This window comes from Stenotrophomonas sp. YJH_SMC_43 (assembly GCF_059372535.1).
On record NZ_JCAFVQ010000004.1, the window covers coordinates 111,592 to 168,578 of the forward strand.

The 56,987-nt window shown below is 67.5% G+C and carries 47 protein-coding genes and 1 riboswitch; of the genes, 22 read left to right on the top strand and 25 right to left on the bottom strand.

Annotated features, from left to right (window positions below):
- The first annotated feature begins 116 nt into the window (after window positions 1-116).
- From AC5QAH_RS17545 to AC5QAH_RS17555, 3 genes are read left to right on the top strand one after another with little or no spacing between them, the layout of a single operon-like run.
- The gene (locus AC5QAH_RS17545; RefSeq protein WP_019337659.1) at window positions 117-1,280 is read left to right on the top strand and encodes an isovaleryl-CoA dehydrogenase; all 1,164 of its coding nucleotides are present in this window, start codon (window positions 117-119) and stop codon (window positions 1,278-1,280) included.
- Window positions 1,281-1,290: 10 nt separating this feature from the next.
- Entirely contained in the window at window positions 1,291-2,901 is a 1,611-nt protein-coding gene (locus AC5QAH_RS17550; RefSeq protein ID WP_010487057.1) for a carboxyl transferase domain-containing protein, read from the top strand.
- Between the two features lie 8 nt (window positions 2,902-2,909).
- Entirely contained in the window at window positions 2,910-4,925 is a 2,016-nt protein-coding gene (locus AC5QAH_RS17555; RefSeq protein WP_495232471.1) for an acetyl/propionyl/methylcrotonyl-CoA carboxylase subunit alpha, read from the top strand.
- A 19-nt stretch (window positions 4,926-4,944) separates the two neighbouring features.
- On the opposite strand, the gene AC5QAH_RS17560 is transcribed toward AC5QAH_RS17555, so the two are convergent.
- Entirely contained in the window at window positions 4,945-6,111 is a 1,167-nt protein-coding gene (locus AC5QAH_RS17560; RefSeq protein ID WP_019337658.1) for a putative peptide maturation dehydrogenase, read from the bottom strand.
- 138 nt (window positions 6,112-6,249) lie between these two features.
- Here AC5QAH_RS17560 and AC5QAH_RS17565 point away from each other — a divergent pair, with 138 nt between their 5' ends.
- Window positions 6,250-6,546 (top strand): NHLP-related RiPP peptide, encoded by a 297-nt coding sequence (locus AC5QAH_RS17565; protein WP_019337657.1) that lies wholly within the window; start codon window positions 6,250-6,252, stop codon window positions 6,544-6,546.
- Window positions 6,547-6,553: 7 nt separating this feature from the next.
- Here AC5QAH_RS17565 and AC5QAH_RS17570 read toward each other — a convergent pair whose 3' ends face one another.
- The 4 genes from AC5QAH_RS17570 to aceB form a co-directional block, all read right to left on the bottom strand.
- Complete coding sequence (locus AC5QAH_RS17570) at window positions 6,554-9,052, bottom strand: putative peptide modification system cyclase (protein WP_049454309.1); 2,499 nt, start codon at window positions 9,050-9,052, stop codon at window positions 6,554-6,556.
- A gap of 4 nt (window positions 9,053-9,056) precedes the next feature.
- Window positions 9,057-10,097, bottom strand: coding sequence for a GGDEF domain-containing protein (locus AC5QAH_RS17575; RefSeq protein ID WP_049410007.1), 1,041 nt, complete (start codon window positions 10,095-10,097; stop codon window positions 9,057-9,059).
- Window positions 10,098-10,514: 417 nt separating this feature from the next.
- Complete coding sequence (gene aceA / locus AC5QAH_RS17580; RefSeq protein ID WP_010487068.1) at window positions 10,515-11,816, bottom strand: isocitrate lyase; 1,302 nt, start codon at window positions 11,814-11,816, stop codon at window positions 10,515-10,517.
- A 65-nt stretch (window positions 11,817-11,881) separates the two neighbouring features.
- Entirely contained in the window at window positions 11,882-13,504 is a 1,623-nt protein-coding gene (gene aceB / locus AC5QAH_RS17585) for a malate synthase A (protein WP_049454306.1), read from the bottom strand.
- A 109-nt stretch (window positions 13,505-13,613) separates the two neighbouring features.
- Between aceB and AC5QAH_RS17590 the strand changes: the two genes are divergently transcribed.
- Together AC5QAH_RS17590 and AC5QAH_RS17595 are read left to right on the top strand one after the other, a co-directional pair.
- Window positions 13,614-14,582, top strand: a complete 969-nt coding sequence (locus tag AC5QAH_RS17590; RefSeq protein ID WP_049454304.1) for a LysR substrate-binding domain-containing protein — start codon at window positions 13,614-13,616, stop codon at window positions 14,580-14,582.
- Between the two features lie 312 nt (window positions 14,583-14,894).
- Window positions 14,895-15,803 carry a LysR family transcriptional regulator gene (locus tag AC5QAH_RS17595; RefSeq protein WP_043400644.1) on the top strand — a complete coding sequence of 303 codons (909 nt, stop codon included), beginning with the start codon at window positions 14,895-14,897 and terminating at the stop codon, window positions 15,801-15,803.
- 82 nt (window positions 15,804-15,885) lie between these two features.
- Here AC5QAH_RS17595 and AC5QAH_RS17600 read toward each other — a convergent pair whose 3' ends face one another.
- Entirely contained in the window at window positions 15,886-17,142 is a 1,257-nt protein-coding gene (locus tag AC5QAH_RS17600) for an MFS transporter (RefSeq protein ID WP_019337439.1), read from the bottom strand.
- Window positions 17,143-17,266: 124 nt separating this feature from the next.
- Window positions 17,267-17,893, bottom strand: a complete 627-nt coding sequence (gene lepB / locus AC5QAH_RS17605; protein ID WP_010487079.1) for a signal peptidase I — start codon at window positions 17,891-17,893, stop codon at window positions 17,267-17,269.
- 257 nt (window positions 17,894-18,150) lie between these two features.
- Here lepB and AC5QAH_RS17610 point away from each other — a divergent pair, with 257 nt between their 5' ends.
- Together AC5QAH_RS17610 and AC5QAH_RS17615 are read left to right on the top strand one after the other, a co-directional pair.
- Window positions 18,151-18,552: a hypothetical protein gene (locus tag AC5QAH_RS17610; RefSeq protein WP_313311461.1), complete on the top strand. Its 402-nt coding sequence runs from the start codon at window positions 18,151-18,153 to the stop codon at window positions 18,550-18,552.
- 3 nt (window positions 18,553-18,555) lie between these two features.
- Window positions 18,556-19,002 (top strand): 3-dehydroquinate dehydratase, encoded by a 447-nt coding sequence (locus AC5QAH_RS17615; RefSeq protein ID WP_004153636.1) that lies wholly within the window; start codon window positions 18,556-18,558, stop codon window positions 19,000-19,002.
- Between the two features lie 135 nt (window positions 19,003-19,137).
- On the opposite strand, the gene dcp is transcribed toward AC5QAH_RS17615, so the two are convergent.
- From dcp to arfB, 3 genes are all read right to left on the bottom strand, one after another.
- Window positions 19,138-21,294, bottom strand: coding sequence for a peptidyl-dipeptidase Dcp (gene dcp / locus AC5QAH_RS17620; protein ID WP_019337438.1), 2,157 nt, complete (start codon window positions 21,292-21,294; stop codon window positions 19,138-19,140).
- A gap of 111 nt (window positions 21,295-21,405) precedes the next feature.
- Window positions 21,406-21,966, bottom strand: coding sequence for a lysophospholipid acyltransferase family protein (locus tag AC5QAH_RS17625; protein WP_224329368.1), 561 nt, complete (start codon window positions 21,964-21,966; stop codon window positions 21,406-21,408).
- Window positions 21,967-22,012: 46 nt separating this feature from the next.
- Complete coding sequence (gene arfB / locus AC5QAH_RS17630; RefSeq protein ID WP_005420755.1) at window positions 22,013-22,444, bottom strand: alternative ribosome rescue aminoacyl-tRNA hydrolase ArfB; 432 nt, start codon at window positions 22,442-22,444, stop codon at window positions 22,013-22,015.
- A 133-nt stretch (window positions 22,445-22,577) separates the two neighbouring features.
- Between arfB and AC5QAH_RS17635 the strand changes: the two genes are divergently transcribed.
- Window positions 22,578-23,105: a DUF2059 domain-containing protein gene (locus AC5QAH_RS17635; RefSeq protein ID WP_010487093.1), complete on the top strand. Its 528-nt coding sequence runs from the start codon at window positions 22,578-22,580 to the stop codon at window positions 23,103-23,105.
- Between the two features lie 70 nt (window positions 23,106-23,175).
- Here the strand turns inward: AC5QAH_RS17635 and AC5QAH_RS17640 are convergent, their stop codons facing one another.
- Genes AC5QAH_RS17640 through AC5QAH_RS17655 form a run of 4 tightly spaced genes read right to left on the bottom strand, consistent with a single transcriptional unit; the run spans window position 23,176 to window position 26,898 of the window.
- Window positions 23,176-24,030, bottom strand: coding sequence for a pseudouridine synthase (locus tag AC5QAH_RS17640; protein WP_425517686.1), 855 nt, complete (start codon window positions 24,028-24,030; stop codon window positions 23,176-23,178).
- A complete protein-coding gene (locus tag AC5QAH_RS17645) occupies window positions 24,027-24,605 on the bottom strand; it encodes an O-methyltransferase (RefSeq protein WP_495232472.1) in 579 nt (192 codons plus the stop codon). The genes AC5QAH_RS17640 and AC5QAH_RS17645 overlap by 4 nt, the downstream gene beginning before the upstream one ends.
- A gap of 5 nt (window positions 24,606-24,610) precedes the next feature.
- Window positions 24,611-26,266, bottom strand: coding sequence for a ubiquinone biosynthesis regulatory protein kinase UbiB (gene ubiB / locus AC5QAH_RS17650; RefSeq protein ID WP_126560772.1), 1,656 nt, complete (start codon window positions 26,264-26,266; stop codon window positions 24,611-24,613).
- On the bottom strand, window positions 26,263-26,898 hold the full coding sequence (locus AC5QAH_RS17655; RefSeq protein WP_019337432.1) for a ubiquinone biosynthesis accessory factor UbiJ: 636 nt from the start codon (window positions 26,896-26,898) through the stop codon (window positions 26,263-26,265). Before AC5QAH_RS17655 ends, ubiB begins: the two co-directional genes overlap by 4 nt.
- A gap of 407 nt (window positions 26,899-27,305) precedes the next feature.
- Here AC5QAH_RS17655 and ddlA point away from each other — a divergent pair, with 407 nt between their 5' ends.
- Window positions 27,306-28,400: a D-alanine--D-alanine ligase gene (gene ddlA / locus AC5QAH_RS17660; RefSeq protein WP_049410088.1), complete on the top strand. Its 1,095-nt coding sequence runs from the start codon at window positions 27,306-27,308 to the stop codon at window positions 28,398-28,400.
- Between the two features lie 82 nt (window positions 28,401-28,482).
- Here the strand turns inward: ddlA and AC5QAH_RS17665 are convergent, their stop codons facing one another.
- From AC5QAH_RS17665 to oleC, 3 genes are all read right to left on the bottom strand, one after another.
- Entirely contained in the window at window positions 28,483-28,638 is a 156-nt protein-coding gene (locus AC5QAH_RS17665; RefSeq protein ID WP_004153593.1) for a DUF1328 domain-containing protein, read from the bottom strand.
- 82 nt (window positions 28,639-28,720) lie between these two features.
- On the bottom strand, window positions 28,721-29,713 hold the full coding sequence (gene oleD, locus AC5QAH_RS17670; RefSeq protein WP_126560692.1) for a 2-alkyl-3-oxoalkanoate reductase: 993 nt from the start codon (window positions 29,711-29,713) through the stop codon (window positions 28,721-28,723).
- Window positions 29,710-31,368 carry an olefin beta-lactone synthetase gene (oleC, locus tag AC5QAH_RS17675; protein WP_054170707.1) on the bottom strand — a complete coding sequence of 553 codons (1,659 nt, stop codon included), beginning with the start codon at window positions 31,366-31,368 and terminating at the stop codon, window positions 29,710-29,712. Before oleC ends, oleD begins: the two co-directional genes overlap by 4 nt.
- A gap of 104 nt (window positions 31,369-31,472) precedes the next feature.
- Here oleC and AC5QAH_RS17680 point away from each other — a divergent pair, with 104 nt between their 5' ends.
- On the top strand, window positions 31,473-31,904 hold the full coding sequence (locus AC5QAH_RS17680) for a YkgJ family cysteine cluster protein (RefSeq protein ID WP_029380125.1): 432 nt from the start codon (window positions 31,473-31,475) through the stop codon (window positions 31,902-31,904).
- Between the two features lie 76 nt (window positions 31,905-31,980).
- Here AC5QAH_RS17680 and AC5QAH_RS17685 read toward each other — a convergent pair whose 3' ends face one another.
- From AC5QAH_RS17685 to AC5QAH_RS17700, 4 genes are all read right to left on the bottom strand, one after another.
- Window positions 31,981-32,871, bottom strand: a complete 891-nt coding sequence (locus AC5QAH_RS17685; RefSeq protein ID WP_126560691.1) for an alpha/beta fold hydrolase — start codon at window positions 32,869-32,871, stop codon at window positions 31,981-31,983.
- A gap of 140 nt (window positions 32,872-33,011) precedes the next feature.
- Window positions 33,012-34,028, bottom strand: a complete 1,017-nt coding sequence (locus AC5QAH_RS17690; protein WP_010487115.1) for a 3-oxoacyl-ACP synthase III — start codon at window positions 34,026-34,028, stop codon at window positions 33,012-33,014.
- 102 nt (window positions 34,029-34,130) lie between these two features.
- A complete protein-coding gene (locus tag AC5QAH_RS17695) occupies window positions 34,131-34,448 on the bottom strand; it encodes a DUF4156 domain-containing protein (RefSeq protein WP_005407628.1) in 318 nt (105 codons plus the stop codon).
- 202 nt (window positions 34,449-34,650) lie between these two features.
- Window positions 34,651-37,500, bottom strand: coding sequence for a M16 family metallopeptidase (locus AC5QAH_RS17700; protein ID WP_495232473.1), 2,850 nt, complete (start codon window positions 37,498-37,500; stop codon window positions 34,651-34,653).
- Between the two features lie 414 nt (window positions 37,501-37,914).
- Here AC5QAH_RS17700 and AC5QAH_RS17705 point away from each other — a divergent pair, with 414 nt between their 5' ends.
- Window positions 37,915-38,391 (top strand): XAC0231 family protein, encoded by a 477-nt coding sequence (locus tag AC5QAH_RS17705; protein ID WP_126560689.1) that lies wholly within the window; start codon window positions 37,915-37,917, stop codon window positions 38,389-38,391.
- Between the two features lie 69 nt (window positions 38,392-38,460).
- The gene (locus AC5QAH_RS17710) at window positions 38,461-38,940 is read left to right on the top strand and encodes a tRNA (cytidine(34)-2'-O)-methyltransferase (protein WP_005407625.1); all 480 of its coding nucleotides are present in this window, start codon (window positions 38,461-38,463) and stop codon (window positions 38,938-38,940) included.
- Window positions 38,941-39,325: 385 nt separating this feature from the next.
- Here AC5QAH_RS17710 and AC5QAH_RS17715 read toward each other — a convergent pair whose 3' ends face one another.
- Window positions 39,326-40,489 carry an acyl-CoA dehydrogenase family protein gene (locus AC5QAH_RS17715; RefSeq protein WP_313311453.1) on the bottom strand — a complete coding sequence of 388 codons (1,164 nt, stop codon included), beginning with the start codon at window positions 40,487-40,489 and terminating at the stop codon, window positions 39,326-39,328.
- Window positions 40,490-40,746: 257 nt separating this feature from the next.
- On the opposite strand from AC5QAH_RS17715, the gene AC5QAH_RS17720 reads away from it, so the two are divergent.
- Both AC5QAH_RS17720 and AC5QAH_RS17725 read left to right on the top strand, forming a co-directional pair.
- Window positions 40,747-42,423, top strand: a complete 1,677-nt coding sequence (locus tag AC5QAH_RS17720) for an electron transfer flavoprotein-ubiquinone oxidoreductase (protein WP_019338386.1) — start codon at window positions 40,747-40,749, stop codon at window positions 42,421-42,423.
- 65 nt (window positions 42,424-42,488) lie between these two features.
- Window positions 42,489-42,890, top strand: coding sequence for a c-type cytochrome (locus tag AC5QAH_RS17725; RefSeq protein WP_019338385.1), 402 nt, complete (start codon window positions 42,489-42,491; stop codon window positions 42,888-42,890).
- Here AC5QAH_RS17725 and AC5QAH_RS17730 read toward each other — a convergent pair.
- Entirely contained in the window at window positions 42,884-46,480 is a 3,597-nt protein-coding gene (locus AC5QAH_RS17730; protein ID WP_010487128.1) for an ATP-binding protein, read from the bottom strand. The genes AC5QAH_RS17725 and AC5QAH_RS17730 overlap by 7 nt on opposite strands.
- Window positions 46,481-46,554: 74 nt before the next feature.
- Between AC5QAH_RS17730 and AC5QAH_RS17735 the strand changes: the two genes are divergently transcribed.
- The 7 genes from AC5QAH_RS17735 to pnuC all read left to right on the top strand — a co-directional run bounded on the left by AC5QAH_RS17735 (window position 46,555) and on the right by pnuC (window position 55,328).
- The gene (locus AC5QAH_RS17735; protein WP_010487129.1) at window positions 46,555-47,193 is read left to right on the top strand and encodes a response regulator; all 639 of its coding nucleotides are present in this window, start codon (window positions 46,555-46,557) and stop codon (window positions 47,191-47,193) included.
- 377 nt (window positions 47,194-47,570) lie between these two features.
- Entirely contained in the window at window positions 47,571-48,341 is a 771-nt protein-coding gene (locus tag AC5QAH_RS17740; RefSeq protein ID WP_191863341.1) for a hypothetical protein, read from the top strand.
- Window positions 48,342-48,452: 111 nt separating this feature from the next.
- Window positions 48,453-50,444, top strand: coding sequence for a peptidoglycan-binding protein (locus AC5QAH_RS17745; protein ID WP_191850435.1), 1,992 nt, complete (start codon window positions 48,453-48,455; stop codon window positions 50,442-50,444).
- 246 nt (window positions 50,445-50,690) lie between these two features.
- Window positions 50,691-51,098 (top strand): glycine zipper 2TM domain-containing protein, encoded by a 408-nt coding sequence (locus AC5QAH_RS17750; protein WP_005411889.1) that lies wholly within the window; start codon window positions 50,691-50,693, stop codon window positions 51,096-51,098.
- A 128-nt stretch (window positions 51,099-51,226) separates the two neighbouring features.
- On the top strand, window positions 51,227-52,351 hold the full coding sequence (locus AC5QAH_RS17755) for a phosphotransferase enzyme family protein (protein ID WP_049480479.1): 1,125 nt from the start codon (window positions 51,227-51,229) through the stop codon (window positions 52,349-52,351).
- A 43-nt stretch (window positions 52,352-52,394) separates the two neighbouring features.
- A riboswitch (TPP riboswitch) is annotated at window positions 52,395-52,490 on the top strand.
- A 70-nt stretch (window positions 52,491-52,560) separates the two neighbouring features.
- Window positions 52,561-54,750 (top strand): TonB-dependent receptor, encoded by a 2,190-nt coding sequence (locus tag AC5QAH_RS17760; RefSeq protein WP_495232474.1) that lies wholly within the window; start codon window positions 52,561-52,563, stop codon window positions 54,748-54,750.
- An 8-nt stretch (window positions 54,751-54,758) separates the two neighbouring features.
- Window positions 54,759-55,328: a nicotinamide riboside transporter PnuC gene (gene pnuC, locus AC5QAH_RS17765; RefSeq protein WP_019338380.1), complete on the top strand. Its 570-nt coding sequence runs from the start codon at window positions 54,759-54,761 to the stop codon at window positions 55,326-55,328.
- A gap of 106 nt (window positions 55,329-55,434) precedes the next feature.
- On the opposite strand, the gene AC5QAH_RS17770 is transcribed toward pnuC, so the two are convergent.
- Both AC5QAH_RS17770 and AC5QAH_RS17775 read right to left on the bottom strand, forming a co-directional pair.
- Window positions 55,435-55,851: a hypothetical protein gene (locus tag AC5QAH_RS17770; protein ID WP_197597486.1), complete on the bottom strand. Its 417-nt coding sequence runs from the start codon at window positions 55,849-55,851 to the stop codon at window positions 55,435-55,437.
- Window positions 55,852-55,935: 84 nt separating this feature from the next.
- Complete coding sequence (locus AC5QAH_RS17775) at window positions 55,936-56,910, bottom strand: Dyp-type peroxidase (RefSeq protein ID WP_241874485.1); 975 nt, start codon at window positions 56,908-56,910, stop codon at window positions 55,936-55,938.
- Window positions 56,911-56,987: the final 77 nt, after the last annotated feature.

Sequence of the window (56,987 nt, forward strand, 5' to 3'; positions counted from 1 at the left end):
CCGAACCCCGCTACGCTGGGGTCCAATCGCCCGTGCGGGCAGCGGTCCTGCAGACCGCCGCCCGCTCCCCCGCCGGGTGCGTCCATTTCCTGCCATCCCGCCGTGGAGCCACCACAATGCACGTGCCATCCCTGAACTTCGACCTTGGCGAAGACATCGACCTGCTGCGCCAGAGCGTGGCCCATTTTGCCGCCGCCGAGGTCGCACCGCTGGCCGCCGAGGCCGATGCCACCAATCAGTTCCCGCTGGCCCTGTGGCCGAAGCTGGGCGAACAGGGCCTGCTCGGCCTCACCGTGGAAGAAGAATACGGCGGCACCGGCATGGGCTACCTGGCCCACGTGGTGGCGATGGAAGAGATCTCGCGTGCTTCCGGCGGCATCGGCCTGTCCTACGGCGCGCACTCCAACCTGTGCGTGAACCAGCTGCGCAAGAATGGCAACGAAGAACAGAAACAGCGCTTCCTGCCGGGCCTGTGCAACGGCAGCCTGGTCGGCGCGCTGGCGATGAGCGAGCCGGGTGCCGGTTCGGACGTGGTGTCGATGAAACTGCGCGCCGACAAGCGTGGTGACCGCTACGTGCTCAACGGCAACAAGATGTGGATCACCAACGGCCCGGATGCCGACGTGCTGGTGGTCTATGCCAAGACCGACATGGACGCCGGCGCCAAGGGCATCACCGCGTTCCTGGTCGAGAAGGGCATGAAGGGCTTCTCCACCGCGCAGAAGCTGGACAAGCTGGGCATGCGTTCCTCGCCCACCTGCGAGCTGGTGTTCCAGGACTGCGAAGTACCGGAAGAAAACGTGCTGGGCCAGATCGGTGGCGGCGTGCGCGTGCTGATGTCCGGCCTGGACTACGAGCGCGTGGTGCTGTCCGGCGGCCCGCTGGGCCTGATGGCCGCAGCGATGGACGTGGTGATGCCCTACGTGCACGAGCGCCACCAGTTCGGTGAGGCGATCGGCAGCTTCCAGCTGATCCAGGGCAAGATTGCCGACATGTACGTGGGCCTGGGCGCCTGCCGTGCTTATGTCTATGCCGTGGCACGCGCCTGCGACCAGGGCCGCACCACCCGCCAGGACGCCGCCGGTGCCATCCTGTACGCCGCCGAGAAGGCGACCTGGCTGACCGGCCAGGCGATCCAGATCCTGGGCGGCAACGGCTACATCAACGAATACCCGACCGGCCGTTTGTGGCGCGACGCCAAGCTGTATGAAATCGGCGCCGGCACGTCGGAGATCCGCCGCATGCTGATCGGCCGCGAACTGTTCCAGCGCACCCTGTAAGGCCACCGCGATGACCGTCCTGAACAGCCAGCTGCAACCGGGCAGCGAAACCTTTGAAAGCAACCGCGCGGCCATGCAGGCCGTGGTTGACGACCTGCACGCCACGCTTGCCCGCACTGCACTGGGCGGAAGCGAGGCGGCACGCGCCAAGCACACCGCGCGCGGCAAGCTGCTGGTGCGCGACCGCATCGACGCCCTGCTCGACCCCGGCAGCGCCTTCCTGGAAATCGCGCCGCTGGCCGCGCACGGCATGTATGACGATGCCGTGCCCGCTGCGGGCGTGGTGGCCGGCATCGGCCGCGTGAGCGGCGTGGAATGCGTGATCGTGGCCAACGATGCCACGGTCAAGGGCGGCACCTACTACCCGATGACGGTGAAGAAGCACCTGCGCGCGCAGGAGATCGCCGAGCAGAACCACCTGCCGTGCATCTACCTGGTCGATTCCGGCGGCGCCTTCCTGCCGCTGCAGGACGAGGTGTTCCCCGACCGCGATCATTTCGGCCGCATCTTCTACAACCAGGCCAACCTGTCGGCGCAGGGCATTCCGCAGATCGCCTGCGTGATGGGCAGCTGCACCGCCGGTGGCGCCTACGTGCCGGCGATGAGCGACGAGACGGTGATCGTGCGCGAGCAGGGCACGATCTTCCTCGGCGGCCCGCCGCTGGTGAAGGCCGCCACCGGTGAAGTGGTGACGGCCGAGGAACTGGGCGGTGCCGACGTACACACCCGCATCTCCGGCGTGGCCGACCACATGGCCGACAACGATCTGCAGGCGCTGGCACGGGTGCGCGCGATCATCGCACAGCTGAACTGGCGCAAGCCGGAGCCGGCGATGGCGGTGCAGGCGCCCGAGGAACCGCTGCTGCCGGCGCATGAACTGTATGGGGTGATTCCCGCCGATACGCGCAAGCCCTACGACGTGCGCGAAGTGATCGCACGCCTGGTCGATGGCTCGCGCTTTGACGAGTTCAAGCCGCGCTATGGCGCAACACTGGTTACCGGCTTCGCGCATCTGAACGGCTACCCGATCGGCATCATCGCCAACAACGGCATCCTGTTCTCCGAGTCGGCACTGAAAGGCGCGCACTTCATCGAGCTGTGCACCCAGCGCAACATCCCGCTGGTGTTCCTGCAGAACATCACCGGCTTCATGGTCGGCCGCAAGTACGAACAGGGTGGCATCGCCAAGGACGGTGCCAAGCTGGTGATGGCGGTGGCCTGCGCCAAGGTGCCCAAGTTCACCGTGGTGATCGGTGGCTCGTTCGGGGCCGGCAACTACGGTATGTGCGGCCGCGCGTACTCGCCGAACTTCCTGTGGATGTGGCCCAACGCGCGCATCGGCGTGATGGGCGGCGAACAGGCCGCCAGCGTTCTGGCCACGGTCAAGCGCGATGGCATCGAAGCCAAGGGCGGCCAGTGGCCGGCAGCGGAGGAAGATGCGTTCAAGGCACCGATCCGCGAGCAGTTCGAGCAGCAGGGCCACCCGTACTACGCCAGCGCGCGCCTGTGGGACGACGGCGTGATCGATCCGGCCGACACCCGCCGGGTACTGGCCCTGGCGCTGTCGGCCAGCCTCAACGCCGCCCCGCAGCAGACGCGCTTCGGCGTGTTCCGCATGTAACCCGTGCCATGACCGAGCACGCTCCCATGAAGCCCGTTGCCATGTTCACCAAAGTCCTGATCGCCAATCGCGGCGAAATCGCCTGCCGCGTCATCGCCACCTGCCGCCGCCTCGGCATCGCCACCGTGGCGGTATATTCCGATGCCGACCGCAACGCGCGCCACGTGCGCCTGGCCGACGAAGCCATCCACATCGGTCCGGCCGCTGCACGTGAAAGTTACCTGCGCGGCGATGCCCTGCTCGACGCCGCACGCCTGACCGGCGCGCAGGCGATCCACCCCGGTTACGGCTTCCTGTCAGAGAATGCCGACTTCGCCGATGCCTGCGCCGCCGCCGGCATCACCTTCATCGGGCCGCCGGCCAGCGCCATCCGCGCGATGGGCGACAAGAGCGCGGCCAAGGCATTGATGGCGAAAGTCGGCGTGCCGCTGACTCCGGGCTACCACGGCGACCAGCAGGAACCGTCCTTCCTGCGCGAACAGGCCGACGCCATCGGTTACCCGGTGCTGATCAAGGCCAGCGCCGGTGGCGGTGGCAAGGGCATGCGCAAGGTCGAGCGCAGCGAGGACTTCGTCGATGCGCTGGCCAGCTGCCAGCGCGAGGCGGCCTCGGCGTTCAGCAATGACCACGTGCTGGTCGAGAAGTATGTCGAGCGCCCGCGCCATATCGAGATCCAGGTGTTCGGCGACAGCCACGGTGATGCGGTCTACCTGTTCGAGCGCGACTGCTCGGTGCAGCGCCGCCACCAGAAGGTGCTGGAAGAAGCCCCGGCGCCAGGCATGAGTGCAGAACGTCGCGCGGCGATGGGCAAGGCGGCGGTCGATGCCGCGCGCGCGGTGGGCTACGTCGGTGCCGGCACGGTGGAGTTCATCGCCGGCCCGGACGGCGATTTCTACTTCATGGAAATGAACACCCGCCTTCAGGTCGAGCACCCGGTGACCGAGTACATCACCGGCACCGACCTGGTGGAATGGCAGCTGCGCGTGGCCTCGGGCTTGCCGCTGCCGCTGCGCCAGGAGCAGCTGGCGATCCACGGCCATGCCATCGAAGCACGCCTGTACGCAGAAGATGCCGACCGCGGCTTCCTGCCCTCCACCGGTACCCTGCGCCGCCTGCGCCTGCCGGCTCCGTCTGCCCATGTGCGCGTGGATACCGGCGTGGAGGAAGGCGACAGCATCACCCCGTACTACGACCCGATGATCGCCAAGCTGATCGTCTGGGACGTGGACCGCGACGCCGCGCTGCGCCGCATGAGCCAGGCGCTGGCCGACTGCCAGGTGGTGGGCGTGACCACCAATGCCGGCTTCCTGCGCCGCCTGGTGAACACCGATTCGTTCGCGCACGCCAAGCTGGATACCGCGCTGATCGAACGCGAACAGGCGGCATTGAGTGCAGCGGGCGATACGGATGATGCCCTGTGGCAGCTGGCCGCCGTGGCCGCTGTTGCAAGCACTGCCGGTGCCGGCAGCGATGCGCGCGACCCGCATTCGCCGTGGCAGGCGCAGGACGGCTGGCGCCTTGGCGCGTCCGCCCCGCGCGTATTGCCGCTGCAGCAGGGAGAGCGCCGGCACACGCTGAAGGTGTGGGCGCAGGCCGATGGCTGGCGCGTGCAGTGCGACGATGCGGCGCCGGTGCAGGTGATCGGCACGGCCAATATGCAGGGCCTGACAGTGCAGCTGGGCGAGCGCCGCTGGTCGTTGCAGCTGCTGCGCGACGGTGACCAGCTGTACCTGTTCGGCGCCGACGGCCAGCACCGTTTCACCCTGCACGATCCGGTGGGTGAATCGGACCACGCCGTGGCCGACGCCGGCAGCCTGCTGGCGCCGATGCCGGGCAAGATCGTTGCGACGCTGGTCGCCGCCGGTACCGAGGTCAAGCGCGGCACGCCGCTGGTGGTGCTGGAAGCGATGAAGATGGAGCACACGCTGCAGGCACCGGCGGACGGCACGGTGAAGGGTTACCGCGCCAAGGCCGGCGACCAGGTGGGTGACGGTGCAGTACTGGTGGACTTCGAGGCGGCGTGAACGCCGCGGCGGCGACCGCTCAGCGGTCGTCGCCCACCACCACCCGGCCAGCAGGATCGAATTCGGCCGTGTCCAGCGTGGCACTGCGCCAGCCCAGGCCGCAGATGGCCATCGCGCTCTGCCCGATGCCGTCGAAACCGAAGGCACGATCGACATCGGCATCGTTGATGGCTGCGGTGACGAATGCCGCCAGGCCACGCTCGGTCGCGCACAGGTACAGCAGCTGCGAGATGTGGCCGACATCCAGCGTCACCGCACGATACGCCTTGGCGTGGTTGCGGTACTTCCAGAAGCAGCGGTCGTACCGCGGTGCCAGCACCAGCAGCGCCGGTGCATCGGCGAACCACTCCTGACCGGACAGCATCCGCCGTGCCAGCGCGGGCAATGCATCAGGCGGCGGCGAGGGCAGCGGCAGCACGGCGTGCTGCACCGGGTGGTAGTGGTACAGGCCCGGTGCCAGTCCTTCCACGTTCTGCACCAGCAGGAAACCTTCGGTGGGATGCAGGCCGCCACCGGAGGGCACGTTCTTCTTCAGGAACTCGGTATCACGCTCGACCTTCTGCACCGCATGGGCCATCAGCGTGCGCTGCAGCACCTGGGCCAGCAGCGGCAATGGCAGCGCGCGCTGCGGGTCGAAATTGCGGCAGGTCGTGCGCTGCGCCAGCAGCGCGTCGAACGCCGCCTCTTCGCTGCGCGGCAACGGCTGGTAGTCGCCCTGCAGGGCCTGCACCACCGGTGGTGGCGGCCCCAGCCGCTGGCGCAGGCCGGCAGCGGTATCCAGCCCCTGGCGACGCATGTCCTCCACGCTGTCCACCGCCTGCCAGCGCGCATGGCGATGGGCCAGTGCGGCCAACGGCCACCACTGGCTGCGTCGCAATGCCTCATCACGCATCTGGTGCCCGACCTCATCCGGCGGGTCGGTCAGCACCAGCCCCTGCTCGACCAGGCGCGCCAGCATCGCCGGAGAGATGCCGGCCGGCGGTTCGCTCCAGCGGTGCGCGCTGAGCTCGCCCAGCAGCTGGCGCTCTTCGGCGTCCACCGGCAGCGGCTGGTCCAGATGGGCGGCCAGGGCCACCCAGCTGATCTGGCTGTCCATCTCGGCCTGGCCGGCCAGCATCGCGCGCAGGTCCAGGGTGACCGACTCGCGGGGCTCGAACATCAGGCTGGCGCAGCGGCGCAGGCGCATGGGTTTCCTTCCTTCTGCCGCACAACCGGCATAGCAGCAACGACCGCGACGCGGCCAACTTTAGCGACATGCACGCCACCGCCCTCAATGGCAGGCTGTCGCGGCCGATACGAGAAACTCAACCTACGGACGATCCCCATGAGCACCCATCCCCGCCTTTCCGCCGAGGACGCCAGCACCCTGCTGGACCACCTCATCGGCAACGACGATTTCCGCAACCACTTCACCGCATCGCCGGGCAAGGCCCTGGCCTCGATCGGCCTGGACGGTGCCGTTGGCGAGAACGACTGCATGAAGGTCGGCACCCTGGCTTCGGTCGAGGAGCTGCGCCGCACCCGCGATTCGCTGCATGCATACCTGAGTGCCTCGACCGCCTCGATGACGGTGGTGTTCTGCTTCGAAGCCGACCGGATCGACGAGCGCGTCAACGCCTGAGTCCGCATCAGCGCGGTACCCGCACCGACGTCGCCTCCGTGGCGATGTCGTGCACATTCAGGGGCTGCCAGACCTGCATGGACGCCACCTCGGCAATGGCCTGACCGTGGTGCCGGGCCAGCCAGGCCTGCTCGCGGCGCACGCCGGCAGTGTCCTGCTCGGCACGCAATGCCTGCAGCAGCACAACATGGGCCTGCACCGGTTCGCTGCCATCAAAGGTGGGCTCGAGCAGATGGCGTGCCGCTTGCGGACGCTGTTGCGCCAGTTCGGCCATCGCCAGCACAACCCGGCGCCACTTGCCCACCACAGGGCTGCGCTGCCGCTCCAGCAGTTCGCCGTGGTCACGCAGCCACTCTGCGGCCAGCGCATGCTGGCCCTGGCGCTGGGCCAGATAGGTCAGGGCCAGCAACTGCAGACTGCGGCTACCCACGGCGGAGTCGTCGTTCTTCCGCAGCAGCGGTCGCAGCATGGCGGCGATGGATTCAAGCTCCTTCGCATCGCCGGCCGTGCACAACGTGGTGACGGTGGCGTGTTGCAGCCGTTGATGGATCTGGTAGTCGATCAGATCCGGTGCCGGGCCATCCGCAGCGATCGCGGCATGCAGGCTGCTGCAATCACGCTGCTCCGCAGCCACCAGCAGGTTTGCCCGCAGGCGCATGCGCTGTTGCAGGTCATCCCCCCGCGGCAACCGCATCAACAGCTGCTGTGCCTGTGCGTCCAGGCCCTGCGCAACCAGCACGTCCACATCCAGGTCGTCGGCCTCGTCATTGCCGCGCAGCATCTGTGCCTGGTGCAAGGTGCGCATTGCCTGCTGCGGCTGGCCGAGGCCCAACTGTGCCCGCGCCAGATGGATCATCGGATACAGCCGCAACGGGTCCTGAGGCACCGTCGCGGCGCGCGCATAGGGCGCGGCCTCGGCGAAGCGATTGTCCTGCAGCAGCCCCCAGGAGGTATTGGACAGCCCCGCAAACGAATCCGGATAGATCTTGGCCAGCGCACGCCACTGTTCCAGCGGCCAGCCACCGGGTTCCAGTTCGGCCTGCCAGCCCTTCAGGTACAGGCGCTCACGCGCGGGCAGGCGCTGCTGCTGGGCCAGCGCGTGCTCCAGCGCGTCACGCGCGTCCGCAACCTGCGCAGTGCGGGCCAGCAGCTTGGCCACGCCCATGTAGGCCAGGGCGAAACCGGGATCGATATCGATCGCCGCCTGGTAGAGGTTGCGTGCTTCTTCGAAGCGACGCTGGCCCAGTGCGCTTTCGGCCAGGGCAAACGCACGCAGTGCGCGCAGGTCCTGGGTCGATGCCCGCGGCAGCGGCAACGACTGTTCCAGGCTCGCCACCGATTCGCCCAGGCCACGTCGCAGGCGCCCGACCACGTCGTCCACCGCGAACACCATCTGATCGGATCGATCCGCGGTGGCGGTGAACGTCTGGATCACCTGACCGCTGCCCGGTGCTGCGACGTCGATGGCGAGCTCGTAGCCACCGATCTTCTGCCGCACCGTCGGCAGCAGCACGGCGCGCGCGCCTTCCCGCACCGCCACGTTGGCTGCGGTATCGCGGCTGAGCCGGGTATCGCCCGAGAGCCGCGCCATTTCCAGGCTCTCGCGGATCTTGCCCTCCGACAGCACGTTCACGTAACGCGATTGCTCCAGCGCAATCCGGATGGCGTGCCGCATCGAGTCGTCGAAGATCGGGTCGCCAGTGAGGTTGTCGACATCGCCGAGCACCACCCAGTCGCGCTCGGCGAACGCGATCGCCGGTTCCGGTCGCAGCAGCAGCCAGCCGCCCAGCACCACCACCGTCAGTACCAGACCTTCAGCGGCCAGCACCAGCGGCTGCCGCCACAGCGGCAGGTCACGGCGCGCCTTGGCATTGGCACGCGGCATGCGCAACGGCGCCGCACCGATCTCGCCCACTTCGATCACTTCCTGCACCACCGGCACGCCCTTGAAGCGCCAGCGCCCGTGCGACTTCCACAGCAGGCGCGCGCCGCGCTCGCCCAACGCATCGGTGGCGCGGCGCGTCAGTGATTCGGCCACGGCCGACAACAGGATCTGGCCAGGCCGTGCCAGCATCATCAGGCGCGCCGCCATCGGCTTGGCCAGCCCTTCCACTTCCATCGACTTGGCGCCGGCGCGCACCGCTTCGGGACTGTTGTCCCAGGTCAGTACGTCACCCACATGCAGGCCGGCACGCGCACGCAGTTCAATCGAACGCTGCTGGCCCAGCGTGTGCAGTTCGCACTGGTAGTCCAGCGCGAAACCGAGCGCATCGATGGCGCGCTCGAACAGCATGAACAGACCGTCGGAGCGATCGATCAGCTGGCCATTCCAGCGGTGCTGCAACACCAGCACCAGGCGGTCGTGTTCCTGGAACAGGCTCGCGGCCGCGACGTCGCCGATCCGCTCGACCAGCTGCAGCGAATCACACAGATCGGTGAACAGCAGGGCGCGTAGCTGGGGGCTATGCGGGGCTGACGTTCCGTTGTCGCCATTCATCGCCTGCATCTCCCTATGGGCCGTCCGGAGCATCCACCCAGCGCAGGCAGTTGCCGCCATCGCGCTTGGCCTGGTACAGCGCGCGGTCCGCACTGGCATACCACTCGCTCCAGCCGGCCTCCGGCGCCAGCAGGCTGGCACCGATGCTGACCAGGCTGACATGCGGCGTGCCATGACTGCGTTCGAGCAGGCCATGCACCGCGCTGAGGATGAACTCGGCCGCGTGCTGCACGATCTCGTGATTGCCACGGCGCAGGATCAGGCAGAACTCATCGCCGCCGAGGCGGCAGGCCAGGTCCTGCTCACCGGCCATCGAGCGCAGGATGTTGCCCATGCTCTGCAGCACACGGTCGCCGGCCTGGTGGCCGTGACGATCATTGATCTGCTTGAAGCGGTCGCAGTCGATCAGCAGCAGGGCCTGCGGCAACCCGCCACCGTCGGCGCGGCACTCCTGCAGGTACAGGGTCAGGCCACGGCGGTTGTGCAGCCCGGTCAGTTCATCGGTACGCACCAGCTCACGGGTGTGGGTCAGCTGATGGGTGGTGATGTACAGATTGTCCAGCGCGGTTTCCAGATCATGGTTGCGCCGGCGCAGCTGGCTGATCAGGGCCTGCTCGTTGGTCAGCACGCGCATGATCGTGCGGCGCAGGAAGTAGGCGACCAGGCCGGGATCGGATTCCACCAGGCGATGGAAATCGGCCGGGCCCAGCTCCAGTACTTCGCAGTCGGCCAGCGCGCGTGCACTGGCGCTGCGCAGGTGATCACCGACCAGCAGGCCAAGCTCACCGAAGAACTCATGCTGGCCGAGCGTCTTGATCACCAGGTCCTCGCCGAAGTCCAGTTCGATCTGGCCCTGGAGGATCACATACATCCGTTCGCCGCGATGGCCACGCTGGAACAACCACTGTCCGGCATGAAGCTTGCATGGACGGGCAAATCTGGCGAACAATGCCACCTCGGCAGCGGACAGCAGCGCGTGCACGATCTCGGCCATCGCCACCCGGGCGATACCTGACGTCACATCACTGTTCTCGGCCGCACCCCTGCCGGTCATTCCCTGCACCCGCCGCCAGCGTCCCCTGGTGAGCCGCGGAGCATAGCACCGCTTTAAAGTGTGCGCCCTATCTCATTTTGACCCTTCTGCCGATCTTGATTGATGTGAAGATCGATGGTGGCCCGTTCTGGTCACGGGTGTCCGGGCAAAACCCCTGCTGGATCAATCCGATGCCGGGTTTCACAGGGTTTCGGCCAAGTTGCCGGCACACGGGGTGCGCCTGATTGACGCTGCCTGCTGGCCGCGCCTTTGCATCGATACAACAACGCCGGCAGGTCCCCCGACCGGCCGGCGTTGTCTGGCCCTTCCCTGGCCACCCTGATCGCTCTGAGGCCCGGTAGTGCCGGCCGCTGGCCGGCAACCATCTGGACCTCGGGAACATCGACGGGTTGCCGGCCAGCGGCCGGCACTACCGCATCACGCAGCGCGTTCGCTGCGCCCGCCGTGGAACTGCTCTTCCTCGGTCGAGCCGGTCAGCGCGGTGGTCGACGACTGGCCCTGCTGGATCGCCTGGGTCACCGCGTCGAAGTAACCGGTACCGACCTCACGCTGGTGCTTTACCGCAGTGAAGCCACGCTCGGCCGCTTCGAACTCGGCTTCCTGCAGTTCCACGAACGCGCTCATCTGGCGGCGTGCATAGCCGTGGGCCAGGTTGAACATGCCGTAGTTCAGCGCATGGAAGCCGGCCAGGGTGATGAACTGGAACTTGTAGCCGTAGCTGCCCAGCTCGCGCTGGAACTTCGCGATGGTGGCGTCGTCCAGGTTCTTCTTCCAGTTGAAGCTGGGCGAGCAGTTGTAGGCCAGCAGCTTGCCCGGGAACTTCGCATGGATCGCCTCGGCGAACCTGCGTGCGAATTCCAGATCCGGCTTGCCGGTCTCGCACCACACCAGGTCGGCGTAGGGTGCATAGGCCAGGCCACGGCTGATCGCCTGGTCCAGGCCATTGCGGGTCTTGTAGAAGCCCTCGACGGTGCGCTCGCCGGTGGCGAACGGCTTGTCGTTGCCGTCGATGTCGCTGGTCAGCAGGTCGGCGGCTTCGGCATCGGTACGTGCCACCAGCAGGGTCGGCACGCCCAACACGTCGGCGGCCAGGCGCGCGGCGTTGAGCTTCTCGACCGCCTCACGGGTCGGCACCAGCACCTTGCCGCCCATGTGGCCGCACTTCTTCACCGAGGCCAGCTGATCCTCGAAGTGCACGCCGGCGGCACCGGCCTCGATCATCGCCTTCATCAGTTCGAAGGCGTTGAGCACGCCGCCGAAACCGGCTTCTGCATCGGCCACGATCGGCTGCAGGAAGTCGATGTCATCCTTGCCTTCGGCATGGTGCAGCTGGTCGGCGCGCAGCAGCGTGTTGTTGATGCGCTTGACCACCGCCGGCACCGAATCGGCCGGGTACAGCGACTGGTCCGGGTACATCTGGCCGGCCAGGTTGGCGTCGGCCGCCACCTGCCAACCGGACAGGTAGATGGCCTTCAGGCCAGCCTTGACCTGCTGCATGGCCTGGTTGCCGGTCAGCGCACCCAGCGCGTTGACGAACTCGCGCTCATGCAGCGACGCCCACAGCTTCTCCGCACCCAGGCGGGCCAGCGAGTGCTCGATGTGGACGGTGCCGCGCAGGCGCACCACGTCGGCGGCGCTGTAGTTGCGCTGGATGCCTTCCCAGCGCGGGTTGGTATCCCAGTCGTGCTGGATCTGTTCGGCAGTGGGCAGCTTGCTCATGTCTTTCTCCAGTTCGGTTCGTGCGTGCAGCGGGGAGGGAAACGGCGTGGAAACGCGGGCGGGAGTCAATCGATGCGCGCGTAGGCCGGCAGGGTCAGGAAATCGGTCAGTTCGTCGCTGCGGCTCAGTTCGCCGAGCAGGGTGATGGCTTCGCCGATGCGTGTACCACCAGGCAGCGCGGCGGTATCGCCCAGCCGTGCCGGCAGCTGCGAGAGAGTGGAATCCAGCAGCGCCAGATCGATCGCGGTGCCGTCGTCCAGTTGCTGGCCCGGCGTATGCAGCCACTGCCACAGCTGGCTGCGGCTGATCTCGGCGGTGGCCGCGTCCTCCATCAGGTGGTGGATCGGCACGCAACCGTTGCCATCCAGCCACGCCGCCAGGTAGCGCACGCAGACTTCCACGTTGCCTTCGAAGCCGGCACGGGTGATGGTGCCCGGCGGGCGCGCGATCAGTTCATCGCGGCCCACGCGCACATCCTGGCGCAGCACGCTGTGCTGGTTCGCACCGGGCATGTGTTCGTCGAAGATCGCCATCGCCACTGGAATCAGCGCCGGATGCGCAACCCAGGTGCCGTCATGGCCGGCGGTGACTTCGCGCAGCTTGTCGGCGCGCACCCGGGCCATCGCCTGTTCGTTGGCCGCGGCATCGTTGTTGATCGGGATCTGCGCGGCCATGCCGCCCATCGCATGCGCACCGCGGCGGTGGCAGGTCTGGATCAGCAGTTCCGAATACGCCTTCAGGAACGGCTGGGTCATGGTCACCTGGCCGCGTTCGGGCAGCACGCGGTCGGCGTGGCGGCGGAAGGTCTTCAGGTACGAGAAGATGTAATCCCAGCGCCCGCAGTTCAGGCCGACGATGCGATCACGCAGCGCGTGCAGGATCTCGTCCATCTCGAACACCGCCGGCAGCGTTTCGATCAGCACGGTCACCTTGATCTGGCCGTGCGGCAGGCCGAGCATGCCTTCGATGTGCGACAGCGCGGTCTCCCACAGCGCGGCCTCTTCCATGCTCTGCAGCTTGGGCAGGTAGAAGTACGGGCCGCGGTCCTTGGCCTGCAGGGTGCGGGCGTTGTGGAAGGCGAACACCGCCGCGTCGAACAGCCCGCCGGCGATGAACTGGCCGTCGATGCGCACGTGCTTCTCGTCCAGATGCCAGCCGCGCGGGCGCACGATCAGCACGGCCTGTTCGTCGTACGGGCGCAGCGTGTAGTGCTTGCCATTGGCGGCGGTGAATTCCAGATCACCACGCACCGCCGCCGCCAGCGACTGCTGCCCGGCCAGCAGATTGCGCCAGGTCGGCGAGGTCGAATCCTCGAAATCGGCCATGAACACCTTGGCGCCGGAGTTCAGTGCGTTGATGACCGTCTTTGGGTCTGTCGGGCCGGTGATCTCGACGCGGCGATCCTGCAGCGCGGCCGGCAGCGGCGCAACGCGCCAGTCGCCGCTACGGATCGCGGTGGTGTCTTCACGGAAGTCCGGCAGGCCGCCCTGGTCGAAGAACGCCTGGCGTTCACGGCGGGCCTGCAGCCGTGCCTGCCGGCCCGGTTCCACCGCACGGTGCAGCGACACCAGCAGGGCCAGCAGCGGCGCCGGCAGCACGGTGTCCTGACCGGCCACGCGGGTCGCCAGGGCGATGCCGGGGGTGGCCTTGCTGGCAGGGGTGGGAACAGCGGAAGCGACGGCGGACATGGGGCGACTCCAGCGGTGGGGAACGCCTCCACGGTGCCGCCCGGGCCGAGTATTTGGCAAAACAGTTTTTGCAATGCTCTACATAAGTTGTGCTAATACTTGTAACGCCATGACCACGCGCCCCTCGCCAAGTCCGCGTTTTTCCTACAAATCCGACCGGTTGAAGCCGTTGCGCGCGTTCTGCCAGACCGTGCGTCTGGGCTCTGTCTCACGGGCGGCTGAGGCATTGTTCGTCAGCCAGCCGGCCATCAGCCTGCAGTTGCAGGCCCTGGAACGGGAGCTGGGCGTGCCGTTGTTCGAGCGCAGCGGGCGTCGCCTGGTGCCCAGCCGCGAGGGCCAGCTGCTGTACGAAATGGCGCAGCCGCTGGTGGAGAACCTGGACGGGCTGGAGGCACGCTTCCGCGACAAGGTACGCGGCCTGGATGCGGGCGAGCTGAACATCGCCGCCAACAGCTCGACCATCCTGTACCTGCTGCCGAAGATCGTCGAACGCTTCCGCCTGCACTACCCGGACGTGCGCCTGACCCTGCACAACGCGATCAGCGCCGACGGCACCGACCTGCTGCGCGAGGATGCCGCCGACCTGGCGATCGGTTCGATGACCGATGTGCCGGCCGACCTCAGCTACGCCCCGGCCTACCGTTTCGAGCAGGTGCTGATCGCACCGCATGACCATCCGCTGGCCAAGGGCGGCGAGCTGGAGTTGGCCGATATTGCGCGCTATCCACTGGTGCTGCCACCGAAGCGGCAGATCACCTACCGGCTGGTCGACCAGGTGTTCCAGCGCCACCGCATCGCCTACACCGTGGCGCTGGAAGTGGGCGGCTGGGAGGTGATCAAGCAGTACGTGGCGATGGGCATGGGCATTTCCATCGTGCCGGCACTGTGCCTGAACGAGGCCGACCGCGAGCGGTTGGCGGCGAGGTCGATGAAGCGCTGGTTCCCGGAACGCAGTTACGGGGTGATCGTGCGGCGCGGCAAGGCGCTGTCGGCGCAGGCGCGGGCATTCATCGAGCTGATCCAGCCGGAGCTGTTCAGCCCGCGCGATTACGACCAGAGCGGGCATTCCGAGCGGTAAGGGTGTTCTGGTTTGCAGGGCTGCCGCCCTGCACCTGCAGAGGCCGAAGCAACGGCAACGTCAACGGCAACAGCGGGCATTCCGTGGGATGGCGGGGTGGGTCCGGTTGCGGGGGACGCCGTAAACCCGTCCATGGGGGCTTGGTCGCGGCATCCATGCCGCTCACACCCCCGCAACCGGACCCACCCCGCCTTCGACAGTTGGTCGCTGCTGTTGGTGCCAGCTGCTGTTGGTGGGTGCCGACCGTTGGTCGGCACGGGATCGGATCCCATCTCTGATTCATTTCCGGCTGACGATGAATAAACTGGCCCCATGTCCATCGAACTCCGCCACCTGCGCTACTTCCTCGCTGTCGCCGATACGCTGCACTTCGGCCAGGCGGCCGAGCGGCTGGGGATGTCGCAGCCGCCGCTCAGCCAGCAGATCCGCCAGCTGGAGGAACTGATCGGGGCGCGCCTGTTCGTGCGCAGCCACCGTCGTGTGCAGCTGACGCCTGCCGGTGAGCTGCTGCAGGAGCGTGCACGCGCCATCGTGCAGCAGGTGGAAACAGCGGTGGACGAGGTGCAGCGCGCGCAGCGCGGCGAGCAGGGCGAACTGCGTATCGGCCTGACCCGGGCCACGCCACTGTCACCGCAGATTCCGCGTTCGATCCTGCGCTACCGCCAGCAGTACCCGCAGGTACGGCTGCAGCTGAGCGAGATGAACACGCTGCAGCAGATCGATGCGCTGCTCGACGGCAGCCTGGACGTGGGCATCATCCGCAAGCGCGCGTTGCCGCCGGAACTGGTGGCGCACAGCCTGTTCGTCGATCCGCTGGCGTTGATCGTGCATGCCGGCCATCCTGCCCTGCACAGGCTTTCGAAGCAGGGCACGTTGTCGCTGCGCGACTTCGCGCAGGAGCCGTTCGTGGCATTTCGCCGCAGCGCCGGTGCGGGCATCCATGACCACATGATCGCGTTGTGCGCGGCCGCCGGGTTCACGCCGCGCATCGCGCAGGAGGCGGGCGAAGCCTCGACCCTGATCAGTCTTGCTGCTGCCGGCCTGGGTGCGGCGATCCTGCCGTCGTCCTGCGATCACATCCGGGTGGAGGGCGCGCGCTTCGTGGCGCTGGCCGATGCCGGTGCGCATTCGGAGGTGCAGCTGGCGTGGCACCGCGAGGGGGTGACGCCGCTGATCCGCAATTTCGCCGGGTTGTTGCGCGAGGCGTTCGTGGAGGGCTGAGCGTGCCCCCCCCCGGTAGTGGCCAACCTTGGTTGGCCCACGACCACAACGCCGACCAAGGTCGGCCTCTACCAGACCAGGATCACGCGGTCACCGGCTGCGGGGCGCGCTGCTGCAGCGCCCAGACAATGCCACCGCCGATCAGGGTCAGCACGGCGGCGAACAGGCACACACCCCGCCAGTCCCACGCCGCATAAGCCAGGCCGCCTAAACCACCGAGCACACTCGAACCCAGGTAATAGGCAAACAGGTACAGCGCCGAGGCTTCCGCGCGCATCGTGCCGGCACGGCTGCCAACCCAGCTGCTGGCTACCGAGTGACCGCCGAAGAAGCCGAACGTCACCAGCGCGATGCCGAGTGCCATTGTGCTCAGCCAAGGCAATGCCAGCAGCGCGATGCCGGCACCGATCAGCGCGAACGAGATCGACAGGATGCGGCCGCGTCCGTAACGCGTAGCCTGCTGGCCCATCCACGCCGAACTGAAAGTACCCACCAGGTAGACGCTGAAGATCAGGCCTACCACGGTCTGGCTGAGGTGGTACGGCGGCGCCAGCAGGTGGTAGCCCAGGTAGTTGTAGAGGGTGACGAACACGCCCATCAGCACGAACGAGGTAGCGAACAGCCACGGCAGGCCCGGGTCGGCGAACAGCATGCGCCAGCGTGACGGCAACTGACGCAGGCCATCCCGGCGGGGGTGGAAGTGACGCTGTGGCGGCAGCTGCAGCCACAGCAGCACGGTGCTGGCCACGGCGATGATCGAGACCACGCCGATGCCCCAGCGCCAGCCCCAGTGGTCGGCGATGATGCCTGCCAGCAGTCGCCCGCTCATGCCACCGATGGCGTTGCCGCCGATGTACAGGCCCATCGCCAGGCCCAGCGCGCGGCTGTCCATTTCCTCGACCAGGTAGGTCATCGCCACGGCCGGCACGCCGCTCAGCGCCAGGCCCAGCAGGGTGCGCAGCACCAGCAGCGTGGTCCAGTCGTCCACCAGCGCGGTGCTCAGCGACAGCATGGCCGAGGCCAGCAGCGCAGCAATCATCAACGGGCGGCGGCCGACCGCGTCGGACAGCAGGCCGGCCAGCAGCATGGCCACCGCCAGCGTGCCGGTGGTCAGCGACAGCGACATTGCGCTGCCGGCGGCGGACACGCCGAAGTGGCGGCTGAATTCGGGCAGCAGCGGCTGCACCGTGTACAGCAGCCCGAAGGTGGAGAAGCCGGCCAGGAACAGCGCCAGCGCGGTGCGGCGGAAAGCCGGCGTGCCCTGCTGGATGCGGGTGTCGGAAGCGGGGTCAACAGCGTGGGGGCGGCGTTCGACGGTCGCGGCGGTTTCGCCAGTCATGGGATCGGTGGGCCGGTGGGGACGGCCGGGTATGGGAGGGAACGGGCCTCAGACTAGGCCCGTCCATCCAGTCGATCCATAACCTGATAGGTCAGGATTGATACACAGAAAGTATCAATTCAGCTTACAGGCGCTGCCACTCAAAGCCGGCGCCCCGGCGGTAGTACACCGCCACCGCACGGCCGTAGACCTTGTCAGCGTCGACGAAGCCGAAGAAACGGCCATCGAAGCTGTTGCCGCGGTGGTCACCCAGCACCAGCACCTTACCGTCGGGCACCACCAGATCGGCGATGTCCGGGCCGCCGCCCATGTCCAGATCGAGGCGGGCACGGCGTTCACCGAAGGCTTCCACGTCCTGCAGGTCGGCGGTCTGCAGTGGCTGGCCGTTGATGCTCAGGTGCCCTTCGTGCAGCTGCACATGGTCACCGGCCACCGCGGCCACCCGCTTGATCAGGCGGGTACCGTCGGCCGGCGAATCGAACACCGCCACCTCGCCGCGCTGCGGGGTGCCGGTCGCCATCAGTTCCTTGCCGGTAAACGGCAGGCGCAGCCCATAGGCACGCATGTCCACCACCACCCGGTCGCCGGGCTGCAGGGTCGGCTGCATCGAGCCGCTGGGCACTACGTAGTGGTTGGCCAGGGTATCGCGGGCGGCGGCGAGCAGGCCGAGCATCACCAGCAACGGCAGCGCCTCTTTCTTCAGCCAGGCCAGCGCGCGTTCGGAAAAGGGAGGGCGGGCAACAGCGTCCATGGCAGGCTCCGGGTCAGTGGTAGCTGCATCAGACCACATCCGGGCCGAAGAGGTTCCCGCACCGGCTTGCTGTAGAGGCGAGCCCGCGCTCGGCTGCTCTTCAAGCGTCGGTGCACGCCAGCCGAGCGTAGGCTCGGCTCTACAGGATGGGTTACGCAGGTTTTACGCCGTGCCCCGGCCACGGGCATCGCACCTTTACGGCCAGCACGCGCATCGTGTCTCCACCGCGCCGCAGGGCGCATTCCGCAAGGTGTTGTATGACCCTCCTGGTGATCCGTCACGCGTCTCCGTCGACGCCGCGCCCGCAGTTGCCGGCGCAGCTGAGCGGCCATCGCGTGTTGTGCAGCGACTGCGCCAGCCTGTCCGAGGTACGCCAGTGCCTGTGCCAGCCGCAGGCGCGCTCGGCCGACTGGGTGCTGCTGGATGTCGGCGTGGCCGACGAGGCGCAATGGCAGGCCGAGGGTGGCGCACTGCAGGCGGCGCTGGAACGGCTGCCGGCGCAGTACATCGAGCTGCAGTCGCCCAGCGAGCCCGGCCTGGATGCGCGCCTGCGCCTGCAGCACGGCCCCGCCGCGGTGGTGGTCGACCAGCGCAGCCAGCAGGCCGGCTATCCGCTGTCACTGGCCATCGTCGGCCGTCGCCTGGCGCAGGAGGGCTGAGCCATGTCGATCTTCATCATCCGCGGCCCGGAGGCGGCCGGTGCGTTGATCCGCACGGCGATGCCACTGCCGGCGCCGGTACTGAAGTCGCTGGTGCATCGCGCGATCGATGCCGGCACCAGCGTGGCGATCCGTGCCTGCGGTTCGGAACAGGAACTGCTGGATGCGCTGCGCGTGGCTGATCACAGCCGTGGCGAGGTGACGCTGCTTGATCCGGGTGCGTGTGCCAACAGCCTGCGCCTGCAGCGCCTGCTGCCCTACCTGCACAACGCCTACGTGGAAGTGCATGACGACGGCGCAGTGGCCGAGCCGTGCCTGCCGGCCGGTGTCGGCCAGCGCCTGGGCATCGCCGCCGGGTATGGCGCGCAGAGCTATGTGCTGGCGCTGGACATCGCACTGGATCACCTGGGGCTGGCCGAGCAGGCCAACCGGGTGCATGTGGGGACGTAGCGCGCTTCCTTTCGTGGGAAACCAGCCGAGCATGGGCTCGGCTCTACAAGGGCGCGAAAGGCAGCCGAGCGTAGGCTCGGCTCTACAAGAAGAGCAAAGAAAAACGGCGGGGTTGCCCCCGCCGTTTTCGCTTTCTTATTTCAGCCCGCGGAACTTCAGCAGCGGTTCCACCGACGGGTCCTTGCCGCGGAAATCGCGGTACAGGGTCGACAGCTCCACACTGTTGCCGCGCGAGAGGATCTTGTCGCGGAATTCCTGGCCGTTGGCCGCGGTCAGGCCACCGTGTTCGGTGAACCACTGGTAGGCGTCATGGTCCAGCACTTCGGCCCAGAAGTAGGCGTAGTAGCCGGCCGAGTAACCACCGCCCCAGATGTGGTCGAAGTAGGTGGTACGGTAACGCGGCGGCACCTGCGGCAGGTCGACCTTGAACTTCTTCAGCGCGCTGGCTTCAAAGGCGCCGACATCCTGCAGCGGCGCGTCGGCCTTCTGCGTGTGCCAGGCCAGGTCCAGCAGCGCGGCCGACAGGTACTCGGTGGTCGCGTAGCCCTGGTTGAAGCTGCGCGCCTTGAGGATCTTGTCGACCAGTTCCTGCGGCATCGCCTCGCCGGTCTTGTAGTGCTTGGCGTAGTTGGCGAACACCTTCGGATCCAGCGCCCAGTGCTCGTTGAACTGCGACGGGAACTCGACGAAATCACGCGAGGTGGCGGTGCCGGCAATCGACGGGTACTTCACGTTCGAGAACATGCCGTGCAGCGCATGGCCGAACTCATGGAACATGGTGGTGACGTCGTCGAAGCTGATCAGCGCAGGCTGGCCGGCGGCCGGCTTGGTGAAGTTGCAGACGTTGTAGACCACCGGCTTGGCACCGGTCAGGCCGTCCTGCTCGACGAACACGTCCATCCAGGCGCCGCCGGACTTGCTGTCACGCTTGAAGTAGTCGGTGTAGAACAGCGCCAGCGAGGTGCCGTCCTTGTCGAACACTTCGTACACCTTCATGTCCGGGTTGTAGGTCGGAATGTCGGTACGCGGCTTGAAGGTGATGCCGTACAGCTGGGTGGCGGCGTAGAAGACGCCGTTCTGCAGCACGTTGTCCAGTTCGAAGTACGGCTTGATCTGCGATTCGTCCAGATCGTACTTGGCCTTGCGCACCTGCTCGGCGTAGAAGTCCCAGTCCGAAGCGGCGACCTGGAAACCACCCTTCTGCGCGTCGATCACCTTCTGGATCTCGCCGGCTTCGGCGCGTGCCTTGGCGGTGGCGGCCGGCACGGTGTCGGTCAGCAGCTTGAGCGCGGCAGCCGGGGTCTTGGCCATCTGGTCGCCCAGCTGGTAGTCGGCGAAGGTGTCGAAGCCGAGCAGCTTGGCCTTCTGTGCACGCAGCTGGGCCAGGCGCTGCACGGTCTGCCGGGTGTCGTTGGCATCGCCGCGCTCGGCGCGGGTTTCCGAAGCCTTCAGCACGGCGGCGCGCTGGTCGCGGTCGCTCAGCGAGCCGAGCACCGGCTGCTGTGTGGTGTTCTGCAACGGCAGCAGGAACTTGCCATCCAGCTTGCGATCCTTGGCGGCGGTGGCAGCGTTGTTGATCGCATTCTCGTCCAGGCCGGCCAGCTTGGCCTTGTCGTCGACAACGACGGCCGCAGCGGCCGTGGCGGCCACCAGACGGGTATGGAACTGGGTGGAAAGGGTGGTTTCTTCCACGTTGAGCTTGCGCAGGCTCGCCTTGTCGGCGTCGGACAGCTGTGCGCCAGCGCGCACTAGGCCGTCGTAGTAATGCTCGACCAGGCGCTTCTGCACCGGGTCCAGTTCCAGCGTGTCACGCTGGTCGTACAGCGACTTCACGCGCGCGAACAGCTTCGGATCGAGGTTGATCTCGTCCTGGTGCGCGGCCAGCTTCGGCGCCACTTCTTCCTGGATCTTCTGGCGTGCATCGTTGGTATCGGCCTGGACCAGGCCGAAGAAAATGCGCGACACGCGGTTCAGGGTCTCGCCGCTGCGCTCCATCGCCACGATGGTGTTGTCGAAGGTGGCCGGCTCGCTGCTGTCGGCGATCTTGCGCACGTCGGCCAGGTGCTGGCGCATGCCTTCCTCGAACGCCGGCAGGTAGTCGCTGTCCTTGATCTTGTCGAACTGCGGCGCCTGGAACGGCAACGTGCTGGCGCTCAGCAGCGGATTGGTGGAGGCTTCGGCCGGCTGCTGGGCCGGGGCTTTCTGGGCATCGGACACGGGGGTGGACTCCTTGCCGGAACAGGCCGCCAGCGCCAGGCTGATGGCGGCGGCCAGGACTACGGTACGCGACATGTAAAACACTCCTTGGGCAGACGGTACGGGATACCAGCCCTCCACCCTACTCCTGTCGCGCTCGCCCGGCATGTGCCGGACGTGGCGTCTATGCGGCGGCCTGCGGCAGGCTCAGACCGTACCGCGGGTCTTGCCCATCCACGGCCGGTAGAACTCGCGGATGGCGGCCATGTCGGCGGCATCATCGCCGCTGGGCGTGAACAGCGGGCCGATGCCGATGGTCTTTTCCGGGTAGTGGAAATACGCGGCCAGGATCGGCACGTCGGCCATCCGGGCGATCTTCAGGAAGCCGGCCTTCCAGTCCTTCACGGCCTTGCGGGTGCCCTCGGGGGTGATGGCGAACCACATCTTCTCGTTGTTGCGCAGCAGGTCCACCGCCTGGCCCACCGTGCCCTGCGGCGAGCTGCGGTCCAGCGGGATCACGCCCAGCTTGTGCAGCAGCGGGCCCAGCGGCCACCAGAACAGCGATGCCTTGCCCAGCACCTTGACCTTCATTCCCAGCGCGATCTTGGCCGCCATGCCCCACAGGCCGTCCCAGTTGGACGAATGCGGCGCGATGATGAACACCAGGCGGGGAATGTCAGGCAGGGTGCCGGTCACCTTCCAGCCGCCCATGCGCAGGGTGCAGCGCGCCAGCCAGCGCAGGAAGGCGTTGGGTTTGACCTGCGGCATCTGCGGCGGCACGGCCGGCAGCAACGAAGTCGGGTTGTTCAAGCAATCACTCCCAGTCACGTGATGAGCGCCCGCGCTTGATCTGCGCGCGCCCGCGTTTGGCGTCCAGACGACGCAGTTTCGACCCGAGGGTCGGCTTGGTGGCCTTGCGCGGCTTGGGCACGCTCAGCCCGGCCTGGATGAAGGCCGCCAGCCGCTCGCGCGCATCCTCGCGATTGCGATCCTGGGTCCGGAAACGTTGCGCGTCGATGACCAGCACGCCTTCGCCGGTCATGCGCCGGTCACGCCGCGCCAACAGGCGCGCGCGCAACGGTTCGGGCAACGAGGGCGAGTTGGCCACATCGAAACGCAGTTCCACCGCGGTGGAGACCTTGTTGACGTTCTGGCCGCCGGCACCGCTGGCACGCACGAACCGCTCGACGATCTCGCCGTCGGGGATTTCAAGCTGCGCGCTGATGGTGACCGGTCCACTGCCCATCCGCGCATTGTAGCGGCAGCCACGTGCCGGAGTGCGGCATCGCGCACCGTATGCCGCCGATCAGGTACCGAACACGCCGCCTTCGCCTTGGCTGCGGGTATGCTGGCCGTCCCATGTACCGCAGGAAGCCCGCATGACCCGCACCGCACCCGCCCTGCCGTCCCTGCTGCGCCGCGCCGCCCTGCTGCTGGCGCTGGCCGTGGCCAGCGTTCCGGCCCTGGCCGCGCCACCGACCGATGGCGACATCAACCGCCTGCTGTCCGCGTCACGGGCGCAGAGCATGATCGACACCATGCTGCCGCAGATCGAGGCGATGCAGCAGCAGCAGTTCCAGCAGGTGGCCGCACAGCGCCAGCTCAACGCCCAGCAGCAGGAACAGCTGAAGCGGATCCAGGCGCGGACCAGCCAGACCCTGCGCCAGGCCCTGTCGTGGCAGCAGCTGCGGCCGATGTACGTGGACCTGTACAAGAAGACCTTCAGCAAGGAAGACGTGCTGGCGATGGCCGAGTTCTACGAGAGCGCGGCCGGCCAGAGCCTGCTGGACAAGACCCCGGCGCTGATGCAGAACGTGATGGTGGCCATCCAGGCGCGCATGCAGCCGCTGTTCGCGGATCTGCAGAAGGACCTGGAAGCGATCGTCAACGAGCCGGAAAAGAAATAACGGGGTGCGCCGGGCCACGCCCAGCCGCTGGCTGTAGAGCCGAGCCCACGCTCGGCTTACCGCAGCAGCATCAGGCGTCGTCCACCTGCCAGCCGAACAGGCCCAGCGCCTTCTGGAACTCGCGGTCCAGCGGCGCACGCACATCCACCGTGCCACCGTCCGGATGCGGGAAGCGCAGGCGCTCGGCGTGCAGCAGCATGCGGTGCACGCCCTGCATGCGGAAGATGCGGTTGTGGCGGCCATCACCGTGGCTGGTGTCACCGATCATGTGATGCGACAGGTGCTTGAGATGCCGGCGGATCTGCCGGAAGCGCCCGGTCTGTGGCTGGCAGCGCAGCAACGCATAACGCGAGCTGGTGAACTCACCGACCGGCACCGACAGCTCGCCGGTGGCCAAGCGCTGGAAGTCGGTGACCGCCGGCTTCTTCACCGGCTTGCCGGGGCCGCCATCCAGGTCATGGTCGACCTGCCAGGAGAGCTCGGCCGGCCAGCCCCGGCAGACGGTCAGGTAGTCCTTCAGCACCTCGCCGCCCATCAGGGCCTTGCCCAGTGCACTGGCGGTCTCGCGGTCGAAGGCCAGCAACAGGCAGCCACTGGTGGCGCGATCCAGCCGGTGGACCAGGAAGATCGGGCGGCCCAGCTGCTCGCGCAGGCGGTCGGCCAGGAAATCGTCTTCGCCACGGGCCAGCTTGCTGTCGTGGACCATCAGCCCGGCAGGCTTGTTGACCACGGCCAGGCGTTCATCCAGGTGCAGCAGCTGCAGGGGCGCGGTGTCGGTCTCGACCGCGGCGAGGGTCTCGGGTTCGGTGCTCACCGCGGGATTATAAAGGCCTGCCTTCTGTAGAGCCGAGCCCACGCTCGGCTGCTCTGCGCGACCGGCAACAGCCTGCCAACCAAGGTTGGCACCTACCTGTAGAGCAGTCAGGCGCTGCGTACGGCCAACAGCTCCCCATTGCTCACCGGCACCAGGCTGGTGCTGAAGTCCGGATCAGCCTCCAGCAGCGCCCGCAGCGGTTCCATCTGTTCTGCATGCGAGGTGGCGTTGTCCACCACCAGCAGGCCCCCCGGGCGCAGCACGCGACGCAACTGCGGCCACCAGCCGGCGTATTGCCCGCGGTCCGAATCGAGGAACAGCAGGTCGACGCTGGCATCCGCGACCAGCGCCAGCCACGGTCCCGCATCGTCGTGGACCAGCGTGATGCGATCGGCCAGGCCACTGCGCGCGAAGGTGTCACGCGCCATCGCCACCTTGTCCTCGGCGTATTCGAGCGTGGTCACGTGGCCGTCGATGGCTGTGGCAGCCTCGGCCAGCCACAGCGTCGAATAGCCGTTGGAGGTGCCGATCTCCAGCACCTGGCGCGCAGCGCCGAAGCGGACCAGCACGGACAGGAATTCACCCGTCTCCGGCGTGATGTTGAGCATGCGGCGCCCGCGCGCGCTTTCGCGGGCATCGTTGTCGGCGCCGAAGCGGGCCAGTTCGTCCTTGAGTGCCTGCAGCATGGGACCTACTTCCACCACGCGCGCGCCAGCGCCACCACGCCGACCACACCGGACAGCCAGCTCCACATCGGCAGGTCGCCCCAGTACCAGCCCGGCGGCTGCACCACATAGATCAGCGCGGCGATGGCCAGCAGGCCGACACCGGTGATCGCGCCCACCGCACGCTTCTGCAGGCGCTGCACGCTGGCATCCAGTGCGGCCAGGTCGCGCGAACGCATCGACAGTTCGTGGCGGCCTTCCACCTGCTGGGTCAGCCAGGCGTGTACCAGGCGTGGCATGTCCGGCGCATGGGTCATGATTTCCGGCAGGCGCTTGCCGAGCTCGCGCACCACCCGGCGCGGGCTGTAGCGCTCGCGCAGGATCTTCGCCAGCACCGGCTTGGCCACCGCCCAGATGTCGATCTGCGGGTCCAGCTGGCGGCCGACGCCTTCGATGTTCAGCAGGGTCTTCTGCAGCAGGATCAGCTGCGGCTGCAGGGTCAGCTGGTAACGCTGGGCCACGCGGAACAGCTTCATCAGCACTTCGGCCAGCGAGATCTGCGATAGCGGCCGGGTGAAGTACGGCTCGCACACCGAACGCACGGCCGCTTCCAGGTCATCGATGCGCACGTTGTCCGGCATCCAGCGCGCCTGCACATGCAGTTCGGCGATGCGGCGGTAGTCGCGGTTGAAGATGGCCATGAAGTTCTCGGCCAGGTAGTACTGATCTTCCTGCGAGAGCTGGCCCATGATGCCGAAGTCCAGCGCGATGAAGCGCGGGTTGGCGCGACGCGACGGATCGGTGTCGACCCAGATGTTGCCGGCGTGCGCGTCGGCATGGAAGAAGTTGTCGCGGAACACCTGGGTGTAGAACACCCGCACGCCCTTGGCGGCCAGCGCCTTGCGGTCGATGCCGGCCTTGTCCAGCGCGGCGATGTCGTCGGACGGAATGCCCCACACGCGCTCCAGGGTCAGCGCGCGCTCGGCGGTGTGGCTCCAGATCACTTCCGGCACGTACAGGTCGTCGCTGTTTTCCCAGAAGCGGCGCAGCACGCTGGCATTGGCGCCTTCGCGCTGCAGGTCCAGCTCGGCGGACAGGGTGTTTTCGACCTCGGCCACCACTTCGCGCGGACGGATCTTGTCGGCGCGTGGATGGGTGCGCTCGACCAGGGCGGCCAGCGAATTGAGCAGGGCGATATCAGCGTCGATCTGCTTCTCGATGCCCGGGCGCAGCACCTTGACTACCACCTGGCGGCCATCGGCCAGCGTGGCCGCGTGCACCTGTGCGATGGAGGCCGAGGCCAGCGGTTCGGTGTCGAAACTGGCGAAGGCCTCGCTGACCGGCAGGCCGAGCGCTTCCTCGACGATGCGACGCGCGGTCTCACCATCGAACGGCTTGACCCGGTCCTGCAGCAGGGTCAGCTCATTGGCCACATCCGGCGGCACCAGATCGCGGCGGGTGGACAGGATCTGGCCGAACTTGACGAAGATCGGGCCGAGATCCTGCAGCGCCAGGCGCAGGCGCGCACCGCGCGACTGTGCGGCGATGTCGGCCGAGGCGCGCGGCACGAACGGCTTGGCCAGGCGCAACCAGCGCTCGGCCGGTGTGCCCTGCAGCAGGTCGTCGAGGCGGTAACGCAGGATCACCCGGCCGATGCGGCTGGCGCGCAGCACGGCCTTCATGCGGCACCCCGCAGGCGCTGTACGCGTGCACCAAGGCGCTCCACGTCGTCGCGCAGCACGTCCACATCATCGTGGAAGGCATCCAGTTCAGCGCGCGGCACTACATCGCGCGATTCCTCGGTGATGAATTCTGCGGCGCTGTGGGCCAGGTCGACCGCGCCCTGGCGTGCGTGCTGCAGGGCGCTGCGCAGAGTGTTGGCGACCTGCACGCCCAGTACCTCGCCGAACACGCTGACGAAGGGCTGCTGCCAGTCCGGGTCGAAGCCCTTGGCGAGCTGCTGCAGGCGGCGTGCCAGTTCGGCGTCGCCGGCCACGCGCACGCGGCCCTTGCCGTTGTTGTCACCGCGCCGTGCGTTGGCCAGCAGCGGCAGCTGCGCGAGCACGCCGGCCAGGCTGCTGCGCACGGCCAGGTCGGCTTCCTGCGCATCCACCGGGCCGACCCGCAGCTGGTCGCCGTCGACGCTGATGCGCATGGCCAGCGACGGCGCTTCCAGGGTCAGATCGATATGCCGGCCATCCAGGCTGGTCAGCGCATGGCGGGTATCGGGATCCAGCGCCAGCGCGCGGTTCAGGGCGATCTGCAGGGCGCGGCCGGCGACCGGCTTGAGGGACTTGAGCAGGGAGAGAGCCATGTGTGCATTCTACCTGCGTGGGTGGGGGGCTTGGGCCGGGCTGCCGCCCGGCACCCGCAGAGGCAACGGCAACGGCAACCGCAATAGCCGAAGCAACAGCAACAGCGGGCATTCCGTGGGTTGGCGGGATGGGTCCGGTTGCGGGGGACGCCGTAAACCCGTCCGTGGGGGCTTGGCCGCGGCATCCATGCCGCGGACACCCCCACAACCGGACCCACCCCGCCTTCGACAGTTTCCCGCTGCTGTCAGGGCGGCTTTCTGTGTTGCTGTGGTGGGTGTCGACCTTGGTCGACACGGTAGATCCACGCCATGCGTGGATGGATTTCTGGTTCATCTGTGCCTCACGCGGAGGGCCGATGAAGGTTCATGCTATGGGGCCACGCAACGCACAGGACATCGCATTCGCCATGGCACGGACCCGGGTCGGCATCATCTTCGGTGGCAAGTCTTCCGAGCACGAAGTTTCGCTGCAGTCGGCGAAGAACATCCTCGATGCGCTCGATCGCGAGCGCTTCGAGCCGGTGCTGGTCGGTATCGACAAGCAGGGCCAGTGGCATCTGAGCCAGCCGGATACCTTCCTGATCAATGCCGATGATCCGTCGCGCATCGCCCTGCATCGGTCCGGTACGTCGCTGGCGGTGCGCCCGGGCGCCGAGCAGGCGCAGCTGCAGCCGTCCGATGCGGCCAGCGCGCTCGGCCAGATCGATGTGGTGCTGCCGATCGTGCACGGGCCGCTGGGCGAGGACGGTGCGCTGCAGGGGCTGCTGCGCATGGCCAACCTGCCCTTCGTCGGTTCACCGGTACTGGGCTCGGCGGTGGCGATGGACAAGGACGTGACCAAGCGCCTGCTGCGCGACGCCGGGCTGCAGGTGGCACCGTGGCTGTGCATCCGTCGCCATCAGGCGGCGGCAGTCGATGTCGACGCGGTGATCGCGCAGCTCGGCCTGCCGTTGTTCGTGAAGCCGGCCAACCAGGGTTCGTCGGTGGGGGTGAGCAAGGTCAAGGATGCAGCGGGCTTCGCCGAGGCGCTGGCATTGGCGCTGCGCTACGACCACAAGGTGCTGGTGGAATCGGCGGTGGTCGGCCGCGAGATCGAGTGCGCGGTGCTGGGCAACGAACATCCTCAGGCCAGCCTGTGTGGGGAAGTGGTGGTGCACGACGAGTTCTACGCCTACGACACCAAGTACATCAACGCCGACGGCGCCGAGGTGGTGGTGCCGGCGGATATCGATGCTGCAACCCAGGCGCGCATCCAGCAGACCGCGCTGCGGGCCTACCAGGCGCTGGAGTGTGCGGGCATGGCGCGCGTGGATGTGTTCCTCACCACAGACGGTGAGATCGTCATCAACGAGGTCAACACACTGCCGGGCTTCACCCGCATCAGCATGTACCCGAAGCTGTGGGGCGCCAGCGGTGTGGACTACACGACGCTGATCACGCGGCTGATCGAACTGGCGCTGGAGCGCCATGAAGCCGATCGCGGATTGCACAGCGCCGTGTAGCGGCGCTGTGTGTAGCGTCGAGCCATGCTAGACGCTACAAAGAGGGCGTGCCGGCCAGAGGCCGGCACTACCCTGCGGTCTTCTACCCGCGCTTGCGGAACATCGAGATCACTGCCAGTACCAGGAACACAACGAACAGGATCCAGGCAATGTTGCTGGCAGCGCCGGCAATGCCGGAGAAGCCGAGCACGGCGGCGATGATGGCGATGACGAAAAAGATGACGGCGTAATGCAGCATGGCGCTCCTCGCAGATGTCCGGGCCGTTGGATGGCGTGGGTCCATCCTCCCGATCTGGCGGTGTGCAGCCAGTGACGGCGATCTATGCAGCAGATGAAGCCTTCAGCCTGCGCAGCCCTTCTTCGACGCTGACCTGCGGCACGTAGCCGAAGTCACGGCGTGCCGGCTCCATGCTGTACCAGTGCGGCGTGCACAGCTGCTCGGCCAGGAAGCGGGTCAATGGCGGCTCGCCGCGCAGGCGCAGCAGCGGCCACAGGCGCTCGCAGAGCGCACCGATGCGGTAAGCGGCCTTGAAGCTGATCGCCTTGTCCACCGTCGGCGCACCAACGGCGGCCAGCAGCTTGTTGACCAGCTCGCGCATCGGCAGCGGTTCGCCGTTGGAAATGAAGTAGGCCTTGCCCGCACACGCGGCCCCCGGCGCCAATGCCTCGAAAGCGAGAAAGTGTGCGAGCGCGGCGTTGTCGATGTAGGTGGTATCCACCTTGTTGTTGCCATCGCCCACCAGACGCAGGCGGCCCTGCCGTGCACGTTCGGCCAGACGCGGCACCAGCTGCTGATCGCCCGGGCCCCATATCAGGCGCGGGCGCAGCGCCACCGTCGCCAGCGAGGCGTCGTTGGCCGCCAGCACGCGCTGTTCGGCAATCGCCTTGGTCGCCGCATACGGTGCCTGGAAATCTTCGCCGTAAGGCACTTCATCGGCGCCCAGGCCTTCCACCGGATGGGTGGCACGGTGCGTCACGCTGGGCGTGGAGGTGTAGACCAGCTGGCTGATGCCATGCACACGGCAGGCGGCGATCACATTGTCGGTGCCGACCACGTTGGCCTGGTGGTAGCTGTCATAGCTGCCCCAGGCGCCGGCCTTGGCACCGTTGTGGAACACCGCATCGACGCCGGCCACCGCGTGCAGCACCGCTTGCGCGTCGGCGAGATCTCCACGGATCTGGCCCACACCCATCGCCTGCAGCTCCGGGTAGTGACTGCGGTTGAACGCCAGTACCTGGTGGCCACGTTCGACCAGCCCGCGGCACAGCGCCTGGCCAAGGAAACCACCACCACCGGTGACCAGGATCTTCATGCGCGCTTCTCCAGTTCGGCGCTGGCCCAGACGGCGAGCTTCTCGCGGCCGATCTTGGCGTTGTGACGGATATCGACGGGGAACGCCGGATGCACCAGGAAGTGCTGCAGGCCGGCCTCAGGCGTGCGCGCTGCGGCATGCGCACGCAGCGCTTCCTGCAGCGCCGGGCTGTCTGCCTGGCCACGCTGCAGTTCCACGCACAGCACCGGCACCTGTGCACCCGGGGCGCCGACACCGACCAGCGCCGTGCGCGCCACCCCGGCCACGGTGTTGAACACCGGCTCGACCTGTTCGGTGTACAGCGGTCCGCGCGTGGTCTCCACGCGCTGCGTCTTGCGCCCGCAGAACCACAGTCGGCCCTGCGCATCGAAGTAACCGACGTCGCCCATGCGATGGACCACGCGCGTGCTGCCATCGGCCAGCGTCTCGTGGATCTTTGCCGCCGCCGTGGCCTGCGGGCGGTTGAAATAACTGTCGGTGGCGGTCGGCCCGGCTACGGTGATCTCGCCGACCTCGCCGGTGGCCAGCACGCGTGCCTGCGACCAGTCCGGCAGCGGCGCGTCATCGATGGCGATGATGCGCACCTCGTTCGGCTCAACCACGCTGCCCACGCAGGTACCGGCACCTGCTTCGGTAGCAGCACGGGTGCGCTCCAGCTCGCGGCCCTCGACCACCGCCACCGGCAGGCACTCGGTGGCGCCATACGGCGTCCAGAACTGCGCATCGGCCGGCAGCAGGCTGCGGATGGTGGCGACCACGTCCGGCGGCACCGGCGCACCGGCCGAGGTCACCCGGGTCACCGTCGGCAGCGGCCGGCCATGCTTCGCCAGCACCCGCATCAGCGCCGGCGAGCCGAACAGCTGGGTCACGCCGAAACGCTGGATGGCGTCGTGCAGGCGCGCCGGGTCGGCCTGCGCCGGCCGGGTCGGGTCCATGTCCGGGATCACCGAGGTCAGGCCCAGCGCCGGATCGAACAGCGCGAACGGTGGGAAGGTCGGCAGGTCCACCCCGCCCGCTTCCATGCCGAAGGCGCTGCCCAGCAGCTGGATCTGCCCGACGAAGTGGCGATGGCGGTAGACCACGCCCTTGGGCACGCCGGTGGAGCCGCTGGTGAACAGGATCGCCGCCATGTCCTCGCCATCGGTGGCGGCCAGCATCGGCCCACCGTTGGCGCCGGCGCGCTCCAGCGCGGCCAGGGTGGTTCCGCCCCAGCCGAGGCGGCGGCCGACGGTCACCAGGCGCGCCGCCGACGGCGCCCAGCGCAGCACCAGCCGCGCCACATGGGCCAGCGGTATGCCGATGAAGGCTTCCGGCTGCGCCTCGTCCAGACACTGTTTCAGCGCGCGCTTGTCGATGCCCGGATCGACCAGCACTGGCACCGCGCCCAGCTTGAACAGGGCGAACATCAACAGGAAAAACTCCGGCGAGGGCCGCACCATCACCACCGTGCGCACCCCTCGGCCGATCCCGTAGCCGGCCAGGCCGGCGGCCATGGCGTCGCTGCGGGCGTCCAGCTGGCGGTAATCCAGGGTGACGTCGTAGGCGGCCATGCCGTTGCCGGCGCCCCGGCGGCCGGGGCAGCGGATAGCAATCTGGTCGGGGCGTTCACGCGCCAGTTCAGGCAAACGGGCCGCAATATTGCAGGGTCGGTTCATCCGTTCATTGTCGCCGCTTACGGAATTTCTTGCGCGGCGCCCCACTTCGTGGAAAATCCGCACCCTCGTTCCTGATTCCGACTGCCGCCCGAGGCGGCTTGCCCATGCAACATCCCTGCATGACCTGCGGCGCCTGCTGCACCCAATACCGCGTGGCCTTCCACTGGATGGAATCAGACGAGGTCACCCCCGGCGGCGTGCCACACCAGCTCACCGAAGTGCTGGACCCGCATCGCCTGTGCATGCGTGGCACCCATTCCAAGCCAGTGCGCTGCGTGGCGCTGGATGCTCAGATCGGCGTGTATTCACGCTGCACCATCCACCCCAACCGGCCCAGCGTGTGCCGTGAGGTGGATGCATCGTGGGAGTACGGCAAAGCCAGCCCGCAGTGCGACAAGGCGCGCATCGCCTATGGCCTGGATCCACTGACGCTGGCCGACTGGCGTTGGCGCGATGACGCCGACAATGATGACGATCATCCGGACGACAACGGCAACAGCCCGTCTTCGCCGCCGCAGGCGCCGGTCGCCGCATAATCCGGTGTGCCGACCAACGGTCGGCCCCCACCCATACCTTCCACGTGTGGGTGCCGACCGTTGGTCGGCACACTTCTCAGATCGGGTTCTTGTCCAGGAACGCCCGGATCTCCGGCACCAGCACCTCGTGCTTGTCTTCCAGCACGTAATGCCCGGCATCCTCGAAGGCATGCACCTGGGCCTTCGGCAGCGCGGCCTGGAAACCCTTCAGGAAGTGGTGGTCGAACACGAAGTCGCGCAGGCCCCAGCCGAGGAAGGCGGGGCGGTCGGCGAACGACGGCAGCGCCTTGCCGGCACGCTCCAGCAGCGACCACGCCCTGTCGGCCGGCGACAGCGGGATGTCCTGCATGAAGCGGATGGTGCTGATGCGGTTGGCGTAGCTGTTGTACGGCGACACGTAGGCGCGGCGCACGTCGGCCGGCATCTTCCGCTCCACGCCCAGCCACGAGGCGCCGGACGAGAATGCGTTGAAGCTGCGGATGATCCACTCGCCGATCTTCCAGTGGCGGCCCAGCGCGATCTGCCACGGCATCTTCTTCGCGGCCGGCATCGGGAAGGCGGCGGTGTTGAGCACCACCAGGCGCTTCACCTGGTCGTGGTGCGACAGCGCCCAGCCGAAGCCGATCATGCCGCCCCAGTCGTGCACGGCCAGGGTCACCGGGCCGGTAATGCCCAGGTGCTTCAGCAGCGCATCGAGGTCGTCCACGCGCGACTGCAGCGTGTAGTCGTAGCGGCTGTCGTCCGGCTTGTCCGACAGGCCCATGCCGATGTGGTCCGGCACGATGCAGCGGTACGTGTCCGACAGGCCAGCCACCAGCGTGCGCCAGTAATAGCTCCACGACGGGTTGCCGTGCACCATCACCACCACCTCGCCGTCGCGCGGGCCTTCGTCGAGATAGTTCATCGACAGGCCAGGGCGCACTTCGAAGCGCTGCGGGTGGGCGGGGTAACCGGGGAGATCGCGCATGCGGAGCACCTAAGGAGAATCGCGGCGCGGTGTAGAGCCGAGCCGATGCTCGGCTGCTCTCCGGTCCGCTGCGGAAGAGCCGCGCTGCGCGCGTGAGCCGAGCATGGCTCGGCTCTACAGGAGGTCGGGCAGCGGGCTGCTTACCAGACCACTTCAGCCATCGAACAGTTCAGGCCGGAACCAATGCCCAGAAGCGCGATGCGATCGCCCTTCTTCAGCTTGCCCAGCTGCTTGAGCTTGCTCAGCACGATCGGCACCGAGGCCGGGCCGATGTTGCCGTGCTCGCCGAAGATGGTCATGACCTTCTTCGGGTCGATGCCGAAGTTCTTGATGAACGCGGCAGTGTGCGGCTGGCTGACCTGGTGGATCACGAACTGGTCCAGCTCTTCCACGGCCCAGCCGAGTGCGATCTTGGCGGCGCTGAAGGTCTTCTGCGCCAGCTTGATGCCTTCGATCAGCAGCAGGCGGGTATCGGTGACCATGCGGTCCAGGTTGCCCAGGCACAGCTGGTTCCACTCGGTGGCCGAGCGGGTCACGCCGCCCTTGTAGCGCGGGGCGTCCGGCACCAGTTCCGAGCGCGCCATCACCATGGCCGCAGCACCCGAACCGGTGGTCAGCGCCGCCAGCTCGTTGCGGAAATCGTCAGCGGTGACGTCCGGGGCAGTCATGCGCTCCAGGGTCTTCTCGTACACCAGGTTGGCGGTCTCGCCATCCACCACCAGCGCGTAGTCGATATCACCGCGCTCGATCATGCGCGCCGCGATATCCATGCCGTTGATGAAGGCCAGGCAGGCATTGGCGACGTCGAAGGTCATGCATTCGTCGCTGACGCCGAGGTTGCCGGACACGATGGAGGCCGTGGACGGCTCCAGGTAGTCACGGCTGACCGAGGTGTTGACCAGCAGGCCGACCTGGGTCGCGGTGATGCCCGCGTCTTCCAGTGCCTTGCGGCCGGCCATGGTGGCGGCGTCCGACGCCAGCACGCCGTTGTCCCACAGGCGGCGGGCATGGATGCCGGCGATATCGCCGAGCACGTCGGTGCGGATACCGAGGCGATCCAACGTCGGCTGCAGGCGTTCGTTGATTTCCTTGGTCGTCAGCGTATGCGGCGCGTCGACGTGTGCCAGGCCGGCGATCGAGACATTCTTGAAGAGCATCGAGGTTAGCGCCAAGGCTCAGGCAAAAGGGGGCGCTATTCTATAACCCCCGGGCTTTCACCGCATCTTTACGAATTCAGCCTTGCCCGTATGGTGAAGCGTTCAGCGCGGCGGGCACTGGAAGGCGGCGAAGCGCTGGCTGCCATCGGCCGGGGCCGCAGCGGCCTGCACGGCATTGGCGCCGGCGCTCGGGGCCTCGTTGCGGGCCAGGGTTTCCAGCTCTTCCTGCACCCGCAGCGGGTTGCGGTTGTAGAAGCCGACCTTGCTCTTCACGGTGACCACCACCTCGCCCTTGGCGATGCAGCCGGCGGGAACCGGGCCTGCCGGCAGCACGCGGGTCGCCTTGCCGGCCGGTTCGATCGGCACCCAGGTACAGGCGGTGACGGTGAGCAGCAGGGAGGAAAGCAGCAGAACGCGCATGGGCAGATCCTGGAAGGGTATGGGGGGATTCTGCCTGAACAGCCTGAATCGGGGGTAGCCGGGGGTGGGTTCGGATCCCCCGGTAGCGCCGGGCCATGCCCGGCGAGCGCGCAGCGCGGCATGGCTGGCCGCCGGAAAGCCGCCGGGCATGGCCCGGCGCTACCACGGGAGACCTGCCCGCCGTGGCGGGCAGGCACATCCCTTATTTCTTGACCGGGTTGCCTTCGGCATCGATCACCGTCACCTCGCCCAGGTTCAGCGCACGCACGGCCGCTTCGGTCTGCTTGAGGTCACCCACCACCACCCAGGTCAGGGCCTGCGGCTTGATCTCGGCAGCGGCCTGCTGCACCTGCGCCGGGGTCATCGCCTCGATCTCGGCCTTGCGGCGCAGCACGTAGTCGTCCGGGCGCTTGAACTGCACGATCGAACCGATGGTCGACGCCACCGCGCTGGCGGTCTCGTAGGCACCGGGCAGGCTCAGCGTCTGGATGTTGCGGATGCGGTTCACCTCGTCGGCGGTGGCCGGCTTGCTGCCATCGGCGAACGCGGCGATTTCCTTGCGCATTTCCGCCATCGCCGGACCGGTCTTGTCGATCTGCACCGGCGCGCTGGCCATCCACGGACGCTGGCCCACCGAGTTGACCGCGCTGCTGCGTGCACCGTACGACCAGTGCTTGTCTTCACGCAGGTTCATGTTCAGGCGCGAGGTGAAGTCACCGCCGATGACGCCGTTGGCGATGTCGAAGCGGGTCGAGCTGGCAGCGTTCGAAGGCGCCACCACCTGGCCGGCGAACAGGTTGGCCTGCACCGCGCCCGGCTGGTCGATCAGGAACACGCGCGGGCCCTTCGGCAGCGCCACGTCGGTGGCCGCCTTCACCTGCGGGGCGTCGCCACTGGCCTTCCAGTCGCCCAGCTGCTTGTCCAGCAGCGGCACGATCTCGGCCAGGGTGGTGTCACCGACCACGATCAGGGTGCCGTTCTGCGGGCGCAGCCAGTCGTGGTGGAAGTCGACCAGGTCTTCGCGGGTCAGGCCATTGATCGCCGCTTCGTCACCGCTGCCGGTGAACGGAATGGCATACGGGTGGCCCTTGCCGTACAGCAGCGGCGGCAGCACGCGCATCGCCACCGCACCCGGGTTGACCTTCTCCTGCTGGATGCCGGCGATCCAGCTCGCCTTGACCCGGTCGATCTCGCCCTGCTCGAAGCGCGGCTCACGCAGCAGGTCGCGGTACAGCGCCAGCGACGGTGCCAGATTTTCCTTCAGCGCCGACAGGTCCACGCTCATCGAATCCAGGCCGGCCGAGGCATCCAGGCTGGCACCCAGTGCGTCGGCGGCATCGGCGAAGGCCAGCGAGCCGAGCTTGCCGGCGCCTTCGGTCATCAGGCTCATGGTGAAGTTGGCGGTGCCCGGCTTGCGGCCCTGGTCGGCGCTGAAGCCGCCCGGGAACTGGTAGCTGAACTGCACCACCGGAATCTCGTGGCGCTCGGCCAGGATCACCTGGGTGCCGTTCTTCAGCGTGGCGCGCTGCAGCGCCGGGAACTTCAACTGCGGGAACTCGCGGGTCTGCGGCACGCCGGCCTTGCGGTCGACCTGCTCGGGCAGGGTGCTGTACTTGGGGTCCACCGCCGGCACGTTGAACGGCTTCGGCGCCTGGCTCGGGTCTTCCTTCAGCGCCACGCGCTCACCCGGTGCGATCACCAGGGTGTGGCTGCCCGTGTCCAGCCACTGCGCGCCCAGCCGGCTCAGATCAGCAGCACTGGCCTTCTCGATGTTGGCCAGCGAGGTGCGGAAGCAGCCCGGGTCGCCGGTGAACACCGCGCACTCGGCCAGTGCATCGGCCTTGCCGCCGAAGCCACCAATGCGCTCGATGCCGCGGATGAAACCGGCGCGGGCACTGGTCTTGGCGCGCTCCAGCTCGGCCGCGGTCGGACCCTGCTTGATCAGGCGGTCCAGTTCCTCGTCGATGATCTTCTCGACCTTGGCCGGGTCCTGGCCCTGCTTGACCGTCGCCATGATCACGAAGTTCGAACCCAGCTGCGACGTCGACAGGCCCGACGCGATGCTGTCCACCAGCTTGTCCTGGTGCTGCAGGCGCTGGCTCAGGCGCGAGGACTTGGCACCGCCCAGGACCTGCGCGAACAGTTGCAGCTGATCGACATCGGTGGTGCCGACCTGCGGCACGTTCCAGGCGCGGTAGATGCGCGCCTGCGGCACCTTGTCCGTCATCGTCTCGCGCGTGTCGGCGCTGCGCTTGGCCACGTTCACGGCCGGCTGCGCCATGGTCGGGCCGGCCGGGATGGCGCCGAAGTACTTGCCGACCTTTTCCTTGGCGGTGGCCAGGTCGATGTCGCCGGCCAGCACCAGCACCGCGTTGTTCGGGCCGTACCAGGTGCGGAACCAGGTCTTCACGTCATCCAGCGACGCCGCGTTCAGATCGTTCATCGAACCGATCACGCCGTGGTGGTACGGGTGGCCAACCGGGTACAGCGCCTTGTTGAGCTGGTCCCAGGCCTGGCCGTAGGGCTGGTTCTCGCCCTGGCGCTTCTCGTTCTGCACCACGCCACGCTGCTCGTCCAGCGCCGCCTGGTCGATCGCACCGACCAGATGGCCCATGCGGTCCGATTCCATCCACAGCGCCATGTCCAGCGCGGTGGTGGGCACGTTCTCGAAGTAGTTGGTGCGGTCGGTATTGGTGGTGCCGTTCTGGTTGGTGGCACCGACCTGCTTGAACGGCTCGAAGAATTCGCCGTCGTGGTTTTCGCTGCCCTGGAACATCAGGTGTTCAAACAGGTGCGCGAAGCCGGTACGGCCAGCCGGCTCGTCCTTGCTGCCCACGTGGTACCAGACATTGACCGCGACGATCGGCGCCTTGCGATCGGTATGCACGATCACGCGCAGGCCGTTGGGCAGGGTGAACTGCTCATACGGGATATCGACCTTCGCCGGTGCGGCCGGCTTGGCCGCCAGCGCATGGGAAGGCACAAGCGTGCCCAGGGCGGTGCTGAGGGCGACGGCCAGCAGTGCAGCGCGCGGGCGAAGGGCGAGAGACATATCCGGATCCTTGGTCACATAGGTGAACCCCGATCCTAGCCTGCGCACGCAGCGGCAGGAATCGGCCAGCAGTCACTGGGGGTGTTTGCCCCTGTGCCCCATCCGCGGTGCCGATCTGCCCTGCCTGACCCGTCACATGCGCCCGCCAGGAACGTCCGGACAGTGTCCGCGGCGCATCGAATGGACAGGTGTCCGCCCACCGGACACTTTCCGGCGCAAAAAAACCCTTGTAAATCAACAACTAAAAGTTGGCACGGGGATTGCTTGGTACTTCCTGCGCCAGGAAGTGCTTCAGACGAAAGCTGACTGAAGACTGAACAAATGCAGGAAATCGAAAATTCTCCTTGCATGCCCAGAATCGGTGTACTACTTTACTACCACACCACTGATCACCAACACTAAACAGGCCCCGTCATGAACGCCAAGACCATTGCCATCGCCATCGCCCTGATCGCCGGCACCGCGGTTGTTTCGTCGGTGCAGGCCTCCGAATCCATCAAGACGCTGTCCACCGTGCAGGTCCGCCCGGCCGCCGACCAGCTGGCCCAGCAGGCCTGGGAACAGGCCAGCGGCATCCCGACCCTGGCCACCGTGGAAGTGCGCCCGAGCGCCGACCAGCTGGCCGAGCGCAGCGGCTACGTCGCCGCCCCGGTTGCGGCCGCGATGCCGATCACCACCCTGGCCTCGGTGGAAGTGCGCCCGAGCCTGGAACAGCGCGTCGCCCTGGCCGCCGAACTGGAAGCCCAGCGCTACGCCGCCACCCTGGCCGCCGCCGCCACCAACGTTGCCCACTCGGTCATCGTCAACCTGCCGGCCCTGCAGGTGCGTCCGAGCGCCGCCGACCTGCAGGCCCTGGCCACCGAAACCGCCGAGGTCCTGCTGCGCCCGTAAGCGGTGCCGCCCTGCCCAGCGCAGGGCGTGCGCCGTAAAGGCGGCCGCCGTCGCAGGTACACTGCGCCGATGAATGCCGCGCCCCAGTTCCACGTGATCCTGTTCCAACCGGAAATCCCGCCCAACACGGGCAATGTGATCCGGCTCTGTGCCAACACCGGCGCGCAGCTGCACCTGGTCGAGCCGCTCGGCTTCGCACTGGAAGACAAGCAGCTCAAGCGCGCCGGGCTGGACTACCACGAGTATTCACGCCTGCAGGTGCACCCCGACCTGGATACCGCGCTGGCGCGGATCGCACCGAAACGGTTGTTCGCCCTGAGTACGCGTGCCAGCGTCCGCTATGACAGCGTGGCCTTTGAAGACGGTGATGCATTCCTGTTCGGCCCCGAAAGCCGCGGCCTGCCGCAGGACGTGCTCGATGCCCTGCCCGATGGCCGCCGCCTGCGCCTGCCGATGCGGCCGGACAACCGCAGCCTCAATCTTTCCAACACCGTTGCCGTGGTGATGTACGAGGCCTGGCGCCAGCACGGGTTTGCCGGCGGGGCGTAGCTCCACGCGTCTCTCTTCTGCCTGATTGTTGCTGTGGCGGGCGCATGCCTTCATGGCGTTACTTTTCTTTCCACGCGGAAAGAAAAGTAACCAAAAGAAACGCGCCGCCGTCTGCGAGCCGGTGCTGCGCACCGGTACCCTGCGCTCCTCGGCCCGCCGGGGGACGGCGCGGAACTCGCTGCGCTCAGACACCCGCGCCTCTTCGCCCCCGCCGGACCTGCGGTGCTCGGCTCGCTTCAAGGCGGACCCAACAGCCGCGCGGTAGATCCACGCCATGCGTGGATGCCTTCCGCCTGGATCAATCAGGAGTGGGCGCCCTTGCGTTGCCCGGGGCGCGTGCACTCTACCTGGCAACGCCGGCCAGCGGCCGGCACTACCGGTGCACTCAGAACGCGTTGATGCCGGTCAGTTCGCGCCCGATCACCAGCTGGTGCACGGTCTCGGTGCCTTCATAGGTGATCACCGATTCCAGGTTCAACGCATGCCGGATCGCCACATGCTCGGTGGTGATGCCCGCTCCGCCCAGCAGATCGCGACACTCGCGGGCGATGTCGATGGCCATGCGGCAGTTGTTCCACTTGGCCAGGCTGACCTGCTGCGGCTGCAACTGACCGGCTTCCTTCAGGCGGCCCAGCTGCAGCGCCAGCAGCTGCGCGGTGGTGATGCGGCGGGCCATCTCGGCCAGCTTGATCTGCGCGCTCTGCGTGGCCGCCAGTGGACGACCGAACAACACGCGCTCCTTGGCATAGCCCAGCGCTTCATCCAGGCAGGCAATCGCCGCACCGATCGGCCCCCAGCTGATGCCGTAACGGGCCTGGGTCAGGCAACCCAGCGGTCCCTTCAGGCCCTTCACGTTCGGCAGGCGGTGGCTGTCGGGCACGCGCACGTCGTCGAAGAACAGCGCACCGGTCAGCGACGCGCGCAGGCTCATCTTGTGCTTGATTTCCTGCGTGGTGAAGCCGGCCATGCCCTTCTCCAGCACGAAGCCCTGGATACCGTCCTCGGTCTGCGCCCAGACGATGGCCAGATCGGCCACCGGGCCGCTGGTGATCCACATCTTGCTGCCGCTGATGCGCCAGTCAATGCCGTCGCGCACCGCGCGGGTCTTCATGCTGGCCGGATCGGAACCGCCGTGCGCTTCAGTCAGGCCGAAACAGCCGATCAGTTCGCCGCGTGCCATCGCCGGCAGCCACTGCTGGCGCTGTTCCTCGCTGCCATAGGCGTAGATCGGGTACATGCACAGCGAGCTCTGCACCGACACGAAGCTGCGCAGGCCCGAATCGCCGCGCTCCAGCTCCTGGCAGATCAGGCCGTAGCTGACCGCGCCGAGGCCACCGCCGCCGTACTCGGCCGGCAGCGTTGCACCCAGCAGGCCCAGTGACGCGATCTCCGGCACCAGTTCAGACGGAAAACGGGCCTGGTCGAAGGCATCGCCGATGATCGGCAGCACGCGCTCGTTGGTGAAGCGGGCGACACTCTCCTGCACCGCACGCTCTTCCTCGTTGAGCAGGGAACGGACATCGAACAGATCGTACGGATGCAAAGCCATGGCACTCACACGCAGTCAGGACCCGGCCATTGTCGGTCATCCGGGCAGCGCGTGCCGACCAGGGTTAGCCCCCACCAGGGCTGAGGCACTACGCTGCGCTGCAGCAATCGTGCGGTGAACGGCGTCTATCTAGCTCGATCACGCGCGTCCCGGTACCCTGACACATTCAAACAACCGTTTCGCCCGTGGCCGCACGCGCGATTCCCAGGCACCGCCGGTGGCCCCGATGCCGGCCCTACCCACGAGTCATGCAATCGATGAGCGCTGAAGCCAACGCCCTGCCCCCGCGTGAAGTAATGGAGTTCGACGTGGTGATCGTCGGCGCCGGCCCCGCCGGCCTGGCCACCGCGATCCGCCTGCGCCAGCGCGCGATCGAAGCCGGCCGCGAGCTGTCGGTGTGCGTGCTGGAAAAGGGCTCCGAACCAGGCGCCCACGTGCTGTCCGGTGCGGTGATGGACCCGCGCGCGCTGACCGAACTGTTCCCGGACTGGGCCGAGCGCGGCGCACCGCTGAAGCAGAAGGTCACCCGCGACGAATTCCTGTTCCTCAGCGAAACCGGCGCACGCAGCACGCCCAACGCGCTGCTGCCGGAGTGCTTCCACAACGAAGGCAACTACATCATCAGCCTGGGTGAAGTGACCCGTTGGCTGGCACAGCAGGCCGAGGCGCTGGAAGTGGCCATCTTCCCCGGCTTCGCCGCCGCCGAAGTGCTGTACGGCGACAACGGTGAAGTGATCGGCGTGGCCACCGGCGACATGGGCATCGAGAAGGACGGCAGCATCGGCCCGGCTTTCGAACGCGGCATGGCGCTGCAGGCGAAGTACACGATCTTCGCCGAAGGCGCGCGCGGCCACCTCGGCCGCCAGCTGATTGCCCGCTACACGCTGGACGAAGGCAAGGACCCGCAGGCCTACGGCATCGGCATCAAGGAGCTGTGGCAGATCGACCCGGCCAAGCATGAGCCGGGCCTGGTGGTGCATGCCGCCGGCTGGCCGCTGGACAGCGATACCTACGGCGGTGCGTTCCTGTACCACGCCGACGGCGGCAAGGTCGCCATCGGCTACGTGGTCGGCCTGGACTACAAGAATCCGTGGCTGAGCCCGTTCGAGGAATTCCAGCGCTTCAAGACACATCCGTCCATCCGCAAGCACCTGGAGGGTGGCACCCGCATCGGTTACGGCGCGCGTGCGATCACCGCCGGTGGCCTGCTGTCGCTGCCGAAGACGGTGTTCCCGGGTGGCGCACTGGTCGGCTGCGAGGCCGGCTACCTCAACGCCAGCCGCATCAAGGGCAGCCACGCGGCGATCAAGACCGGCATGCTGTGCGCCGACGCCGCGTTCGACGCGCTGGCCGCCGACCGCCAGCACGATGAACTGAGCGCCTACCCGAAGGCATTCGAAGCCAGCTGGCTGTTCACCGAACTGCAGCAGGCCAAGAACTTCAAGCAGTGGTTCAAGAAGGGCCAAACCGTGGCCACGCTGATGACCGGCGTGGAGCAGTGGCTGCTGCCCAAGCTGGGCGTGCGCAATCCGCCGTGGACGCTGCACCGCACCCAGCCGGATCATGTCTGCCTGGAACCGGCGTCCAAGCACACCCGCATCGCCTACCCCAAGCCCGATGGCGTGCTGACCTTCGATCGTCTCAGCTCGGTGTTCCTGAGCAGCACCAACCACGACGAGAACCAGCCCAGCCACCTGACGCTGAAGGATCCGAGCATTCCGGTGAAGGTGAACCTGGCCGAGTACGCCGGTCCGGAAGCGCGCTACTGCCCGGCTGGCGTGTACGAGTTCGTCGGCGAAGCCGACAGCGCGCGGCTGCAGATCAACGCGCAGAACTGCGTGCACTGCAAGACCTGCGACATCAAGGACCCCACCCAGAACATCGTCTGGGTGACCCCGCAGGGCGGCGGCGGCCCGAACTATTCGGGCATGTGATTGCTCCGGGCTGCGACGGCGTGTCGCAGCCCGCCTGCCCCGCAGCGTCGCTATCCTGCCCGCCCATGCGCGCTTTCTGCCTGCCCATCACCGTTGTCGTGGCCCTGGCGGCCACGGCCTGCCAGCGCCCGCCTGCGGCTCCGGCCACGCCGGAACAGGCGCACCAGCAGGCCATGCAGCGCGCGTTTGAACTGTGTGCCGGCTGCCACACCGTACAGCCCGGCGGCATCCACCGCTTCGGGCCGAACCTGCACGGGGTGATCGGTCGTCGCGCCGGCAGCCTGCCCGACTACGGCTACTCCGAGGGCATGCGCCGCGCCGACATCACTTGGACCGCGCAGACCCTGGATGCGTTCCTGCAGTCGCCCACCCACGTGGTGCCCGGCACGCGCATGTACAACGCTTTCCCCAGCGCCGAACGCCGCGCGCTGGTGATCGCCTACCTGCAGCAGCAGCCGGCTCAGTGAGCCAGGCGCTGCAGTTGCTGCTGCAGCCGCGCGACGAACCCCGCCACCGCCTCGAACAACGGCTCCGGATCGGTCTCGGCTGCGTCCTGCAGGCGCTCGACCAGGGCATTGGCCTGCCCGGCCAGCACCGTCGCCCCCACCGCACCCAATCCACCGGCCTGGCGATGCAGGTGCAGTGCGGCAGACATGCGGTCACCGGCCTGCACGGCGCGCCGTACGCCCGCCAGATCACCTTCGCTGGCCTGCAACAGGCTGTCGCGCAGCTGCTCGGCCACCGCGCGCGAGCCGAAGCGCCGCTGCAGGCTGTCCAGATCGGGCAGCGTCCCACCATCGTCGGCAACGGACTCGGCCAGCTCCTCAAACGACTGTCCCTGCGCCTGCGGCAACCAGCGCAGCAGCGCGGTACGCAGCGTGGCCAGTGACAACGGCTTGGCCAGCACTTCGTCCATGCCGGCCTCACGGCAACGACGCGCATCGTCGTCCAGCACACTGGCGGTCAGCGCCAGTACGGTCAGCCGCGGCTGGCCGTTGCGGCCCTCGCGTTCGCGCAGCAGGCGGGTGAATGCGAAGCCATCCAGCACCGGCATCCGGCAATCGGTGATGACCAGATCGAACGACTCCGACGCCAACCGATCCAGCCCCTGCTGGCCATCGCCGACCAGCACATGCGGCACGCCCAGTTGCTGCAGGCGCCAGGCCATCATCGCCTGGTTGGTCGGATGATCTTCGATCACCAGCACGCGTGCCTCGCGCAGCGCCGGCGGCAGCAGCGCCGCTTGTTCCTGCTCAGCGACCAACGCTTCAACATCACCACTGCTGGCTTCCACCAGCGACAGCCGCACCTCGGCGCGGGTGCCCTCACCCAGCGTGCTGTGCAGCTCCAGCTCGCCATCCATCATCTGCACCAGGCGCTGGCAGATGCTCAGGCCCAGGCCGGTACCACCATGGTCGCGCTGGATATACGCACCGGCCTGGGTGAACGGCGCAAACAGGTGCTGCAGCTTTTCCGGTGCGATGCCGATGCCGGTGTCGGTGACGCTCAGGCACAGCGGCTGGCTGCCGTCCTCGGCGGTCGGCCCCAGCACTTCCAGCTGCAGCCGCACTTCGCCGCGCACGGTGAACTTGATGGCGTTGCTGAGCAGGTTGAACACGATCTGACGCAGGCGCACACCATCCACTTCGTGCGCGGCCGCCAGCTGCGGGTCGATCTGCACGTGCAGGTCCAGCTCACGCGCACTGGCCTGCGCCGACAACAACCGGCACACGCTTTCCAGCAATGGCCGCAGCGGCTGCGGCACAGGTTCCAGGCGCAGCGCGCCGGCCTCCAGCCGCGAGTAATCGAGGATGTCGTCGAGGATCTGCCGTAGCATCTGCGCCGAATCCTCGATCACCCCCAGGATGCGCTGCTGCTCGGCATCCAGCGGCGAATGCGCCAGCACCTCCAGCATGCCCAGCACGCCACTCATCGGCGTGCGGATCTCATGGCTCATGGTTGCCAGGAAACGCGACTTCGCTTCCGCGGCCTGTTCGGCGTCGGCCTTGGCCGCAGTCAGGGCCTCGGCCTGCGCACGCGCCTCGCTGACATCCACCCAGTAACCACTCCAGGTCACCGCACCTGCTTCGGCCGCATAGGGATGGGCCTGGCTGCGCACCCAGCGCGCGCCGGCACCTTCAGGTCGCAGCCGGAATTCCAGAATGAGCGGTGCGAACTGGCGCGCCGCCTGCTCGACCGCATGCAGGATGTGCTCGCGGTCGTCTTCCTCGATGCGCTCCAGCAGGCACGTTGCATCCTGTTCGGCCTGCTGCCGGCTGATTCCGAACAACGCCTGCAGGTCACCGGCAATGAACGGGAAGCTGAGGGTTCCGTCTGCCGCACGGCGCGCCTGATAGACCACGGCGGGCAGGTTGTCGGTGACTTCGGCCAGGCGCTGTTCCAGATGACGTCGCCCGGCCACCTCGCGGCGCAGCCGCCAATGCCCGATGGCGTGCACCAGCAGCGCAGTGAGCAGCACCAGCAGCAGCGGCACGCCCCAGCGCGCCACGCGGGTCCAGTCGAGCCCGTTGCGATATTCGACGGCCAGCCAGTCGCCGCGCAGGGCCTCGCGCTGGCGTGGGGTCATCTGCAGCAGCAGGCGGTCGAAAGTAGTGGCCAGGGCGGCATGGCGGCGCTCGACAGCCAGCACCAGCTGATCGTTGAAGCCAGCCGGTGCGGCCACCTGCAGGCGCCCCGGGAAGCGGCTGCGCAGCAGATGGTCAACCACGGCCAGATTGCCTACATAGGCATCGGCGTCGCCATTGATCAGGCGCTGCAGGGCCTGTTCCGCGCTGCGCGCCGCGATGATCCGGGCCTGCGGTGCCTGCTGCAGCACATAGCCACGCACACGCTCCGGATCGGACAGCAGCACCCGCCTGCCCTGCAGGTCGGACAGGCCCAGCAGCGCCGGGCTGTCACGCTGGCTGACGATCACGTTCGGCACGCTGATGAAGGGCTGGCTGAACACCCAGTCCGGGCCCAGGTAGCGCGAATCGGCAGGAATGCCCATTACCGCCTGCAGCTCGCCGCGGCGTGCCTTCTCGCGCACCTCGTACCAGTCATGGCTGTTTTCCACCTGCAGGTTGGCGCCGGCCTGCAGCAAACGCCGCAGGTATTCGCTGGCCAGGCCGCTGGGTCTGCCATCCTGGTCCGCGAACGACAGCGGCGCCGCGTTCGGCGCGAAGCCGATCTTCAACGGCTGCTCCAGTACCCGCTTCTCGGCCTGGCTCAGCGCCAGCTGTGCCGATGCCGACCACCGCGGAGGTGGCAGCCAGCGCTGCACCAGCGCATCGCGCTGGGCCTGGCTGGTCGCGGCCAGCGCCAGGTCCAACGCTTCGGCCAGCGGCTGCTTGCTGTTGGGAATGCCGAAGTGCAGCCGTTCGGGCGGCAGATCGCTGGGGCGCAGCAGCACGACCCCCTGCAGGTCCTCGCGGGCGATCAGTTCGGTGGCTACGTACGCATTGCCGATGTAAACGTCAGCCTTGTCGTCTCTGACCATCTCCAGCGCCGCCAGCGAGCTGTTTGCGACAAGCTGTCGTGCCCGGGGGAAGCGCGCCCGCACCTGCGGGCCGGTCAGGAAGTCCTGCTCGATCACCACCCGCAGTCCATCCAGGTCGGGGATGTCGGAGGCACGCAGGTCATCCGGGCGTCCCACCAGGGCCAGCGGCGCCTCGCCATAAGCGGCGGTATAGACCATGCAGCGGGTGAGGTCGGCACTGAGACCGACATTCATCACCACGTCGATCTCACCACGACATGCCGCGTCCAGCACGGATGTCCAGTCGGAATAGCGCCTCGCCTCGACCTTCATGCCTAGCTGACGGGCGAGAAGCGACAGATAATCGGGTCCGAGGCCGACCTGCTGGCCATCACGGAGGGACTCGAACGGCGGCCAGCCACTGTCATACTGGCCCACGACGATGCTCGGATGCGCGGCAACGTACTCGCGCTGCAGCGGGGTGAGCGGCAACGGTCCAGGCACCGCCTGTGCCAGCGCCGCAGGCAACGCCAGCACGGCCAGCAGCAGGACCAGCCCGCGAACAGCCCAGCTACGCATCGGCGTCGATCTCCTAGAATCTGCCAGGAGCCGCGATGGTCGCGGCCCGGCCTGCCCGGTGGTCATACTAGAGCATGAGCTTGCGCATCATCATCGCAGACGACCACCCGGTGGTCCGTATCGGTACCCGCGCCGTCATCGAATCGAGCGGGGTTGGCCGCGTGGTCGGCGAAGCCGACAGTGCACAGGCGCTGATGGCCCTGCTTGGCAGCCAGCCCTGCGACCTGCTGGTGACCGACTACTCCATGCCCGGCAGCCCACAGGCCGACGGCTTCGCCATGATCGGCATGATCCGCCGGCGCCATCCCGACCTGCCTGTACTGATGCTCAGTGTCTCCAACAATCTGGCGATCCTGCGCATGGTGCTCGACAGCGGCGTGCTCGGCCTGGTCGACAAGAGTTCGTCGATGGACGAACTGCCGCAGGCCATCCAGTCGGTCTACCGGGGCCAGCCCTACATCAGCCGAAGCCTGCGCGAGCGGGTCGAGGCCGCCGGCAGCTGGCGCATGCGCGAGGGCGACGGCAAGCCGCTGTCGCCACGCGAAGTGGAGGTGCTGCGGCTGCTGGGCACCGGCATGACCGTGAAGGAAATCTCGCTGCAGCTGCACAAGAGCGTCAGCACCATCAGCCGGCAGAAGGGTGACGCCATGCTCAAACTGGGCCTGAAGGGCGACGCCGAGCTGTTCGATTACCTGCGCGACGGCAATATCTGAGAGCCAGATCACAAAGAAGGGCATCTGCCACCGCCCTCTTTGACCCGCCGCCGATCTGTGCCAAGATGGCCCGGCATGAGTTCTCAATGCGAGGTCGAAGGAATCGACCGGCTCATGTCCTCGCTCCCGTCCCTGGTGGATGGGGTGCGGTTTCCTGCCGGCCGTCTGGCCCGGCAACGCTGACCATGGAGAGGCGCATGCATCATTCCCCCAAGCTACGTTGGACCCTGCCGGTGCGACCCCTGCGCGCATTCGCGGCGTGCCTGCTCGTCTCTCTTTCCGCTGCCGCCTGCAGCGCCGCCGATCCGGCCCCCTCGTCCTCCCAGCCCGGCGCTCCTGCGCAGGCTGCCAATGCGCCCCGACAGGATGTTGCCCCGATGCAGACCCCCACCCCCGATGCCGCCGTCACCCCGCCCGACGCGCCGACCGTCATGTATTTCACCTACCAGGTGGACGGCGATGGCGCGACCTCCTATGAGGTCCAGAACGGCAGCGTGGCGACCTTCTGGTTCGGCCACACCTTCACCCTCGGTGGCACCACGTACTACACGGGTTTCTCCTGGGATACCCGCGAGCACTACGGCAAGCCGGGCGAGCAGACGCCGGCCGGTCCGGATGACCGCGCCAACCTCGCCGAGGCCACCTTCGTGCTGGCCGGCACCGACGCCAGGAAGCCATGGAAGTTCCGTGGCCAGGAATGGACCATCGGCGCACTGGGCGCGTACGACAAGGCCGACGATGTCGATACCCGGCGCAAGCCACTTGAACATCGCACCGCCGACGGCCGCCTGCTGCTGGCGGTGCCGACCCGCAGCTTCGACCGCGGCATCAGCAGCACCGGCTATGCGCTGCTGCTGTTCAACCCCAAGCGCAGCGAAGACGACGTGGACAGCAAGGTCTGGCGCTATGTCGGCTCGGTGCGCACCGGTGAGGACAACAGCGCGGCCTGCGACGAAGGCAACGTGATGCCCTGCACCGGCAGCGACGGCGAACTGGCCTTCGCTGCCGAGGGCAACGGCCTGCCGCGCCTGACCGTGACCTTCAAGGGCACCACCATCGAAGGCCCCGGCAAGACCCGCGCCCTAGGTGCCAGCGACGCCGTGCACTACACCTTCGACAGCGCGACCCAGCAGTACGTCGCGCCCTGATAGCACCCGCCACGCGCGGGTTCCCTGTTGACCGACATGTTCTTGACTCACGGATGAGTCCGGTTGGCGATTCGCGGCATGCGCCGCTCCATCAACCCCGAGGAAAACGTCATGGCACAGCATGACTACAGCAGAAAGGAAGTCCTGGACATCGTCGAGCAGGTCGCCCGGCAGAAAGGCATTCCGGTCGATGACTTCATGCGCTTCGCGCACATCGAGACGGGCGGCACCTTCAACGAGCGCGCCCACAACACCTCGTCCGGCGCCAAGGGCCTGTTCCAGTTCGTGCCCGGCTCCGCGCGCCAGTACCACCTGACCGGCCACGAGTTCGACCCCACCCGCAACACCGAGGCGGCCGCGCAGATGTACCAGGACAACCTGGACTCGATGGCGCGCCGCAACGAGCGCACCGGCAACCCGTACCTGTCCGGTGGCAACACGCCCACCGGCCTGGACCTGTACCTGGCCCACCAGCAGGGCAGCGCCGGCTATGGCTCGGTGCAGACCGCCATTGCCACCGGCACCTTCGGCGTGGTGCGCAACAGCCACGGCGAAGAGATCAACATGCGCCGCAACGTGCTGAACCAGATCGGTTCCGACGCGAAGGCGCTGACCGGCCACACCCTGGCCGAGATGCGCGGCATGAACGATGGCGACCTGGCGCGGACGTTCTCCAGCTACTACATCCACAAGTACGCGGCGATCAGCATTCCGGAAAAGAACATCGAACCGCAGGCGGTGGCGCAGGGCCAGGGCCAGACCGCGGCAGCGCCCGCACAGGTCAGCGCAGCCGTAGCGGCCGGTGCTGCCACGTTGGCGGCAACCGCAACAGCCGCTGCCGCGCCGAAGCCGGGCATCGAACTGCAGGCCGCCTACGAGGCCGGCGTGAAGTACGACCACGTCAAGTACGCCATCAACATCCCGGGTCACGCGCTGTACGTGCCGGGCAAGACCGGCAAGAACGTGGAGCAGGGTTACATCGACTGTTCCGGTTGGGTCGGCACGCTGCAGAACCGGACCATGGACGAGATCAACCAGAAGGCCGGGCATGCGGTGTTCAGCAAGGCTGATCGCATCGACCTGGGCAACCTGGGTTCCGGCGGCATCGTGCGCAAGGCGTTCGACCAGTCCGGCGTGCTGCTGGACCGCGACGCGATCCTGAAGCCCGATGCGCTGAAGGAAGGCATGATCATCGGCCTGGATACGGCCAAGACCCGCCATGAGCACTGGAACGGCATCGACCACATTGTGATGGTGGTGCGCGACCCCAACACCGACAAGCTGCTGATCAGCCAGTCCACCGGCAGCAAGGGCGTGCACACCATGCCGGTCGAGGACTACCTCAAGCAGGTGAAGGACCACCCGAACTGGAAGCTGTACGCCTCCGATCCGCTGTCCAAGGCGCGCGACCTGCTGGAAAACCGCACCCAGTCGCACGAGCAGACACAGGGCAAGCCTGCGGCCGAGCACAAGGCCGCTGCCACCCCGCACGCCGAACTGTACAAGCAGGGTGCGCACAGCGAGGGCGTGCGCAGGGTGCAGGAGCAGCTGGGCCACCTCGGCTACGTCGGTGCCGACGGCAAGCCGCTGGTCGAGGATGGCCGCTTCGGCCGCAACACCGACGCGGCGGTGCGCCAGCTGCAGAAGGACAACGGCCTGGTGGCCGACGGCATTGTCGGGGCGAAGACTCTGGAGGCGATCAAGGACGCACGCGAACGGCCGTTGCTGAACGACGAGCGGCACCCGCGCAATCCATTGTTCATCCAGGCCAGCAAGGGTCTGGAACTGATGCCGGCAGGCACCTTCAAGGATCGCCACGCGCTGGAAAGCGCCGCTGCGGCCCTAACCAAGGAGGCGCATGCCGCCGGCCTGCAGCGCATCGACACGGTGGTGCCGAGCCCGAACGGTGAGCGCCTGTTTGCCGTGCAGGGCACGATCGGTGACCCCGCCGCCAGCCGCGTGGCGGTGGATACCCGTGCCGCCAGCGAGCAGAGCCTTGCGCTCAGCAGTGGTGCCGTGCAGGGTGCGCCCAACGTGCTGCACCAGCAGCAGGATGCCCAGCAGGAGCAGGCCCGGCAGGCACAGAAGGCGATGGGCATCTAAGCCCGCAGCGCCTTGGGAGAGAAGGGAGGGCCACGTCCGCGTGGCCTTTTCCCTTTCTGCCAGCTGAGCGGCCGAGGCCGCTTTCAGCCTCGCTTCATGCCACCTGCCGCTAGATGAATGCGCAAGCCGCACGGTGGACCAGGCAATGTTCCGGCAACGTTGGAACGCCAGCGTGGACACCACGGCAGCCGGGGCGCCCCGCGCCCTCCCTGCCCAGCGTGGCATGCACCTCACAGGAGAACTTACATGCTCAGTACTTCCGCACTCAGCTTCCGTGGTCTGGCGATGGCTCTGGCACTGGTGGCCGGTGTTGCCGTGGTCAGCGATGCCAGCGCGATGTCGAGGAAGGACAAGCGCACCCTGGTCGGCGCCGTGGTCGGTGGCGTGGCCGGCAACCTGCTCTCCAACGGTGATCCTGCCGCCACCGTGGGCGGCGCCGTGGCCGGCGGGGCGATCGGCAACCTGACGACCTCCGACCGCCGCGACCGTCGTTACTACGACAATCGCCGTTACGACGACCGCTACGATCGCCGTTACGACCGTGGTTACTACCGCAGCGGCTACTACGACCGCGGTGACGACCGTCGCTGGCAGCGCGAGCGCTACTACGACAACCGCTACTACCACGACCGCGGCCGCCATCGCGGCTGGTAGGCCGCGCGGCGGCATCACCGCAGCTGATGCACGGACGGGCGGGTCGATGACCCGCCCGTTTGCGTTGGCCGCGTGCATGGCGTTGAATGCGCAACCTTGGATGTGACTTTCCCCACCGGGGCTGCGGCATGAATTCTTCTTCCCACCGCGTGCAGGGCCTCAACAACGACGAGGTCGCTGCAGACTGGCCACCGATCAGCGCGGCGGACATCGCGTGGCTGCGCCGGCGTTACCCGCAGCTGGGCGAGCACAGCCAACCGCGCTGGCACAGCCCCCGACCGCTGTCGGCCGCCGCCATCGTCGACGGCGTGGACGGCGCGTTGTTCATCAAGCGCCACCACCACAGCGTGCGCAGTGCGGCCTGCCTGGAAGAAGAACACCACTTCATCGCCCATCTCGCCGCCGCCGGCGTGCCGGTAGTACAGGTGCTGCCGGCCACCGATGGCCACACTGCCGTCGAGCATGGCGAATGGACCTTCGAGCTGCATGCGGTTGGCGTCGGTGAGGACCTGTATCGCGACGCGGTGTCGTGGTCGCTGCTGACCGATATCGCGCAGGCCCGTGAAGCCGGACGCGCACTCGCACAGCTGCACCGCGCTGCGGCCAGCTATCACTCGGCGCAGCGCAGCACCCATGTGCTGGTCGCGCGCGACGATCTGATCCGCGCCGACGATCCGGTCGCGGCCATCAAGGCAGGGCTGCACGAGCGCCCCGGGCTGGCCCGCTATCTCGCGCGCATTCCGTGGGAAGCGCAGCTGCAGCGTGACGTGTTGCCGTGGCATGCCGGCCTGGCCAGGCGCCTGCGCGACGAGCCGCGGCTGTGGGCCCACAACGACTGGCATGTTTCCAACCTGCTGTGGCGCGATGGGCAGATCAGCACCGTGCTGGATTTCGGCCTGGCCTCGCCCACCAGCGCACTGTTCGACCTCGCCACCGCGATCGAGCGCAACGCGGTGGCGTGGCTGGAGCTGGAGCGCGGCATGGAGGCGGTGCGCATCGATATCGCGCTGGCCCTGCTCGACGGCTACCGCCAGGTACTGCCGCTGTCGGCGGCACGCGTGCACCTGCTGGCCGACCTGCTGCCGATGGTCCATTTCGACTTCGCACTGTCCGAAGTGGAGTACTTCGAAGGTGTCACCGGCTCGACCGCGAATGCCGACGTGGCGTGGCAGCCCTTCATGCTGGGGCACCCGGCGTGGTTCCACAGCGCGCCGGGACAGGCACTGCTGCAGGCCCTGCACGCGGCAGCCTGAAGGGCGCCGGCTCGCAAATCCGTACCATTTGTAGTGAAATGGTCACCTGAAGCGGGGGTGCCTGGATCTGCCAGGCTGAGAGAGTCCCTTGGAACCTGATCCGGTTTGCACCGGCGTAGGGAGCTTTGAGCCGCAGCCACACCCCCGTCATGGGCCGGTGCACCTGCGCGCCGTCGCTTCGTCTCCCTTGTTGTCCGAAGACGAATCGAATGAACCGCTGCCTGCGCCCCACCCTGCTCTCCCTCGCCCTCTGCGCCGCGCTGCCGCTGCACGCCAGCGAGGCCGAAGCGTCCCCCGATGCGGCTGCCACCGGCGCCGAGCATTCGCCGACCGAACTGGCAGCGGTGCGCGTGCAGGCCGGCAAACCGAAGGCCGATACCTCACGCGTGAACGCCTTCGGTGGCGGCAGCTGGAAGGACACGCCGGCCTCGGTGAACGTGCTCGAGCGCGATTACCTCGATCGCCGCCAGGTGCGTTCGCTGTCCGAGCTGGCCAGCAACGATGCCTCGCTGGGTGATGCGTATGCGCCGGTGGGCTACTACCAGAACATCGCCATCCGTGGCTTCGCGCTGGACGCCGCCACCGGCTACCGCTTCAACGGCCTGTCCATCGCCGGCGAACAGCGCCTGGCGCTGGAGAACGTGCAGTCGGTGGAGATCCTCAAGGGTGAAGCCGGCCTGGCCGCAGGCGTGATGGCACCGGGTGGCATCATCAACTACATCGGCAAGCGCCCGGCCGAAGTGCGCACCGCCACGCTCGGCACCGATTCGGAAGGCTCGCGCTACGTCGCCGTCGATGTCGGCCACTGGATCACCCCGCGTTTCGGCCTGCGCCTGAATGCCGCCTGGGACTCCAGCAATTCCTATGTCGAGCACGCCGATGGCCGTCGCAACTTCTACTCGCTGACCGCCGACTGGCTGATCGGCGAGCGCGGCAAGCTGGAAGTGGATGCCAACTACCAGACCAGCTCGCAGCGTTCGGTGTCCGGCTACCAGCTGCTGGGCGCACGTGACCTGCCGCGCGGCGTCGACCGCGAGCATCTGCTCGGCTACCAGCCATGGCAGCGCCCGGTGGATATCGCCAGCACCAACATCACCGCGCTGCATACCTACGACTTCAACGACGCCTGGCAGTCGCGCGTGTCGGTCGGCCACAGCCGCTCGGTGATCGATGACAACGTCGCCTTCGCCTACGGCTGCTACTACGCCACGCAATGCGCCGATGGCAGCGTGCCGGGCAACTACTTCGCGCCCAATGGCGACTACGACGTCTACGACTACCGCAGCCCGGGCGACACCCGCCGCAACCAGCAGGCCCGTGCCGAGCTGCGCGGCCGTTTCGAGACCGGCAGCGTCGGCCATGAGCTGACCCTCGGTGCCGACTACTTCCGCCGCACCGTGGACAAGCGCCCCAGCGTCAACGAGTACGTCGGCACCACCAACATCCACGAGGCACCGGTGCCGGTGTTCGAGCCGTCGCCGAAGATGCCCGGCCCGTCCGCACGTCGCCTGGACAGCCGCCAGACCGCCTTCTTCGCGCTGGACCGGATCAGCTTCGGTGACGACTGGCAGTGGCTGGCCGGTGGCCGCTTCGTGCGCCTGGACGAGCGGGCCTACGACAAGCGCGGCACCCCGCAGCGCCACAGCCGCCTGTCGCGCTTCCTGCCGCAGACCGCGCTGGTGTGGAAGGCCACCGACCAGCTCAACGCCTATGCCAGTTACGTGCGCGGCATTTCGCTGGGCCAGGAAGCGCCGTTCTGGACCAGCAATGCCGACACCTTCCTGCCGTCGGTGCAGTCGCGCCAGCTGGAAGTGGGCGTGAAGTACGTACCGGTCGAGGCGTTGACCCTGGGTGCGGCCGTGTTCCGCATTTCGCAGCCGTACCAGTACGCCAGGCCGGACAACAGCGACGTGGGCTACACCTTCGTCGAGGAAGGCACCCAGGCCCACACCGGCCTGGAGCTGACCGCCAACGGCCAGCTGACCGATGCATTGCAGATCGTGGCCAGTGCCATCGTGCTGCAGGCGCGTGCGCGCGACACCGGCACGCCGGCTTATGAAGGCCATCAGCTGGTGAATGTGCCGAAGGTGCGGGCCAGCGTGCATGTGGCCTATGCGCTGCCGTTCGTGCAGGGCCTGGATGTCACTGGCGGCTGGCGTTATGCCGGTGCCAACGTCGCACGTGCCGACGGCGGCGTGCGCGCACCGGACTACTCGGTGTTCGACGCTGGTCTGCGCTTCCAGCATCGCCTGCACGAGCGTGCGGTGACCTGGAACCTGTCGGTGGACAACGTGTTCAACCGCTTCTACTGGCGCGATACCGGCAGCAGCGGCGGTGACTACTACCTGTTCCCCGGCGCACCGCGACAGGCCCGCCTGTCGGTGACGTTCGCGCTGTGAGCGGCGTGATGCTCGAGTGGACCGCCGCACTGTGCAGCATCCTTGGCGTCTGGCTGATGGCCCGGCGCCGGCTGGTGGCGTGGCCGGTGGGCCTGCTGTCGGTGACGCTGTACGGGCTGGTATTCGCCGAGGCCAAGCTGTACTCGGACACCCTGCTGCAGGTCGCCTTCGGTGGCTTCCTGGTCTACGGCTGGCTCAACTGGCGGCAGCATGCCGCCGATGAGGGCAGCATCCGCATCGTGCCGCTGGCGCGCGGCAAGCTGCTGCGCGACCTGGCCATCGGCCTGTGTGGTGGCGTGGCGCTGGGTGCGGCCATGCATACCTTCACCGATGCCGCACTGCCCTGGCTGGACGCGATGCTGACCGCGCTGAGCCTGGTCGGCCAGTGGTGGCAGGCACGCCGCCACGTGGCCTGCTGGTGGGTGTGGATCGCGGTGGACGTGGTCTATGTGGGTGCGTACCTGTTCAAGTCGCTGCACGTGACCGCCGCGCTGTACGTGTTCTTCCTCGGCCTGGCCGTGTTCGGCCTGCGCGCATGGAGCGCGGCCGCGCGTGAACCGCAGGTGGCAACGCAGTAGAGCCACGCCATGCGTGGCTGGGGGCCACCGGTAGTCGCCAACCTTGGTTGGCGTGCCTGCCGACCAAGGTCGGCATCTACCAGGCATATCCACGCATGGTGTGGATCTACTGGGTAAGCACCAGGCCCAGCCGCAGCGGCTGGCGCATGTCGGCCGGTGGCGCCGCCTGCAACGGCGCTGCCTGCAGGGTCGCGCGCAGGTCTGCGTCAACCTGGGCATCGCCCAGGCTGTCGAATTCCAGCTTCGAGATGCGGCCATCCGCCGCGATCCACACGCTCACCGGCAGCGGCGTCGGTGCGTCCGGATGTGCCTGCAGCCATTCCAGCACGCGCTGCGCCTGCGGGTCCTGCTCCTGCTGCAGGCGCTGCTGCAGCTGGCCCCCCACGGCGGCGGCATAGGCCATCCAGTGTGCAGGAGCTTCCTGCGCGGACACCGCGGCGCTCCCCAGTGCCAGCGCACCGAACAACGCGGCCAGCGGCCACCACCAGCGGCGCATGCCGGTTCTGTTCCCTGTCATGGCCATCACCTGCTCCTGCACTCGCATCCAACAGCAGATGGTCGGGGCGGTAGATGACAGGCAGATGGCGGTCGCCGCTGCCCGGCGCGATCAATCGCCCAGATCGGCCAGCACTTTGCGCGAGGGCGCGAAGAAGGTCACGCCGGTGGTGGCGGTGGAGAAATCGAGGATGCGGTCGTGCAGGGGCGCGGGATTGCCGATGAACATGCGCTCGAGCATCTTCTCGATCACCCACAGGCGGCGCGTGTAGCCGATGAAGTAGGTGCCGTACTCGCCACGGCCCGGGTTGGCGAACGGCATGTTGTCGCGCAGGATCTCGTGCTCGCCGTCGGCGTCTTCAATGGTGCACAGGGTCTTGTGCGACTTCTGTGCATCGGCCGGCGCATCATCCAGCTCGATGTTGTCGTGCTTGGTGCGGCCGATGATCGCTTCCTGCGCCTCGGTCTTCTGTGCGCGCCAGGCATCAAGGTTGTGCAGGTACTTCTGCACCACCACATAGCTGCCACCGACATGTTCGGGATCTTCTTCGCCCACGATGGTGGCTTCCGGCAGCGACAGCCCTTCCGGATTGGCGGTGCCATCGACGAAATCGAGCAGATCGCGGCCATCGAAATAGCGGAAACCGGCTACGTCATCGACCGCTTCCACCGCATCGCCGAAGGCCATCAGCAGGTTGCGCTCGAACGCCACGATCAGGTCCATGGTGCGTGCACGGATGTGGTACAGCAGGTCACCCGGCGTGGACACGGCGGTGTGGGTCGCGCCCTTGATCTCGCGGAACGGCTGCAGCTCACGCGGCGGCGTGGTGCCCACCAGCGGCTTCCACACGCGGTGACCAATGGCCACGTTGCAGGTGAAGGTGCGCTCGATCTCGCGGATGGCGGTGTTCTTGATCAGGTCATCGGTGCTGGCCAGGACCTCGCGTGCCTTCGCGATCGACGCCTCGTCGTCCTTCACCTTCAGCACCAGGAACGCCGCCGAATGGGTCAGTGGCGCAGTGATCTGCTGCGGCTCGTTGTCGAGCGTGTGGTTGAGGGCGGTGATCGGTGCGGGCTGGGAGTTCACGGCGGTTCCTGCTGGCTTGAGGCGGGCGCATCGCGTGGCGATGTGCGGGCGATCATAGCGGAACCACCTGGCCGGGG

Coding starts and splice junctions, on each gene's coding strand:
- AC5QAH_RS17690 (WP_010487115.1), bottom strand. CDS start 34,028: ATGCTCTTCAAGAATGTCTCGATCGCCGGCCTGGCACACGTCGACGCG.
- AC5QAH_RS17710 (WP_005407625.1), top strand. CDS start 38,461: ATGAATGCCGCGCCCCAGTTCCACGTGATCCTGTTCCAACCGGAAATC.
- AC5QAH_RS17715 (WP_313311453.1), bottom strand. CDS start 40,489: ATGGCTTTGCATCCGTACGATCTGTTCGATGTCCGTTCCCTGCTCAAC.
- AC5QAH_RS17740 (WP_191863341.1), top strand. CDS start 47,571: ATGCAGACCCCCACCCCCGATGCCGCCGTCACCCCGCCCGACGCGCCG.
- AC5QAH_RS17720 (WP_019338386.1), top strand. CDS start 40,747: ATGAGCGCTGAAGCCAACGCCCTGCCCCCGCGTGAAGTAATGGAGTTC.
- AC5QAH_RS17635 (WP_010487093.1), top strand. CDS start 22,578: ATGACCCGCACCGCACCCGCCCTGCCGTCCCTGCTGCGCCGCGCCGCC.
- AC5QAH_RS17575 (WP_049410007.1), bottom strand. CDS start 10,097: ATGACCGGCAGGGGTGCGGCCGAGAACAGTGATGTGACGTCAGGTATC.
- AC5QAH_RS17615 (WP_004153636.1), top strand. CDS start 18,556: ATGTCGATCTTCATCATCCGCGGCCCGGAGGCGGCCGGTGCGTTGATC.
- AC5QAH_RS17700 (WP_495232473.1), bottom strand. CDS start 37,500: ATGTCTCTCGCCCTTCGCCCGCGCGCTGCACTGCTGGCCGTCGCCCTC.
- AC5QAH_RS17560 (WP_019337658.1), bottom strand. CDS start 6,111: ATGCGCCTGCGCCGCTGCGCCAGCCTGATGTTCGAGCCCCGCGAGTCG.
- AC5QAH_RS17750 (WP_005411889.1), top strand. CDS start 50,691: ATGCTCAGTACTTCCGCACTCAGCTTCCGTGGTCTGGCGATGGCTCTG.
- AC5QAH_RS17595 (WP_043400644.1), top strand. CDS start 14,895: ATGTCCATCGAACTCCGCCACCTGCGCTACTTCCTCGCTGTCGCCGAT.
- AC5QAH_RS17770 (WP_197597486.1), bottom strand. CDS start 55,851: ATGGCCATGACAGGGAACAGAACCGGCATGCGCCGCTGGTGGTGGCCG.
- AC5QAH_RS17645 (WP_495232472.1), bottom strand. CDS start 24,605: ATGCTGCAGGCACTCAAGGACGAACTGGCCCGCTTCGGCGCCGACAAC.
- pnuC (WP_019338380.1), top strand. CDS start 54,759: ATGCTCGAGTGGACCGCCGCACTGTGCAGCATCCTTGGCGTCTGGCTG.
- AC5QAH_RS17680 (WP_029380125.1), top strand. CDS start 31,473: ATGCAACATCCCTGCATGACCTGCGGCGCCTGCTGCACCCAATACCGC.
- AC5QAH_RS17755 (WP_049480479.1), top strand. CDS start 51,227: ATGAATTCTTCTTCCCACCGCGTGCAGGGCCTCAACAACGACGAGGTC.
- AC5QAH_RS17695 (WP_005407628.1), bottom strand. CDS start 34,448: ATGCGCGTTCTGCTGCTTTCCTCCCTGCTGCTCACCGTCACCGCCTGT.
- AC5QAH_RS17655 (WP_019337432.1), bottom strand. CDS start 26,898: ATGGCTCTCTCCCTGCTCAAGTCCCTCAAGCCGGTCGCCGGCCGCGCC.
- AC5QAH_RS17745 (WP_191850435.1), top strand. CDS start 48,453: ATGGCACAGCATGACTACAGCAGAAAGGAAGTCCTGGACATCGTCGAG.
- dcp (WP_019337438.1), bottom strand. CDS start 21,294: ATGTCGCGTACCGTAGTCCTGGCCGCCGCCATCAGCCTGGCGCTGGCG.
- AC5QAH_RS17705 (WP_126560689.1), top strand. CDS start 37,915: ATGAACGCCAAGACCATTGCCATCGCCATCGCCCTGATCGCCGGCACC.
- AC5QAH_RS17545 (WP_019337659.1), top strand. CDS start 117: ATGCACGTGCCATCCCTGAACTTCGACCTTGGCGAAGACATCGACCTG.
- AC5QAH_RS17735 (WP_010487129.1), top strand. CDS start 46,555: ATGAGCTTGCGCATCATCATCGCAGACGACCACCCGGTGGTCCGTATC.
- AC5QAH_RS17600 (WP_019337439.1), bottom strand. CDS start 17,142: ATGACTGGCGAAACCGCCGCGACCGTCGAACGCCGCCCCCACGCTGTT.
- AC5QAH_RS17610 (WP_313311461.1), top strand. CDS start 18,151: ATGACCCTCCTGGTGATCCGTCACGCGTCTCCGTCGACGCCGCGCCCG.
- AC5QAH_RS17665 (WP_004153593.1), bottom strand. CDS start 28,638: ATGCTGCATTACGCCGTCATCTTTTTCGTCATCGCCATCATCGCCGCC.
- lepB (WP_010487079.1), bottom strand. CDS start 17,893: ATGGACGCTGTTGCCCGCCCTCCCTTTTCCGAACGCGCGCTGGCCTGG.
- AC5QAH_RS17625 (WP_224329368.1), bottom strand. CDS start 21,966: ATGCCGCAGGTCAAACCCAACGCCTTCCTGCGCTGGCTGGCGCGCTGC.
- ddlA (WP_049410088.1), top strand. CDS start 27,306: ATGGCACGGACCCGGGTCGGCATCATCTTCGGTGGCAAGTCTTCCGAG.
- AC5QAH_RS17550 (WP_010487057.1), top strand. CDS start 1,291: ATGACCGTCCTGAACAGCCAGCTGCAACCGGGCAGCGAAACCTTTGAA.
- AC5QAH_RS17590 (WP_049454304.1), top strand. CDS start 13,614: ATGACCACGCGCCCCTCGCCAAGTCCGCGTTTTTCCTACAAATCCGAC.
- AC5QAH_RS17570 (WP_049454309.1), bottom strand. CDS start 9,052: ATGCAGGCGATGAATGGCGACAACGGAACGTCAGCCCCGCATAGCCCC.
- AC5QAH_RS17555 (WP_495232471.1), top strand. CDS start 2,910: ATGACCGAGCACGCTCCCATGAAGCCCGTTGCCATGTTCACCAAAGTC.
- AC5QAH_RS17725 (WP_019338385.1), top strand. CDS start 42,489: ATGCGCGCTTTCTGCCTGCCCATCACCGTTGTCGTGGCCCTGGCGGCC.
- AC5QAH_RS17760 (WP_495232474.1), top strand. CDS start 52,561: ATGAACCGCTGCCTGCGCCCCACCCTGCTCTCCCTCGCCCTCTGCGCC.
- aceB (WP_049454306.1), bottom strand. CDS start 13,504: ATGTCCGCCGTCGCTTCCGCTGTTCCCACCCCTGCCAGCAAGGCCACC.
- oleD (WP_126560692.1), bottom strand. CDS start 29,713: ATGAAGATCCTGGTCACCGGTGGTGGTGGTTTCCTTGGCCAGGCGCTG.
- oleC (WP_054170707.1), bottom strand. CDS start 31,368: ATGAACCGACCCTGCAATATTGCGGCCCGTTTGCCTGAACTGGCGCGT.
- AC5QAH_RS17730 (WP_010487128.1), bottom strand. CDS start 46,480: ATGCGTAGCTGGGCTGTTCGCGGGCTGGTCCTGCTGCTGGCCGTGCTG.
- ubiB (WP_126560772.1), bottom strand. CDS start 26,266: ATGAAGGCCGTGCTGCGCGCCAGCCGCATCGGCCGGGTGATCCTGCGT.
- AC5QAH_RS17565 (WP_019337657.1), top strand. CDS start 6,250: ATGAGCACCCATCCCCGCCTTTCCGCCGAGGACGCCAGCACCCTGCTG.
- aceA (WP_010487068.1), bottom strand. CDS start 11,816: ATGAGCAAGCTGCCCACTGCCGAACAGATCCAGCACGACTGGGATACC.
- arfB (WP_005420755.1), bottom strand. CDS start 22,444: ATGGGCAGTGGACCGGTCACCATCAGCGCGCAGCTTGAAATCCCCGAC.
- AC5QAH_RS17685 (WP_126560691.1), bottom strand. CDS start 32,871: ATGCGCGATCTCCCCGGTTACCCCGCCCACCCGCAGCGCTTCGAAGTG.